This is a genomic window from Blastomonas ursincola (genome assembly GCF_013607875.1).
In the GTDB taxonomy this organism is placed as follows: domain Bacteria; phylum Pseudomonadota; class Alphaproteobacteria; order Sphingomonadales; family Sphingomonadaceae; genus Blastomonas; species Blastomonas ursincola.
Window position 1 is genome coordinate 379,239 of the sequence record NZ_VDES01000003.1, and the last position, 56,977, is coordinate 436,215.

The following is a 56,977-nucleotide window of genomic DNA, read 5'->3' on the forward strand; positions in this document are numbered from 1 at the left end:
AGCAATCCGCTCGCCACGTCGCGCACCATGCAGTGGTGGCTCGACAATAACGGGTACAGCGTTTCGGCGGACAATTGGGGCGGCAAGGGCACCTATGCCTTTATCGGGCCAGAATTCGCCAATGCCGCTGCCTCGCCGGGGGCGATGTTCAAGTTCTACAGCGCCGAGGGCGGGCTGCACGTGCCGATGATCATGGCAGGCCCCGGCATCGCGCCTGCCGCCCCGAGCGCTGCGATGACCACGGTGAGCGACATCGCGCCGACGCTACTCGCGATGGCGGGCGGAGCGCCCGATGCCAGTGCCTTTGACGGCCGCTCGCTGGTCCCGCTGCTCGCCGGACAGGCCGATGCGGTGCGCACGCCGGAAACCGCGACGGGCTTCGAGGTCTCTGGCAATGCTGCACTGTTCAAGGGCAGCTACAAGCTGGTGCGCAACCTCAAGCCCTATGGCGACGGCATCTGGCGGTTGTACGACATCGCTTCGGACCCCGGCGAGAGCCGCGACCTGAGCCAGAGCGATCCGGCGAAGTTCAGGGAGATGATGGCCGAGTATCGCGCCTATGCGAAGCGCAACGGCGTGCTCGAAATGCCCGAGGGATATGACTCCACGGTGCAGATCGGCAAGAACACGGTGCGCAAGATGGCCGCGCGCTACTGGTATGTTCTGCTGGGGGCAGGCTTGCTTGTGATCGCGATGCTCTATGGTGCCTATCGGCTGCTGCGGCGGAAAGGACGTGCGCGGCCCGCTTGACCCGTTCACATTATTGACATAGCCTGTGACAATAAAAGCGGAGGAGAGAATGGCTGTTGAACTGCTCGGGGCGCCGGGATCGCCCTATACGCGCAAGATGCTGGCGCTGCTGCGCTATCGCGGGATTGGCCATAAGATGATCTGGGGCAGCCACATGCAGCCACCCGCCGGCTATCCGGTGCCCAAGGTCAAGCTGCTGCCCACCTTCTATTTCGGCGAGGGCGATGCGCGCGAAGCAGTGGTCGATTCCACGCCAATCATCCGCAGGCTCGAGGCGGAACATCCGGGCCGCTCGGTGCTTCCGGAGGACGAGCTGCTCGGCTTTCTCGACCTGCTGATCGAGGATTTTGCCGACGAGTGGATGACCAAGATGATGTTCCACTATCGCTGGCATTTTGCGACCGACGCGGCCAATGCCGGGCCGCTGCTGATCTTCTGGCAGAGCCCGACCTATCCGGACGAGCAGGCGAAGCAGATGGCGGACGGCTTTGCGAAGCGGCAGATCGACCGGCTGTACGTGGTCGGCTCGAACGACATTACCGCGCCGATCATCGAGGCGAGCTATGCGCGGCTGATCGGCATTCTCGATCGGGCGATCGCGCGCACCGGCTTTGTCCTCGGCACGCGGCCTTCGGCGGCGGATTTCGCCATCTATGGCCAGCTCACCCAGCTCGGCATTGTCGATCCGACGCCTGCCGCGATCATGGCCGGCTCGACACCTCGGCTGCGCGCCTGGCTCGACCGGGTGGAGGACCTCTCCGGCCTGCCAGACGGGGCCTGGCTCGATCAAAATGCGCTCGGCCAGCAGTTGGGTGAGTTACTGACCGAGATCGGGCGCGTCTATGCGCCATTCCTGATCGCCAACGCCCGAGCCGCCGCTGCCGGGCAGAGCGATTTCGAGACCGAGATCGACGGCAAGCGCTGGACGCAGCCGGTCTTTCCCTATCAGGCGAAATGCCTGGTGACCCTGCGCGCGGCACGCGCGGCACTGTCCGCCGAGGCGCGCGACCGGCTCGATGCGCTGCTTTCCGGCACCGGCTGCGAAGCGATGTTCGCCGAGGAGGCGGTCGCATGATCAAGCGCATCCTGCTCGGCCTGCTCGTCGTCATCATCGCAGCCGGAACCTGGGCCTGGTTCAACAAGAGCCAGGTGCTGCTGTTCGCTGCCTCGCACATGGGCCAGCACGACGTTGCCGAAAACCAGCCCGTGGTCTGGCAGAAGGGACCGGACAGCCCCGCGCTGCCCGCTGACAAGCGCCCACCCAATATCGTGTTCATCCTGGCCGATGACCTGGGCATCAACGACATCTCGACCTTCGGCGGCGGCGTGGCCGGTGGCAAGGTACCGACGCCCAATATCGACCGGCTCGCGGCCGAAGGCGCGATCTATTCGCAGGCCTATGCCGGCACCGCAAGCTGCGCCCCGTCGCGCGCGATGATCCTGACCGGGCGTTACCCCACGCGCACCGGATTTGAATTCACCCCCACGCCCGACGGCATGGGCCGCATCGTCAAGGCGCTGTCCGACGAAATGGATTCCGGCCTGCCGCCGGTCACCTATCTCGACGCGGCGGTGGAAGGCGCGCCCGATTTCGACGGCCAGGGTCTGCCGGGCAGCGAGCAGACGATCGCCGAGATCCTGAAACCCGCGGGCTATCACAGCGTGCATATCGGCAAATGGCATCTGGGCGACGGTCCCGAATTCAGCGCCAACGCCCAGGGGTTCGACGAGAGCCTGTTGATGGCGAGCGCGATGCACCTGCCCGAGGACGACCCGAACGTGGTCAACGCCAAGGTCGATTTCGACCCGATCGACAAGTTCCTCTGGGCGCGGATGCAGTTCGCCACCAGCTACAATGGCGGCAAATGGTTCAAGCCGGGCGGCTATCTCGCCGATTACTGGACCGACGAGGCGATCAAGGTGATCGAGGCGAACCGCAACCGCCCGTTCTTCCTCTATCTCGCGCACTGGAACGTTCACACCCCGCTCCAGGCGACAAAGGCCGATTATGACGCGGTGGGCGACATCAAGCCCCACCGGCTGCGCGTCTATGCGGCGATGGTCCGCGCGCTCGATCGATCGGTCGGGCGCATCATGCAGTCGCTCAAGGACCAGGGGCTCGACGACAACACGATCATCGTCTTTTCCAGCGACAATGGCGGCGCGGGCTATATCGGCCTGCCGCAGGTCAACGCACCCTATCGGGGATGGAAGCTCACCCTGTTCGAGGGCGGCATCCGCGTGCCGATGTTCGTGCGCTGGCCGGGACGGATATCACCTGGAACAAGGGTCGATACGCCCGTCGCGCATATCGACCTGATGCCGACCTTCGCCAGGGCAGGCGGGGCCAGGCTGCCCGCCGGACTCCAGATCGACGGCGTCGACCTGCTCGGCCCCGATCCCGCAAATCCGGTCGGCAAGCGGCCCGATGACGCGATCTTCTGGCAGAGCGCCTATTATCGCGTCGTGCGTCAGGGTGACTGGAAGCTGCAGGTGACCGAACGCCCGCGCAAGACCTGGCTGTTCAACCTCAAGGACGATCCGACCGAGAAGCGTGATCTCGCCGCGGCCAACCCGGCCAAGGTCGCCGAGCTCAAGGCCCTGCTCGCCAAGCACCAACAGGGCGCGCGCAAGCCGCTCTACCCGCACACCATCGAGGCGCCGGTGGCAGTCGACAAACCGCTCGGAGTGAAGTTCAGGAAGGGCGACGAGCTCGTTTACTGGCCGAACTGATGGCGGCGCTACTGCCCCGGTCGGAGCCGGTTGCCGCGTCGGCTTCGTCGCGCTTTCTCGTTCTGTGCGGGGTGCTGGCGGTGGTCCCCGGCATGATCCATGTCTTCCTGCCCGATGGCGGGGCGGGGGTGATCGCGGGGATCGACCTGTCCCGCGATGCTGCCCGCACCGTATCGATGTTCGCCTGGGCGGGCGCGACGCAGATCGCCTGGGGTGGCATGATGCTCGCCATCGGACTGTTCCATCGCGCGCTGGTGCCGCTGGCGCTAGTGCTGTTGCTGCTCGAAAAGACGCTGCACGCCCTCAGCTTCTGGGTGCTGAAGCCCGGTGATCATCATCCACCCGAAAGCTATGCCGTGCTGGTGGCGGTGCCGGTTATCGCGCTGTTCCTGGCGCTGGCGCTGCGACGTCGCGGATGATGCGGAAGCCGATATGGTTCGAGGAGAAGTCATTCTCCTGCGGCTGGCGCGCGGCGGGGCGATAGCGCGCGCAGAAGTTGGCCGCGCACAGCCAGCTACCGCCCTTGATGATCATGTGCGCGTCGTCCGCCGGGCTGTCGGTCCATTCCCAGACATTGCCGATCAGGTCGTGCACCCCGTTGCGATCAGCGGGAAAGCAGCTGGCAGGGGCCGTGCCCGAAAAGCCGTCCTTGCCCTCATCCCTGATCGGAAAAACCCCCTGCCAGTGGTTGGCGCGGGGCACGCCCTTGTCGTCGACCGCGCCGGAAAAGCGGTTGGCGGGATCGGGTAGACCGCTGCTCGCGGCATATTCCCATTCCTCCTCGCTCGGCAGCCGACCGCCTGCCCAATTTGCATAGGCCCGCGCATCGGCGAGCGTGACATGCACGACCGGATGGCGGCCCTTGCCATCGATGGACGAACCAGTGCCCTCTGGCGCTCGCCAGGTCGCGCCCTTGCGCAGCACCCATCGACCGTTCATGCCCTTTGCATCGCGTGTGAACACGGCCGATCCCGCGCGCGGATCATCGCTGGTCGCGGCTCTCTCTGCTTCCGTGACATAGCCGGTCGCCTCAACGAAGGCGGCGAACTGGTCATTGGTGACCTCGTGCGCCTGGATCGCAAAACCCTCGACCCGGAGCCGCATGGACGGGCGTTCCTCGGGATAGAGCGGATCGGCACCCTTGACATAGGAGCCAGCGGGCAGGGGGATGAATTTGCCTGGCTCGAAGGTCTTGGCAGGGCAATCGCGCGCAGCCGGCTCCGCGCGCCCGCTTTCGGGTTCCGACTGCAGATCACAGCCTGCAACCGCCATGGTCAACGCGGCCCCGGCAAGCCAGAACGCGCGCCGCAAGCTCAGTCCACCAGCCGCGAAATCGTCAGCCGCACAACGTCGGCGGCCTGATCGGTGCTGAGGCCCTGATCCTGGCGCAGTCGTCGCCAGGTCTGGAAGCCGGCGCACATCTCGATCGCGGAGAAGCGGGTTGCATCCTTGCGGATAGTGTCGGGAAGCACCCCTTCCAGCCCGGTGCGCTCGAGATGGACGAAGCGCTCGTAATTCAGCATCAGATAGTCCGAGCTGAACCGGCGGATGCTCGCGGCAATCTTGACCGGCATGATGCGCTCATAGATCATCGCGCGTCGCTCGAGCAGCTGGTCAAGCTGTGCGCGCCAGCCTTCGCCGGTAAAGGGCTGCTGGATGATCGGCATGATCTCCGCTTCGAGCCGCTCGGTCATCTCGCTGTAAAGGCTGTCCATTTCCTCGAAATGGCGGAACACTGTACGCGCACTGACGCCCGCCTTTTCGGCGACTTCAGCGGCGCTCGGTTCCATCCTGCCGCCCATGATGATGTCGAGCATGGCATCGACGATCGCCTGGCGACTGCGTTCGCTGCGCTGTTTGCGGCCATCGGGATGGCGGGCAGGGGGCGCTGAGATGGTAACCGGAGGAGTGTTCATGTAAAAGCGCATATCCCCAACATGGGCCTATGTCACCCCTTGGGACCGACCATCGACAGGATCTGCTGCATCCACGGCATGCCCTTGCCTTCCTCGGACAGCACCGTCTCGATATTGAGCTGTCCGTCGAGCCCGGCGCTGCGGTGCACCGCGATCTCGCGCCATTCCTCGGACATCGACATCCGCACCATGTCCGCTCGCTTGGGATAGACCCCGATCGCGACCTCGTCCCAAAGCTCGCCGACCTGGCCGAGCGAGAGGAAGGTCACATCGGCGACGAACATCGCCACGCCGCCGAATTTGGGCAGCAGCTGCGAGACTGCCCGGCCATAGATCATATAGGCCTCGCGTCCGGTCAGGTCGGTCTCGCGACCATCCTCATAGACCGCCTTTTCCTTGAACTTGAGCAGATTGATCATGAAGATAGGCCCGTCAGGGCCCGGCTGCATCATGCCTGCCAGCGTTTCGGGATGGCCCGGAAACACTTCGTTCAGAACGGTAAAGGGCTCAGCCATGGTGCATCCTCTCTGCTGGTCTTGATGCAGACGCTATATATTGACACAATTAATGTCAATATATCAGCCATGCTCGCGCAGCACGCGCAGAAAGGCCTCGCCATAGGCCTCCAGCTTGCGCGTCCCGATGCCGGAAATGCGCGACAGCGCGTCCATCGTCCGCGGCATGCGTTCGGCCATTTCGCGCAGCGTGCTGTCGTGGAAGATCACATAGGGAGGTACGCCTGCCTCCTGCGCGAGATCGCGGCGGCACGCGCGCAACGCCTCGAACAGCGGATTGCTCACCGGATTGACTGCATCGCTGCCGCGCCGACCACGCCGCGCGCGCTTGGGTGGCAGCACCAGCGGCAGCTGCACCTCGTCGCGCAGGATAGCGCGCGCCTCGGGGCCCAGCATCAGCCCGCCATGCTCGTTGGTGGCGAGCGCATCACGCACCTGCAACGCCCGAGCGACCGGCTTGAGCAGGAGCGCCTCCTCGCCATCGACGATGCCAAAGACCGAGAGCCGGTCATGCCCGCGCTGCTGCACCTTGTCGGTATTCTGCCCGCGCAGCACCGCCTCGACATGGCCCAGACCAAAGCTCTGCCCAGTGCGATAGACGGCAGAAAGCAGCTTGCGCGCGGTTTGCGTCGCATCGACGCTGTCGGGCGGGCTCAGGCAATTGTCGCAGTTGCCGCAGGTGTCTGCCGGGCTCTCGCCAAAATGGCGCAGCAGCACCGCGCGCCTGCATCCTCCGGTTTCCACCAGCGCGCCCAAGGCCGATATGCGCGCGCGTTCGCCCGCCTGGCGCTCGGCCTCGATCTCGCCGATCCGCATCCTCGCGCGGATGAAATCCTCCGCTCCCCAGAACAGATGCGCCTCTGCCGGTTCGCCGTCGCGGCCAGCGCGGCCCGATTCCTGATAATAGCCCTCGATCGACTTGGGGAGGCCGGCGTGCACCACAAAGCGGACATCAGGCTTGTCGATGCCCATGCCAAAGGCGACGGTGGCGACCATCACCATGTCCTCGCTGGCGATGAACGCATCCTGGTTGGCGCGGCGCTCCTCGGGTGGCATCCCGGCATGATAGGCGCGCACCTGCCTGCGGCCATCGCGCCCCAGTTGTTCGGCCAGCTTTTCGGTCCCGGCGCGGGTCTGGGCATAGACGATGCCGGGGCCGGGATTGCTCGCGACCAGATCACCGATCTGCCGGGTCAGCCCGTCACGCGGGTGCACGGCATAACGGATATTGGGCCGGTCGAACCCGGCGATCACCATGCCATCGGGCGCGATGCCAAGCTGCTTGAGAATGTCCTCGCGCGTGTGCGCATCGGCGGTGGCGGTCAGCGCCAGGCGCGGGCAATCGGGGAAGCTGTCGAGCAGCGGGCGGAGCAGCCGGTAATCGGGGCGGAAATCATGGCCCCATTCGGACACGCAATGCGCCTCGTCGATCGCGAACAGCGCGATCGACGCGCGGCCGAGCAGGCTGCGAAACCCTTCCGAGCTGGCACGCTCAGGCGCGACATAGAGCAGGTCGAGCTCGCCCGCGCGGAACCGGTCCTGCGTTTCCTGCCAGTCGGCATCGACCGAGGTGAGGCTGGCGGCGCGAATGCCCAGCGCCTGCGCGGCGCGCAGCTGGTCATGCATCAGGGCGATGAGGGGAGAGATGACGACGCAGCAGCCATCGAGCGCCACGGCGGGCAGTTGATAGCAGAGCGACTTGCCCGCGCCGGTCGGCATGATCGCCAGCGTGTTCTGCCGCGCCAGCACCCGCGTGACCACCTGCTCCTGCACGCCGCGAAAGGCGGAAAAGCCGAAGGTTTCGTGCAGGACGTCGAGCGGATCGCGGGTCATCCGCCCGCTCTTATGAGCGCCTGGCAGCGCAGGGAAGGGGAAAAGCGCGGTTACGCGGCGTTGTCGATGCCGAGTTCGGTCAGCTTGCGGTAGAGCGTCGAGCGGCCGATGCCCAGACGGCGCGCGACCTCGGTCATGCGACCCCGGTAATGGCCGATGGCGAGACGGATCACATCGGCCTCGATCTCCTCGAGCGGGCGCAGATTGCCGTCCTCGGCATAGAGCGTGATGCCGATGCCGTCATGCGGCGACGAGGTCCGGCGCGGCTCCTCTTCGCCAAGCATGTTGGTGAGCTGCGGAAATTCCGCGGTGGTCAGCGCATCGCCATCGCAGAAGATCGCGGCGCGGAAAAGCGCGTTCTGCAGCTGGCGGACATTGCCCGGCCAATCGAAGCTGGACAGCAGCGACAGCGCCTCGTCGGTAATGCCCAGGCCGCGCAGCCCCGGCTGTTCGGCGATGCGCGCCAGAAAATGGCGGACGAGCGCAGGAATGTCGCTCGACCGGTCGCGCAGCGCGGGAATGGTGATCTGCACCGGCGCGATCGCGAAATACAGGTCCTCGCGGAACGAACCCTCTTCGACCATCGGCTTGAGCGGCGTGTTGCTGGCGCAGATGAAGCGCACATCGCAGCGGAAGCTGTGCCGGGCGCCCAGCGGACGCACCTCGCCCGATCGGATCGCGTCGGCAAGCTTGGCCTGCGATTCGAGCGGAAGCTGGTCGACTTCGTCGATGAACAGCGTGCCGCCCTCGACCCGCTGGATGATGCCGACATGCCGGTCGAACGCGCCAGGAAACGCGCCGCGCTCATGCCCGAAGAGCTGCGATTCGATCTGGCCGCTCGAAGCCCCGGCACATGTCACCAGCCGCAATGCCAGTTTCGAACGCGGGCTGGAGGCATGGATGGCGCGCGCGATCATTTCCTTGCCGGTGCCGCTTTCGCCCTCGATCAGCACGGGCGTGTGCGTCCGCGCCGATTTGGCGGCAATGGCCAGCGCCGCGCGGAAGCGCGGCGACGAGCCTATCATCTCGTCGAAATCGAGCGGGGCCGCGATCTTCTCGGTGAGCGGGCGCAGCTCGTCGGCATCGTCCTTGCGCGCGGCAGCGTTGAGCGCGGCGACGAGACGGTCGGGCGCGATCGGCTTGATCAGATAATCGGTAGCGCCCGCGCGCATCGCCTCGACCGCGAGCAGCGGCGAGGTGCTGGTGGTCAGCATCAGGATCGGCAGCGCCGGACGGCGCGATTTCAGTTCCTTGATGAGTTCGGCGGCTTCGTCGCCTGGCACCCATTGGTCGAGAATGATCGCATCGAGCATCATCCCCTCCTGCGTGCCGAGCATGGCGATCGCAGTTTCCGAATCGTGCGCGAACACCGTGCGCCAGCCCGCCTTGGCCGCAAGCGCTGCGACCAGGCGGCATTGCGCCGGTTCGTTATCGATCAGCATTACCCGGCGGATCTGCTGGTCTGCGTCTGTGCGTTCCTTGGCCATCACCGTCATCCTTAACGGCATGTGGTAAAAACCCCATTAAAGCTAAGCTTGTGCCAACCCTAGCGATTTGAAGCTTGCGGGATTGAGCGACACCCGGCATTCGGTTAAGGCGAACCGATATCAACTTCGGCACCAATAACGGGGAAGGCTCTGACCATGGCCAACGACACGTCCAACAACTTCGAATATGCCAAGCAAACCTATGAGGGCTTCATGGGCCTGCTGAAGACCGGCACGATCGTGGCGGCACTCGTGACGGCGTTCGTCGTCGTTCTCATCGCCAGCTGACCGGCGGCGGCATGAAGATCGCGGTCCTCAAGGAGCAGGCATCGGGCGAACGGCGCGTTTCGGCGAGCCCTGAAACCGTCAAGAAGTTCATCGGATTGGGAGCGACCGTGGCGGTGGAGACCGGTGCGGGCGAATATGCGTCGATTTCCGACGCGGATTTCGCTGCCGCCGGAGCCAGCGTGGGGTCGCGCGCCGATGTGCTCGGCGATGCCGACATCATCTTCGGCGTCCAGGGACCCGATCCGGCCAGCCTTGCAGGGGCCAAGCCCGGCGCGATGATCGCTGCCTCGCTCAATCCCTTCGGCGAGCGGGCGCGCATCGATGCCTATGCGGCGGCAGGCTTCCAGGCGCTGGCGCTCGAATTCATGCCGCGCATCACCCGCGCGCAGTCGATGGACATCCTGTCCTCGCAGTCGAACCTTGCGGGCTACAAGGCGGTGATCGACGGCGCTGCCGAGTATGGCAAGGCCTTCCCGATGATGATGACCGCAGCGGGCACCGTGTCCGCCGCCAAGGTGTTCATCATGGGCGTGGGCGTGGCCGGGCTGCAGGCGATCGCGACCGCACGCCGCCTGGGCGCGCAGGTTTCGGCGACCGACGTCCGCTCTGCCACCAAGGAACAGATTCAGTCGCTCGGCGCCAAGCCGATCTTCGTCGAGAATGTCGCGGGTATCGAGGGCGAAGGCGCGGGTGGCTATGCGACCGAAATGTCCGACGAATACAAGGCGGCTCAGGCCGAACTGGTCTCCTCGCATATCGCCAAACAGGACATCGTCATCACCACCGCGCTGATCCCGGGCCGGCCCGCACCGCGCCTGATCAGCGATGCGCAGATCGCCAGCATGAAACCGGGCAGCGTGATCGTCGATCTGGCGGTGGAGCAGGGGGGCAATGTGGAAGGTGCGGTAGCGGGCGAGATCATCGTCAAGCACGGCGTGAAGATCGTCGGGCATCGCAACGTACCGTCGCGGCTCGCCACCGATGCCTCGGCGCTTTTCGCGCGCAACCTGTTCAACTTCTTCTCGGCCTTTTGGGACAAGGAAGCAAAAGCGCCCGTGTTCCCCGACGATGACGAGATCGTCCAGGGCGTCCGCGTGACCATGGGCGGCAAGGTCGTCAGCGAGAGGCTGCTCGCGAGCTGATCACCGGATTTTCGAACATCTGACCGGCCTGGTCCGGACCCTTCCCGCAGCTAGGCGAGGCCGGATCGGCGGGACGAATGGAGAATATGAAGATGGACTTCATCTCAATCCTCTCGATCTTCGTGATGGCCTGTTTCGTGGGCTATTATGTCGTCTGGTCGGTGACGCCCGCACTGCATACGCCGCTGATGGCGGTGACCAACGCGATTTCGTCGGTGATCATCGTCGGCGCGCTGGTCGCCAGTGCCGAGGCGGTGTCGCCGGTGGCGAAATATCTTGGTCTGCTCGCGGTCGTGTTTGCCGCGGTCAACATCTTCGGCGGCTTTGCCGTCACCGAGCGCATGCTTGCGATGTACAAGAAGAAGGAGCGCAAGTGATGGCTCTGGGGGCAGCAATGAACATCAACCGACCGCTCACTTTCGCCGCCGCTGCCTGCAGCGCGCTGACCGCCGGCCCGGCCTTTGCCTCGGGCGGTGATGCCGCGCCGGTAAGCCCCTGGGTGTCGCTGGCCTATCTGGTCGCTGGCGTGTTCTTCATCCTGGCGCTGCGCGGTCTTTCCAGCCCGGAAACCAGCCGCAGCGGCAACCGCTTCGGCATGATCGGCATGGCCATCGCGGTCATCACCACGCTGCTGACGCACGAGATCGCCAATATCGTCGAGATCCTGATCGCCATCGCGATCGGCGGCGTCGCTGGCTTCGTGATCGCGCGCAAGATCAAGATGACTGACATGCCGCAGCTGGTCGCGGCCTTCCACTCGCTGGTCGGCCTCGCCGCGGTGCTCGTCGCACTCGCCGCCTGGCTCAATCCCGAAGCGTTCGGCATTCTCGATGCCAATGGCCAGATCCTGACCGTCAGCCGTATCGAGATGGGCCTCGGCGTCGCGATTGGTGCGATCACCTTCTCGGGATCGGTCATCGCGTTCCTCAAGCTCAACGGCAACATGTCGGGCTCGCCGATCATGCTCCCGGGTCGTCATGTCATCAACCTGGGCGTGCTCGCCGCGATCCTCGGCATGATCGCGGTCTATACCGTGTCGCCCGATGGCGGCGCGGGCGAAGGCTGGCTGTTCCTGGCGATCACCGTGCTCTCGTTCATCATCGGCTTCCTGCTGATCATCCCGATCGGTGGCGCGGACATGCCGGTCGTCGTCTCGATGCTCAACAGCTATTCGGGCTGGGCAGCCGCAGCGATGGGCTTCACCCTGTCGAACACCGCGATGATCATCACCGGCGCGCTGGTCGGCTCTTCGGGTGCCATCCTTTCGTACATCATGTGCAAGGCGATGAACCGCAGCTTCATCTCGGTGATCGCGGGCGGCTTCGGTGCCGAGGCGAGCAGCGGCGGTGACGGCGCGGCCAAGGTCGATCGCCCGTGGAAGCGCGGCAGCGCCGAGGACGCGGCGTACATGATGAAGCAGGCCGAAAGCGTGATCATCGTCCCCGGATACGGCATGGCGGTGGCACAGGCGCAGCACGCGCTGCGCGAAATGGCCGACCTGCTCAAGAAGGAAGGCGTCAGCGTCAAATACGCCATCCACCCAGTGGCAGGCCGCATGCCCGGCCACATGAACGTGCTGCTCGCCGAGGCCAATGTGCCCTATGACGAGGTGTTCGAGCTCGAGGACATCAACAGCGAATTCTCGCAGACCGATGTCGCCTTCATCATTGGCGCGAACGACGTGGTCAATCCGGCGGCGAAGACCGACAAGTCCTCGCCGATCTACGGCATGCCAGTGTTCGATGTCGACAAGGCCAAGACCGTGTTCTTCATAAAGCGCTCGATGGGCGGCGTGGGCTATGCGGGCGTCGACAATGACGTGTTCTACATGGACCAGACGATGATGCTGCTCGCCGATGCGAAGAAGATGGTCGAGGATATCGTCAAGAATCTGGGGCACTGATCCGCATGCGGAAAATCGGCCTGATCGGCGGCATGAGCTGGGTTTCGACCGAGACCTATTACCGGCTGATCAACAAGGGGGTGCAGAAGCGCGCCGGGTCGCTGTGCAGCGGCCCGATCGTGATCGAGAGCCTCAATTTCTGCGATCTCGCGCAGATCCGCACACCCGAGGGCTGGGACCATGCGACCGAGAAGCTGACGGTCGCCGCGCGCTCGCTCGAGGCGGCGGGCGCGACCGCGATCCTGATCTGCGCCAATTCGATGCACAAGGTCTATGACCGGGTGCAGGGCGCGGTCAGCGTTCCGATCATCCATATCGCCGATTGCGTCGGCGAGAAGATGCAGGCCGATGGGATCAAGCGCGCCGCAATCATCGGCACGCGCAACGTGATGCTCGAGAGCTTCTACCGCCAGCGTCTGGTCAAGCACGGCATCGGCCTGCTCGCACCCGAGATGGAGCGCGTGGAGGAGATCGACCGGATCATCTACGAGGAGCTGATGGAGGGCAGGGTCGTCCGCGAATCCGAGCGCACGATGAAGACCTTCCTCACCAATATCGCCAAGGAAGACGTGCAGGCGGTGGTGCTCGGCTGCACCGAGCTCGAAATGATCGTCGATACCAAGGCTAACGTGCTGCCCATCTATGACGGCACCGAGATTCACGCCCAGGCCGCAGTCGACTGGATCATGGGCGACGCTTGATCTTTTAACCCATGTGGGCGAAGGCGCTGGCGTTTTCCGGCGAGGCTGGAGAGCACCACGCATTCAACGGTAGAACAGCCATGCACCCCCGCGCGCCCTATGCCAGTGATCCCTCGCGTTCGCGCGGGCGGCAATTTGCCGAAGGGGGCGAGCCGACGCGGGGACCGCGCAGCGCCTTTCAGCGCGACCGCGACCGCATCATCCATTCGATCAGCTTCCGCCGCCTGCGCCACAAGACTCAGGTGTTCGTCGCCCCCGATGGCGATCATTACCGCGTCCGCCTGACCCACAGCCTCGAGGTCGCGCAGATCGGGCGGACGATCGCGCGGGCGCTTGGGCTCGACGAGGACCTGACCGAGGCGCTGTGCCTGGCGCACGACATCGGACACCCCCCGTTCGGACATGCTGGCGAGGATGCGCTGGAGGCCGCGATGGCAGGGCAGGGCGGTTTCGACCATAACGCCCATACCCTGCGCGCGCTGCACGTGCTCGAATCGCCCTATCCGCGCTGGCAGGGTCTCAACCTCAGCTGGGAGGTGCTCGAGGGGCTCGCCAAGCATAACGGCCCGGTCGAACATGCCCCTTGGGCGCTGGCAGAGATCGACGCCGGTTTCGACCTCGATTTGAAGCGCTATTCGTCGCTCGAAGCGCAAGTAGCCGCTGTGTCCGACGATATCGCCTATGACAATCACGATATCGACGATGGGCTGCGCGCCGGTTTCCTGTCGTTCGACGATCTGCTCAGCCTGCCATCGGCGCTGCGGCAATGGGATGCGATTCGCGCTAAATTCTCCGACGTTCCCGAGGCACGGCTGCAGTCCGAATTCGTACGCGACCAGATCGGTTTGATGGTCAACGACGTCATTGCCTCCACGCGCGCCAGGATAGCGGGGCTCGGCATCGGCAGCATCGAGGATGTCCGCGCCGCAGGGCAGGTGATCGCCGGTTTTTCCGATGCCATGGCGGAGCAGGAACGCGAACTGAAGCGGTTCATGTATGCGCGGGTCTATCATCATCCGCGCCAGCTCGAAGCGGCCGACCTGGCGCGGCAGGTCATCGCGGCGCTCTTTGCCGCCTATCGCGACGATCCCGCGCTGCTGCCCGACGACTGGCGTCAACGGTTGCCCGAAGCCGAGCCAGACAAGAGCCGCCATATAGCCGACTTCCTCGCCGGCATGACTGATCGCTTCGCGCTGTCGCAGCACCGCCAGATCTTCGGCCATGCGCCCGAAGGCCTCAGCCACGTTTGAACAGGATTTTGTGCGTCGCAGCGCAATTTGATTGACAGTCCGAAGGCCTTTGCGCATTCCGGGCTTGTCGATGCGGCGCAAGCCTCATGAAACGGCACGGGAGAGCGCGGTGGGTCACCACCGCCACCGAAGGAGCAACCGCCCCGGAATCTCTCAGGTCATCGGGACCGTGTCGTTGATCGGCGCTCTGGAAAGCGGGCAGCTGTGCAAGGCTGCTCCACCGAAGGGGTAAATGGGCGGCGCTGGTCGCAACCCATGAAAGCTCTCAGGTTCAAGTGACAGAGGGGGTTGGATGCTCGCAGGGCCCGAAGGCCGTGCAACGCGTTCCAATTCAATCTGCCGGAGTGCCCAGATGACCGATAATATTGCCGATATGATGGAACGCGTGGCCGACAGGCTGCTGCCACTCGATGCATGGCATCGGGCGCGCGGCGCGCGCATGGTTCCGTTCGCGGGCTATCAGATGCCCGTTCAGTATGAAGGCGTGATGGCCGAACATCTCTGGACGCGCGAGAATGCCGGACTGTTCGATGTCAGCCATATGGGCCAGGTCCTGCTCACCGGCGATGCACCCGATGTCGCATTGGAAGCGATCGTGCCCGGCGAAATCCAGAAGCTGGGCGTCAACCGCATGCGCTATTCGGTGCTGCTGAACGAGGAAGGTGGCATCCTCGACGATCTGATGGTGACGCGGCGCGAGCGCGACCTGTATCTGGTCGTCAACGGCGCATGCAAGTATGACGATCTGGCGCACATGCGCGAGACATTCCCCGACGAGGTGGTGATTACCCTGCTCGACGAGCGCGCGCTGTTCGCGCTTCAGGGGCCCAAGGCAGGCGAGGCGCTGGCCAGCCTGATCCCCAATGTCGCATCGCTCTATTCCATGCAGGCAGGCGCGTTCACGCTCGACGGCATGTCGCTGTGGATCAGCCGCTCGGGCTATACCGGCGAGGACGGCTTCGAGATCAGCGTCGATTGCGATCATGCCGCCGCGCTCGCCGACCGACTGTGCGCGCTCGATCTGGTCAAGCCGATCGGTCTTGGCGCGCGCGATTCGTTGCGGCTCGAGGCGGGACTGCCGCTTTATGGCCATGACCTCGACGAAAGCGTCAGCCCGGTCGAAGGGGACCTGTCTTTCGCGATCAGCAAGCGGCGCCGCACCGAGGGCGGCTTTGCCGGTGCCGAGCGCATTCTCGAAGAACTGGAGGAAGGCACCGACCGCAAGCGCGTCGGCCTTGCCATCGAAGGTCGCCAGCCAGTGCGCGAAGGCGCGGAGCTGTTTGCCGGCGACCGCATGGTCGGCAAGGTGACCTCGGGCGGTTTCGCACCGACCCTCGGTGCGCCGATCGCGATGGCGCTGGTCAAGTCTGCCTTTGCCCCGCTGGGCACTGCGCTGGAGGCCGAAGTCCGCGGCAAGCGTATCCCGGTAACGGTCGCAGCCATGCCGTTCGTGCCGCACCGTTATCACCGGCCCAAGACCGCCTGAACATCTAACGACCCGATGGAGTGACACCATGAGCCGCTATTTTACCGAAGAACATGAATGGGTTGAAGTCGAAGGCAAGATCGCCACGGTCGGCATCACCGAATATGCGCAGCAGCAGCTGGGCGACGTGGTGTTCGTCGACGTGCCCGCCGAAGGCAAGCAGTTCGACAAGGGCGACGAAGCCGCCGTCGTCGAGTCGGTCAAGGCCGCAAGCGATGTCTACAGCCCGATCTCCGGGACCATCGTCGAGGGCAATGAGGTTCTCGCTGACGAACCCGGCCTGGTCAATTCGGACCCCGAAGGCGATGGCTGGTTTTTCAAGCTGGAACTGAGCGACGAAGCCGAACTTGACGCATTGATGGATGAGGCAGCGTACAAGAAGTTCGTCGCAGACCTCTGATTTTTCATCGTTTCTGACCCAAGGACATTAGCCGCAATGCGCTATCTCCCGCTCAACAACCAGGATCGCAGCGCGATGCTCGCCACGATCGGCGCAGCCTCGATCGACGACCTGTTCATCGATATCCCCGAAGAGGCCCGGCTGACCGGCCCGATCCACGGCCTGCCGATGCACGCGCCCGAAATGGCGGTCGAACGGCACATGAAGGCGCTGGCCAGCCAGAATCTGGTCGCGGGCGACGTGCCCTTCTTCATGGGCGCGGGCGCCTATCGGCACCATGTCCCTGCTTCGGTCGATCATCTGATCCAGCGCGGCGAGTTCCTGACGGCGTACACGCCCTATCAGCCGGAAATTGCGCAGGGCACGCTGCAGATGCTGTTCGAATTCCAGACCCAGGTCGCCCGGCTGCTCGGCTGCGATGTCGCGAACGCATCGATGTACGATGGCTCGACCGCGTGCTGGGAAGCGATCGGCATGGCGCGGCGCATCACCAAGCGCGCCACCGCCTTGCTGTCCTCGGGCCTGCACCCGCATTATGTCGGCGTTGCCAAGACCATGGCGCGGTTCACCGGGGATGCGCTCGTCCATCAGGCCCCGAGCCTGAAGCCCGAGACCGACATTGCCGACCTGATCGGTCAGATCGACAAGAATACCAGCTGCGTCGTGGTGCAATATCCCGACATTCTCGGCCGCGTCGAGGATTTGTCGGCGCTCGCGCAAGCGACTCAGGCCGCCGGCGCGCTGCTGATCGCGGTCGTCACCGAGCCGGTGGCGCTGGGCGCGCTGCGCAGCCCCGGTGAAATGGGCGCGGATATCGTCGTGGGCGAAGGCCAATCGCTCGGCGTCGGCCTGCAGTTTGGCGGTCCCTATGTCGGCCTGTTCGGCTGCAAGCAGAAATATGTCCGCCAGATGCCGGGGCGCCTGTGCGGCGAGACCCTCGATGCCGAGGGCAAGCGCGGCTTCGTGCTGACGCTCTCGACCCGCGAACAGCATATCCGCCGCGAAAAGGCGACGAGCAACATCTGCACCAATAGCGGGCTGTGCGCGCTGGCGTTCAGCATTCACATGACGCTGCTCGGCGAAAAGGGCCTTCGCGGTCTTGCAGAGGTCAACCATGCGATGGCGGTGACCGCAGCCGAACGCCTCGAGAATGTTCCGGGCGTCAAGCTGCTCAACGCGAGCTTTTTCAACGAGTTCACGCTGGTTCTTCCCAAGGATGCCCGCACGATCGTCCGTGCGCTCGCGGATCGCAGGATCCTGGGCGGCGTCTCGCTGGGCCGCCTGTATCCGGAAGAAGCTGACCTTGCCAACGGACTGGTCGTCGCCGTCACAGAGACCGCGACGCTCGAAGACATCGAAGCCTTTGCCACGAACCTTGAGGAGCTGCTGGCATGAGCATGAACAACCAGGGACGTCCCACCCGTCCTGCCGAAGACAGCGCCGCATCCTCGGCGCTGGCGACCAGCACTGGCAACCGCGCGCTGATGCTCGAGGAAGCGCTGATCTTCGAGATCGGCGATTCGACCCGCACCGGCGTCGACCTGCCCGCAGCTCCGATGGCCGTCTCGCGGCTTGGCGGACTTGAGCGCAAGGCCGCCATCGGTCTGCCGGGTCTGTCCGAGCAGGAAACGGTGCGGCACTACACGCGCCTCAGCCGCCAGAACTATGCCATCGACCTTGGCCTGTTTCCGCTGGGATCGTGCACGATGAAGCACAACCCCCGTCTCAACGAGAAGATGGCGCGGCTTCCGGGCTTTGCCGACATCCATCCGCTGCAGCCGATCCAGACCGTTCAGGGCGCGCTGGCGGTCATCGACGAGCTGGGCGAATGGCTCGTCAAGCTGACCGGCATGGCCGGCGTCGCGATGTCACCCAAGGCGGGCGCGCATGGCGAGCTGTGCGGCATCCTCGCGATCCGTTCGGCGCTCGAAGCGCGCGGCGACAAGCGTTCGGTCATCCTGGTCCCCGAGAGCGCGCACGGCACCAACCCGGCGACCGCGGCGTTCGTCGGCTATCAGGTCGAGGACATTCCGGCCAAGCCCGATGGCCGTGTCGATGTCGATGCGCTGAAGGCCCGGCTCGGACCCGATGTCGCAGGCGTGATGATCACCAACCCCAATACCTGCGGCCTGTTCGAGCGCGAGCTCAAGAACATCTCGGACGCAGTGCATGAGGCGGGCGGCTTCGTCTATTGCGACGGCGCAAACTTCAACGCGGTGGTCGGCAAGGTGCGTCCGGGCGATCTGGGCGTCGATGCGATGCACATCAACCTGCACAAGACCTTCTCCACCCCGCATGGCGGCGGCGGCCCCGGCTCGGGCCCGGTGGTGTTCTCCGAAGCGCTCGCGCCGTTTGCGCCGCTTCCGTTCGTCGAACGCACCGAGGACGGCAAGCTGGCGCTGATCGAGGAAGAGAGCATGGAGGACCATCACGCCTCCAGCTTCGGTCGCATGGTCGCCTTCCATGGCCAGATGGGCATGTTCAGCCGCGCACTGACCTACATCCTCAGCCATGGTGCCGACGGACTGCTCCAGGTCGCCGAGGATGCGGTGCTCAACGCCAATTACGTGCTGCGTTCGCTCGAGGACGTGCTCGACGCGCCGTTCGCGAATGCCGGACCCTGCATGCACGAGGCCCTATTCTCGGACAATGGCCTCGCCGAGGGCTTCTCGACGCTCGACATCGCCAAGGGTCTGATCGACGAGGGTTTCCACCCGATGACGGTCTATTTCCCGCTGGTGGTGCACGGCGCGATGCTCGTCGAACCGACCGAGACAGAAAGCAAGGCGGCGCTCGACCAGTTCATCGGCGCGCTGCGTTCGGTGGCCCTGCGCGCCAAGCAGGGCGATCCATCGCTGCACAGCGCGCCGCACTTTGCGCCGCGTCGCCGCCTAGACGAGACCCAGGCCGCGCGCAAACCGGTACTGGTCTGGACCGAGCCGGTGGTCGAACAGGCCGAAGCTGCAGAGTGATCCCTTCGGACTGCCCGCCCGGTTCTGCACCGGGCGGGCTTTTTCGTCAGATCCAGCGGCGCACGCGCGCGCAATAATCCTCGAACGCCTTGCCAAATTTGCGGCGCAAGTAACTCTCTTCCTTGGCGATCACCGCCCGGTCGATCGCAATGAACGCGAATGGGACGAAGGCCAGCACGCCCATACTGGCCTCCCACAGCGCGTAGCCCAGCTGGATCATCAGCATGCCCAGGTACATCGGGTTGCGGCTGTGCCGATAGGGTCCGCGCGCGATGATGGCCTGGCTCGGCGTCCAGGGCTGCGGATCCTCGCCATAGGCGCTGAACATGCCCAATGAGACGATGATCAGCCCGATCCCCGCCATCATCAGGCCAAAGCCCGGCCATTCCATCGCGCGGCCCATCGGAATGGGCGGCAGGCTCATGACGTCGTCGAGCAGAAGGCCGAGCATCAGGAAACCGAGGAACACCAGCGGCGGCGGAAAACCCACCGATGGCGCGATGCTGGGGTCGATGCGCGGCAATTGGGGTGGTTCGTCGTCCATGTTGCTCAAACTGGAGCCTCACCTTGGCCGACGCAAGCCAAACGATTGCCGATAGCCTCGCTTCGCGCCATGATGCCATGATGACCGAACCCAAGCCCTGGCTGATCAACGAGGCGGGCACCGAAGCCCGCCGCCATGCTCCCGCGACGCTGCGCAACCGTCAAGTCATCGCGCAGGTGCTGCGCGACATCCTCCCCGACAGCGGCATGGTGCTCGAGATTGCCAGCGGCAGCGGAGAGCATGTCGTGCATTTCGCACAGGCATTTCCGCATCTGCAATGGCAGCCGAGCGATTGCGAGCCTGCCGCTCTGCATTCGATCGCCGCCTGGACGGCAGAGACCGGCACAGCCAATGTACTGCCTCCGGTGCTGATCGATGTCGAGCAGGAAGCCTGGCCCGTCCGGCATGCCGATGCGATCCTGTGCATCAACATGGTGCATATCAGCCCGTGGAGCGCGACGCTGGCACTCTTGCGCCACACCGCCGCGCTGCTGCCAGCCGGCGCGCCGCTCTATCTCTACGGACCGTTCGTGCGTCATGACGTCATGACGGCGGAGAGCAACATGGCCTTTGACGCATCGCTCAAGGCACGCAATCCGGCCTGGGGGCTGCGTGACGTTGCTGATGTTGACGCAGCCGCTGCCGAATGTCGCATCGTTCGTACCGGGTTGATCGAGATGCCCGCGAACAACCTGTCGCTCGTCTATCGGCGCGCCTGACGCAAATCTATTGTCAAGCCATAGTCTTTCTGCCTAGCCTGTGCGGGCGAGGGCAGGGCCGCAAAGGTCCGCCCAACTGCCGAACCTGTGGGAGAGAGAGATGCTGGCTACCGCCACCAATGCGCGTACCGACTTGGGTTCCACCGTCCGCTACTGGGCCGAAGAGCGCCCCGACGCCATCGCCATGGACGATGGGATCACCCGCATCAGCTATCGCGAGCTCGACCAGATGGCCGATCGCTATGCCCGCGCCTTTGTCGCTTCCGGCCTGGCGCCTGGCAACCGCATCGCCTGGCTGGGCAAGAACGCCAGCCTGTATTTCACGCTGCTGATCGCTGCGAGCCGCGCCGGCCTCGCGATGGTGCCGGTGGGCTGGCGGCTCGCGGTGCCCGAAGTGCGCTATATCCTGTCCGATACCGAAGCGGCGCTGCTGGTCTGCCAGCCCTTTTCCGCCGAGACCGCCAGGGCGGCGGCCGAGGGGCTGGACAGCCTGAAGACACTGCTGATCGATGCCGAGGGAGACGCCTCGGGCCTGCAATCGCTCGACATCTGGGCCGCGGAACAGGGCGATGCTGCGCTGCCGCAAGTCGATCCCGAGCGCGGCGTGCTGCAGCTCTACACCTCGGGCACCACCGGTCACCCCAAGGGCGCGGTGCTGTGCAATCGCAACATGTTTGCGCTACGACCGATCATCGAGGCTTCGGATGTCGACTGGTACAAGGTGAGTGTCGAGGATTCGATGCTGGTCATCATGCCCGTTGCGCATATTGCCGGATCGGGAGTCGGCACGATCGCCTTCTACAATGGCTGCCGCGCGGTCATCCGCGCCGAATTCTCGCCCGATGCGGTGCTCGATTGCGTCGCGGATGGCGTCACGCACATGTTCCTGGTGCCGACCGCGCTGCAGATGGTGGTCAACCACCCGCGCGCCGCGACGACCGACTGGTCGCGGCTCAAGCTCGTCATGTACGGTGCCGCGCCGATCCCGCTCGAACTGCTGCGCCAGTGCATGCACGTGATGGGCGCGGAATTCTGCCAGCAATATGGCATGACTGAAACCACCGGCACCTTTTGCGCGCTGCCGCCGGAGGACCATGACCCCAATGGCAACCAGCGGATGCGGTCTGCCGGCAAGGCGCTTCCCGGCGTGGAAATCCGGATCATCGATGCGGCGGGCAACCCCGTGCCCAACGGCACGATCGGCGAGATCGCCACTCGCTCACCGCTCAACATGACCGGTTACTGGCGCAACGAGGCCAAGACGCGCGAGACGGTCGATGGCGATGGCTGGCTGCGCACGGGCGATGCCGCCTATATGGACGACGACGGCTATGTTTATATCCAGGACCGGGTAAAGGACATGATCATCTCGGGCGGCGAGAACGTTTATCCCGCCGAGGTCGAGAACGCGATCTTCGGCCATCCCGATGTGCTCGAGGTTGCGGTGATCGGCATTCCCGACGACAAATGGGGCGAGGCGGTGAAAGCGGTGGTAGTGCCCAAGCCGGGACACGAGGTCGATCCTGCCTCGGTCATCGCCTGGGCGCGCGAGCGGATCGCGCCGTTCAAGGCCCCCAAGAGCGTGGATGTCATTCCGGAAATGCCACGCAATGCCACCGGCAAGATCCTGCGGCGCGAGTTGCGCGCGCCGTATTGGGAGGGTCAGGAGCGCGCGGTCGCCTGATCGCGCAGCTTCGCCAGCCGGTTTTCGCGTAGCGCGATGTACAGGCCGGAGCCGATGATGAGCGGTGCCCCGATCCAGGTCGCGGGCACCGGCCATTTGTCCCAGATGAGATAGCCGAACAGCGCCGCCCAGATGAGGCTCGAATAGTCCATAGGCAGCACCACCGATACCGGTGCGAGGCGCAGCGACCAGGTGATGCCAAGCTGCGCAAAGGCCCCGAACAGCCCCATCAGCGCGATGATGCCCCAAGTGTGCGCGTCGTGCATCTGGCCGACGAACAGCATCGCAATGCCCAGCGGCACCATGGAGCTCAGCGAGAACCAAAACATCGTCGTGATCGGATTCTCGGTTTCGCCGAGCTTGCGGATGATGATGCTGACAAAGGCCGTCACCGCGACGCCGGTCAGCGACACGATGGCGCCGAGCATCGGGATGTGCCCGTCGCCAGGCTGTACCACGATCAGTACGCCTGCGAGCCCTGCGGCAATTGCACTCCAGCGGTGCACCCCAACGGCTTCTTTCAGGAGCACGATCGACAGCAAGGTGGCGACGATCGGAACCATGAAGCCGATCGCGGTGGCCTCGGCGATCGGGAGGAGCGCGAAGGAGAGAAAGTTCAGCGACATCGCGACCATGCCGATGACCATGCGGCTGACATGCGCCCAGGGACGCTCCGTCCGCAGCGCGGCGAGCCCGGGCCCCGCCAGCGCGATCGGGATAAGCACGATGATTCCGGCCAGCTGGCGATAGAACACGCTTTCCAGCACATGCACCCCGCGATCGGACGCCAGCTTGACGCAGGCGAACATCGCGGTGATCGAAATGGCGGCGAACAACCGGATGACGATGGCAGAAAGCGCCTGGTTCCGGTGCTCACCAGGGGCAGGAGTCGGTTCGGGCAGGTCCATCGCTGCCCTGCTAACAGCAGCAGGCGCGCGCGTCATCCCGGCAATGCGCAGTTTCGCCGCATTATCGCGGCCAAGTGCCAAGTTTCCTGCATTTTCGCATCACCTTGGCCCAAAAGGACAGGGGGCTGCACTCTGGCCAAAGCCACCCGGTTCGATTAATCGCCAGATCAAAAGCGGCATTCCCCGCAACAGGCCACAGGATGACCATGACCGACCAGTTCGAGCTCACCGAAGACCAGCTTGCCATCCAGGAAGCGGCACGCAAATTCACCGCCGACCGTATCACGCCCTTTGCCGCAGAATGGGACGAGAAGCATATCTTCCCGCGCGACACCATCAAGGAAGCAGCGGATCTTGGCTTTGCGGCGATCTATGTCAGCGAGGAAAGCGGCGGTATCGGCCTGGGGCGGCTCGAGGCAGCGCTGATCATGGAAGCCATGGCCTATGGCTGCCCCTCGACCAGCGCGTTCATCTCGATCCACAACATGGCCGCCTGGATGATCGACAGCTTCGGTTCGGAAGAGCTCAAGGCGCGCTATCTGCCCGACCTCGTCACGATGGACAAGATCGCCAGCTATTGCCTGACCGAGCCGGGATCGGGTTCGGACGCCGCTGCGCTCAAGACCAAGGCGGTGCGCGACGGCGATCATTATGTGCTCAACGGCTCCAAGCAGTTCATCAGCGGCGCGGGCGCGAACGATGTCTATGTCACCATGGTCCGCACGGGCGAAGATGGCCCCAAGGGAATCAGCTGCCTGGTGATCGATAAGGATACGCCCGGCGTCAGCTTTGGCGCGAACGAGAAGAAGCTGGGATGGCACAGCCAGCCGACCGCGCAGGTGATCTTCGAGGATGCGCGCATTCCGGTCGCCAACCGCGTCGGGGCGGAGGGCGATGGCTTCCGCTTTGCCATGATGGGTCTGGACGGCGGCCGCCTGAACATCGGTGCGTGCTCGCTGGGCGGGGCGCAGCGGTGCCTTGACGAGGCGATAGCCTATACCAATGACCGCAAGCAGTTCGGCAAGCGGATCAGCGATTTCCAGAACACCCAATTCATGCTCGCCGACATGGCGACCGATCTGGAGGCGGCGCGCGCGCTGCTCTATCTCGCCGCTGCCAAGGTCACCGCCAATGCGCCCGACAAGACCAAGTTCGCCGCCATGGCCAAGCGCCTGAGCACCGACAGCGGTTCGAAGATTGTCAACGATGCTTTGCAACTCTTTGGTGGATATGGCTATTTGCAAGACTACCCGATCGAGCGCTTCTGGCGCGACCTGCGGGTGCATTCGATCCTCGAAGGCACCAACCAGGTGATGCGGATGATCGTCGCGCGCGAAATGCTGCGCCAGTAAGGAAAACATCATGACCAGCGATATCCTCACCCGCGTCGAAGGGCGCACCGGAATCATCAGCCTCAACCGCCCCGCAGCGATCCACGCGCTTACCACGCCGATGTGCCAAGCGATGACCGAGGCGCTGACCCGCTGGATCGACGACCCGGCGGTCGACGCGGTGATGATCGACCATGCCGAGGGCCGCGGATTCTGCGCGGGCGGCGACATCCGCATGCTCGCCACGAGCGGCGCCGCCGATGGCGCAGAGGCGCGCGAGTTCTTCTTCGTCGAATATCGCCTCAATCACCTGCTGTTCGTCTATCCCAAGCCGGTGATCGCCTTCATGGACGGCATCACCATGGGCGGGGGCGTGGGCCTTTCGATGCCCTCGCGCTATCGCATCGCGACCGAGAACACGCGCTTTGCGATGCCCGAGACCGGGATCGGCCTGTTCCCCGATGTCGGCGGCGGCTGGTTCCTCTCGCGCCTGCCGGGCCGGGTGGGACAGTTCCTTGCGCTCACCGGAGCGCGGCTCGATGGCGCGGAATGTCATGCGCTGGGCTTGGCGACGCATTATCTGCCTGCCGAAAAGCTCGCCGAAGCGAAGCAGCGCATCGCCGCCGCGCCGCAGGATGTGGACGCGATACTCTCCGATCTGTCGGTCGCCCCACCCGAGGCACGCATCCTGGGCAATCGCGAGCAGATCGACCGGCTGTTCGCCTCGGATCGCTACGAGGACATTCTCGCCGCGCTCGAAGCCGATGGATCGGACTGGAGTGCAAAGGAGTTGAAGACGCTCTCGACCAAGTCCCCGCAGACCTGCAAGGTGGCGCTGCGGCAGCTCAAGGAAGGCGGGCAAATGCCTGACTTTGCTGCTGAAATGCGCCAGGAATATGCGATCGGTGCGCGCGTGGTGCAGATGCACGACTTCATCGAGGGCGTGCGCGCGCTGATCATCGAGAAGGACAATGCGCCGCGCTGGAATCCCGACACCGCCGAAGGTGTCACCGACGCGCTGCTCGACACCATCTTTGCGCCGCTGCCTGAAGATCAGGCCTGGACCCCCCTGGAGATTGCACGATGACCTATGAAACGCTTCTCGTCGAACAGCGCGGTGCCGTCACGCTGATCACGCTCAATCGCCCGCAGGCGCTCAACGCGCTGAACAGCCAGGTGCTCGCCGATCTGATCGCGGCGCTGGGTGCGTTCGATGCCGATCCATCGCAGGGCTGCGCGGTGCTGACCGGGAGCGAGAAGGCTTTTGCCGCCGGTGCCGACATCAAGGAAATGGCGACCCAGAGCTTTGCCGACATGTACGGCAGCAATTTCTTCGCCGGCTATGACCGCGTGACGGCAACCCGCAAGCCGGTGATCGCGGCGGTCGCCGGCTATGCGCTGGGCGGCGGTTGCGAGCTTGCGATGATGTGCGATTTCATCATCGCGGCGGACAATGCCAAGTTCGGCCAGCCCGAGATCAAGCTCGCCGTGACCCCCGGCATGGGCGGATCGCAGCGCATGGCGCGCGCCATTGGCAAGGCCAAGACCATGGACATGTGCCTGACCGGACGGATGATGGACGCAACCGAGGCCGAACAATCGGGGCTCGTCGCGCGCGTCGTCCCGCTCGCCGATCTGGTCGACGAAGCGGTCAAGGCGGCAGAGACGATCGCCGGCATGGCCCCGCTTGCGACGCTGGCGGTCAAGGAAATGGTCAATGCCGCGTTCGAAACGACGCTGCAGCAGGGCGTGGTGTTCGAACGCCGACTGTTCCACGGCCTGTTCGGCAGCGAGGACCAGAAGGAAGGCATGGCAGCGTTCGTCGAAAAGCGCCCCGGCAAATGGACGGGGCACTGATCACGCTTCTGATTGCGGCCCTTGCCCGGGTCAGGGCCGCAGCGCGCCGGTGAGATCCTCACCCAGTTGCAGCGCGTCGAGATCGGCCGCCACTGCGACCAGATCGGCACGGGCCTGGGCGAGGCGGAACTCGGCATCGAGTCTGCGGATCGCGGCATTGGCCGCGGCATCCTCGCGCAGGTTGACCAGGAAGAAGTCGCTCGCGCCCGCCTGGAACAGCCGCCGCTCGCCAGCGGCGAGCTTCTCCGCCTGCACCTCCTCGTCGCGCGCGAGCACTGCGAGCCGCTCAGCGGCGGTGAGGTTGGTCGAGAGCTGCGCGATTTCGGCGAGAATCTGTTCCTCGCTCTGCCGCCGCTTCCATTCGAGCGCATTAATATAGGCTTCGGCCGCCGCGACATTGCCCTTGGCGGCACGGTTCTGCAGCGGCATCGAGAAAGTGAACCCGACCACTGCCTCGAACGGATCACGCGAGCGCCCGCCCAGGCCCTGCTCGCCGAAATCCTTGCCCGCCTCGGCAAAAAGCCGCAGCGAGGGCAGCAGCTTGTTCTGTTCGAGTTCGAGCTTCGCTTCGCCCTGCGCGAGCCGTTGCTCGATCAGCTGGATATCCGGGCGTCGCGCCAGCACCGCTGCGGGATCGGTGTCGCGCAATTGGCGTACCATCGGCAGCGAGGTCGGCAGATCGGCGGGTGTGGCGACGCGCGGGCGACCGTCATCGTCGCGCCAGAACAGCGAGAGCCGCTGGGCCGCATTGGCCAGATCGCGCTCGGCCGCGACGAGGAGCGACTGACGGCGCAGCAGGTTCTGTTCGTTCTCGGTCAGCAGGATCGCTGCGCGTGCCCCCAGTTGCACCTGGCGGCGGATGCCGTCCTGCCGGTCCTGCGCCAGGCCGACAAGCGAACGATAGACGCGGACCTGCTGGCCCGCCGCCACCCATTGGCCATAGGCCTGGATAGCCCGCTGCTGCACGCCGATGGCGATGATCAGCGCGTCGAGCCCGGCAATGTCGCGCTCGATCAGCGCGTTGCGCTGCCCGAAGCGGCGATCGTCGATATAGCGGTCGCGCAGCAGCGCGAAAACGCCGCGGACCTTGAGCTCGCCGAGCCGGTCGGTGAAGCTGTAATCCTCATAGACCGGAAAATCGCCGCGCGAGACACGGTAGCTCGCCTCCAGCTGGCCACCATTGTTGGTGAGCGGCTGGATCGCCTTTCCCTGCACATAGGTGCCATCGTAAAAGCCCGCGATGCGCGAAAAGCCTTCGCCGCTGAACAGCAGGTCGAATGCGCCTTCGCTCGCCAGCACCCGTCCGTCCGCCGCGCGCGTATTGGCCAGCGCCTCGAGGATGCTCGGCGCAAAGCGGCGTGACGACGCCAGCACCTCGGACAGCTGCAATCCGCGTGAGGAGGGCACCTGATCGGGCGCGCTGACCGGGGCAGGGAGCGGCTGCGCCCCGACCGGAACAGCGAGCAAGGCCGAAACGGCCAGCCCGGCCAGCATCCATGCCTTGCGCATCACTTCTTCCCCGACGAGCTGCTCGAGGAGCCCGACGACGAGGACGACGAGGACGACGATACCTTGCCTCCGGTCTGCGTCATGCCGCTATTGCCCTGCTCGGTCAGCGCCGGGTTCTGCAGCGGGAAGTCGTTGAGCTGGCGCCACAGTTCGAAGCCGACCGAGACCTGCTCCATCGCCACCCAGCCACGCACATTCGCGCCGAGGCGGACATAGGGTTCACCCGGCCAGCGGGCCTTGCCCGGCGCTTCGCGGACAAGCACGCGGAACAGCCCGTTCTGCGAGGCGGCAAGGTCGACCTGCTGCACCTCACCATCGAACAGGCCGCGCGCGACCGAGGGCCAGCCGGAAAACTGGATTGCGGGCCAGCCTTCGAACTCGAGCCGCACCTGCTGGCCCTTCCGGATCAGCGGCGCATCGCGGCCATCGACATAGATTTCGACCACGCGCTTGGCTTCGGTGGGCGCAAAGGTCGCCAGAACATCGCCCTGCGAGACCATGGTCGCCTTGTCCCCGCCGCTGATCCGCTGGATCACACCATTGCGCGGCGCGCGGACGAGCTGAAGCGACTGGCGCGCGAGATTGATGTCGATCTGGGTAATGGCCGCGCGCGCCTCGGCGAGCTTGGCCTCCATCTCAGCCACCTTGATGCGCGCCAGTTCGTTCTCGCGCCGCGATGCCAGGCCCTCGGAAAACAGGGTGCCGGTTCGGCCGACATCGTTGCGTGCGGTGCTGAGCGCGGAGGCAGCCGCGGCAGCCTTGGCCTCGGCCAAGCTGCGCTCGACACGCAGGCGCTCGAGCAGCATCGGATCGTTGTCGGAAATCTGGACGATCGGGTCGCCTTCGCGCACGACAGCGCCATCCTCGACATACCAGCGCTCGATGCGGCCGGAGACCAGTGCGGTCACGTTCTGCACACGGTCCTGCGGGTTAAGCGCGATCACCTGGCCCGCGCCATAGGCGGTCTGGATCCAGGGCACGTAGATCATGAACAGCGCTGCTGCCACGAGCGTGATGACCACCATCAGCGCAATGGCGCGCAGGGGACGGGGTGCACGCTGGGCCGCGAGCGTGCGGAAGCGGACAAGGGCGCGATCACGCGTTGCCATGGGCTGCCTCCTCCGCCTTGCTGTCGACGATCTGCAGGAACTCTGCGGGATCGTCTATGATCCTCTGTCCGTCATCGCCAAGCCACAGATAGCGGCATCCTTCGGTAGGCGCGGGACGATAGCTGAACTGAACGACAGTCGAGCCCTCTTCGCGCATCACCTTGCGCACATCAGCGAGGATGGCAGGATCGATCATGTCGAAAAGCCCGGTCAGAATGAGCAGGCGCGGACATTTCAGCATCGCACCTGCCAGCTTCAGCCGCAGCGCCTCGGCGTAGGAAAGCGGCCATCCGCTGGTCGACAGCTGGGTGTCGAGACCCTCGGGCAGGCGCATCACCCGATCCTCCAGCCGCACCAACGCCAGCGCCTTGAGCACATCGCCCGAGGTCGTGTCGGGACCGGCCAGGCGCAGATAATCGCGAATGCTCGCCTGGACGATGGTCGGGCGATCGAGCACGATGATCTCGCTGCGCAGCCGGAACATGTCGACCATGGCAATATCCTGTCCGCCCAGCGTGACCACGCCCGTCTCGGGCGTCAGATATCGCTTCATTGCATGGGTGAAAAGCCGCTGGATGCCGTGATTCTGCGCTTGGGCAATCAGTTGCGTTCCGGCGGGGATGGTGATGTCCAGCGTGATGCCGGGCGCGGTCGAACTGTGTGACACACGGCGCAGAATGAGATCGCTTCCGCCGATGGCGTCCTGGCCCTCGCGAGCCTCCTCTTCCTGCTCGATCTGATAGATCAGGCCGATTTCCTCGGCAGCGGCAATCAGGTCATAGGTGGTGTCGAGATAGACGCCAACCTGCCCGAGTCCGTAAAATGCCGCCGAGAGTATGAGTTCGGCAGCGACCAGTTGGCCGATCGACAGTTCACCTTGAATCACGAGCCAGCCACCCAGTGCGAGAAGGCCCGAGCTGGCCAGCGCGTACAGCAGCAGAAAGGCGACGGTCTGCGATATCGAATACCGGAAGTGCTTCGCCTTGGCCGCGATATAGGCAGCGGTCACCTCTTCCGATCCGTCGAGCGCGTAATCGACATGGCGGCCCGACTTGTAGAAGCCGTTCGATGCGCCGACATTTTCCAGCCATTTCGCAGCATCATATTTGGCGTGGCTCAGTGCGATGCCCGATCGGATCGCGCCGCGCGTCCAGACCAGCAGGATCAGCACGGCGAGCGCGATGACGATCAGGTTGAAGGCCAGGAAGAACGGGTGATAGAAAGCGGTCACGGCAAAGCCAACCGCCGATTGCAGGATGATGGTGAACCCGCCGATCAACAGGCTGGGCACCGCCTTCTGCACCGTATTGACGTCAAAATAGCGGTTGAACAGGTCCTGCCGTTTGCTGTCTTCGAAGAACGGATTGCGGGCATGGATCGAACGGATGGTGATCTCCGCAACCTGGCGCGAATAGAAACGCCGCGCAAACAGCTCCATGGTGTAGATGCGCAGCGCAGACAGCAGCACCGCGATCAGCAGCAGCCCTAGCAGCGTACCGGCCAGGGTCACCAACGGTGTCACCAGCGCGGTGTTCGCGACCGAATTGATCAGCATCTGCACCGAAATTGGCGTTGCCAGCGACAGCACGGAGATCGCGACACCATAGACCAGCGCCAGCGCAAGGAAGCTACGCTCGCCCTTCAAGAGGCTGAACATCCAGCGGATAGCCTCGCGCGCGCCCATGATATGGTGTTCGGAAGATGATGCCATTTTTGCCTGCCCGTTATTCCAAGGTCGCCAGCGCACGAAATAGGCGACCTCGCCGATAAGCCCATTCGAAAGCGGTTTACCGGAGCAATTGGTTTTTTCTATCGGGAAGCTTCCCCCCAAACGCAGTTTTCCATGATATAGATTAACCTGCCGCTGGTCGAACGGTTATCCGGGCCGATTGATCCATGTTATGGCGGAATTTGTCATGGCGGAAGGCTGGGCCATTCACAAGCGTGCGCCAGCACCAGATTGCGAACATGTGCAAACTGCCAAGAGCCGCCCGATTGCGCCCGAACCCGTGCCGCGGGCTCGGCGCGCGGAGGCTTTATCGCTTGAGCAGCGGAGCCAGATACTGGCCGGTATAGCTGCCTGCGACCTTGGCGACCTGTTCGGGGGTGCCTTCGGCAACAACCTGACCACCCTTGACCCCGCCTTCAGGGCCCATGTCGATGATCCAGTCTGCGGTCTTGATGACGTCGAGATTGTGTTCGATCACGACCACGCTGTTGCCCTGTTCAACGAGGCGATGCAGCACCTCGAGCAGCTTGCGCACGTCCTCGAAATGCAGCCCGGTGGTCGGCTCGTCGAGGATATACAGCGTCTGTCCGGTCGAGCGGCGCGACAGTTCCTTGGCGAGCTTGACGCGCTGCGCCTCGCCACCGGACAGGGTGGTCGCCTGCTGGCCGACCTTGACATAGCCGAGGCCCACTTCCCACAGCATCGCCATCTTGTCGCGGATCGGCGGGACAGCCTTGAAGAACTCAACCGCATCCTCCACCGTCATGTCGAGCACGTCGGCGATGCTATAGCCCTTGAACTTCACCTCCAAAGTTTCGCGATTATAGCGCTTTCCGCCGCATTCCTCGCAGGTGACATACACATCGGGCAGGAAGTGCATCTCGATCTTGATGACGCCATCGCCCTGGCATTTCTCGCAGCGACCGCCCTTGACGTTGAAGCTGAACCGGCCCGGCTTGTAGCCGCGCGCAAGGCTTTCGGGTAGCCCGGCAAACCAGTCGCGGATGTTGGTGAACGCACCGGTATAGGTCGCGGGGTTCGATCGCGGGGTGCGACCGATCGGCGACTGATCGATGTCGATTACCTTATCGCAATGTTCGAGCCCGGTGATCTTGTCATGCGGCCCCGCGATGATCCGTGCGCCATTCAGCGCCCGCGCAGCTCCCGCGAACAGCGTATCGATGGTGAAACTGGACTTGCCCGATCCCGATACCCCGGTGATGCAGGTGAAGGTGCCGAGCGGGATCGACGCCGTCACCCCTGTCAGGTTGTTGGCGCGGGCATTGTGCACGGTCAACTTCTTGCCATTGCCCTTGCGGCGCTTCTTCGGCACCTCGATCCGCCGCTCGCCGGTAAGGTACTGCGCGGTCAGCGAGTCCTTCGCCTTGAGCAATTCGGGCAAGGTGCCCTTGGCAACCACCTCGCCGCCATGCACGCCCGCGCCGGGGCCGAGATCGACGATATAATCGGCCGTGCGGATCGCATCCTCGTCATGCTCGACGACAATCACGGTATTGCCCAGATCGCGCAGGCGCTTCAATGTCACCAGCAGCCGGTCATTGTCCTTCTGGTGCAGCCCGATGCTCGGTTCATCGAGCACATAGAGCACGCCCGAAAGACCGCTGCCGATCTGGCTGGCGAGTCGGATTCGCTGCGACTCTCCGCCGGATAAGGTGCCCGAGGTGCGGTCGAGATTCAGATAATCGAGTCCGACATTGTTGAGGAAGCCCAGGCGCTCGATGATTTCCTTGAGGATCGCCTTGGCAATCTGCTGCTGCTGCGGTCCCAGCTTCTCGTTCAGCGTCTCGAAGAAATGCAGCGCATCGGCGACCGAGCGGCGGGTCGAGATCGAGATGTCCTCGCCCGCCACCTTGACCGAAAGCGCTTCGGGCTTGAGGCGCGCGCCGTCGCAGACTTCGCAGGGTTGCGCGGTCTGGTACTTGCTCAGCTCCTCGCGCATCCAGGCGCTGTCGGTCTGGAGCATGCGGCGATTGAGATTGCCGATCACGCCCTCGAACGGCTTCTTGACCTCATAGCTCTTGCGGCCGTCCTGGAAGCGCAGGGTCACCGGTTTGCCCGCCGTGCCGTGCAGGATGATCAGCCGCGCCTCGCCGGGCAGGTCCTGCCAGGGCGTGTCGAGCGAGAAGCCGAATTCGCGCGCCAGGCTGGCGAGCACCTGCATGTAATAGGGCGAAGGCGGGTTCGACTTGGCCCAGGGCACGATCGCGCCCTTCTTGAGGCTCAGCTCCTCGTTGGGCACGACCAGCTGTGGGTCGAAATACATCTTCTCGCCCAGGCCATCGCAGGCGGGGCAGGCGCCCTGCGGCGCGTTGAACGAGAACAGCCGCGGCTCGATCGCCTCGATGGTAAAGCCGGATACCGGGCAGGCGAAGCGTTCGGAAAAGATGATCCGGTTGTCGGGAATGCCGGCGTTCTTCATTCCCTTTTTGGGCTTCTCGTCCGTTGCTGCCGCAGCATCGGCTGCGGCGACCGCCGATGGTTCGCCAAGCGCTGCCACCGTACCATCCGCGAGATCGACATAGGCCAGGCCATCGGCGAGCTTGAGCGCGGTCTCGAAGCTGTCCGCCAGCCGCGTCTCGATGCCCTCGCGCACCGCCATGCGGTCGACCACGACCTCGATGTCATGCTTGTATTTCTTGTCGAGCGCGGGCGCGGCGTCGATCTCGTACATCTCGCCGTCAATGCGCACGCGGGTGAAGCCCGCCTTCTGCCATTCGGCCAGTTCCTTGCGATACTCGCCCTTGCGGCCGCGGACCACAGGCGCGAGCAGATAGAAACGCGTGCCCTCGGGCAGCGCCATCACCCGGTCGACCATCATGCTGACGGTTTGCGCGGTGATCGGCAGGCCGGTCGCGGGTGAATAGGGCACGCCGACGCGCGCCCAGAGCAGGCGCATGTAATCGTAGATCTCGGTGACCGTCGCGACGGTCGAGCGTGGATTGCGACTGGTCGTCTTCTGCTCGATGCTGATCGCGGGGCTCAGGCCGTCGATATGCTCGACATCGGGCTTCTGCATCATCTCCAGGAACTGGCGCGCATAGGCCGAGAGTGACTCGACATAGCGCCGCTGGCCCTCGGCATAGATCGTATCGAACGCTAGGCTCGATTTGCCGCTGCCCGAAAGCCCGGTGATCACGATCAGCTGATCGCGCGGCAGATCGATGTCCACGCCCTTGAGATTGTGTTCGCGCGCGCCGCGCACAGAAATGTGAGTGAGCATGGACGGCCTTATGTTCTATTGATGTTCCGCTGGCAAGCGGGAGAAAGCACGCTGCGGCGCAGGAGCCGGGTCGCGGGCGGAACATGGGGCTGCGGGACGCACGCTGCAAGGGAGCGACATGCGACGAATGGAACCGCTTTGAGCGATGATCGTAGCCGTGTTAATCGAGATCAACTTTGTCTTGAGGGAATATGATGATGACTTTTCGCCCGTTCAGCCGCGCCTCGCTGGCCATCGCTTTGACTGCTTCGGCGCTCGCCATGCCCGTTTCCGCACAGCAGGCCAGTGCCCCCGCCGCCGCTGAGCCCGATAACGGATCCATGGAACCGTCGGCCGTCACCCGCAATCCGAGCACGCCCGAGGAACAGGCGGAGCGCGAAGCGGCCAATGCAGCACAGGTGCAAGCGTCGAATGCACAGCTCGCGCAGAATGCCGCCAATCTCGCCAACTATGAGGCGCGTCGCTCCAGCTATGAAAACCAGATGAAGCTTTACGAGAACACGGTCGATTCGCGTGCGCGCGCCGAGTCCGAATATGCCGAGGTGAAGAAGCTTTACGACGCCATCTACGCGCAGTGGGAAGCCGATGTTGCCGCCTGCAACGCTGGCGACCGCAAGCGCTGTGCACAGGCGCCCGTTATGCCCAAATGAACCGGGGTGCGGCTCGTGTCGCGCGCCCTAGATCTTCGGTAACACCAGGGTAAAGCGCGCCCCCTGGCCGGGCGCGCTTTCCACTGTCAGATCGCCCTGCATCGCGAGCGCTAGCCGCCGCGAGATGTACAGGCCGAGGCCACTGCCGCCGTCGCCGCTGCGGCCGAGCCGCTCCCATTTGTTGAACAGCCGCTGCTGATCCTCTTCCGAAAGCCCGGGTCCCTGATCGGCAACGGTCACGCTGGCCCAATCCGGGCCCTCGTCGAGCCGCAGCCAGATCATCGATCCATCGGGCGCGTAATTGATGGCATTGCCTAGCAGATTGAGCAGGACCTGAAGCACACGCCGGAACTCGCCGGTCGCAGCCAGGCTCTCGTCCTCGGCAGGCTTGTCGATTCGGATCGAGCGGTCGGCGGCCTTGAGCGCGAGAAGCCCCGCTGCGCGCCGGGCGAGATCGGCAAGATCGACCGGTTCGCTCGCAGCGCTGAAGCCGCTGGCTTCGATCGCTTCCAGTTCCGCCAGATCGTCGATCAGCGCCAGCAGGTGTCGTCCGGCTGATGCAATATCGCCAGCATAGCCGGCATAATCCGAACGCAACGGTCCCTCGAGCCGACCGCCGATGGTCTCCGCATTGGCAATGATCCGTCCGATCGGCTGGCGCAGCGCCGGGCCGATCTGGCTGCCGAACATATGCGCAAGGCGTTCGCCATCGAAAAGCGGCGGTGGGGAAGGGGCGGCTTGCGGCTCGGGTGCGGCGGGCGCTTCGGTCAGCAGCAGGTTCCATCCGGCGCCGGCATCGCTGCGCGTGCGATACAGGGTCCAGCACCGGGGGTCGCCGATCAGGCGGACGCGCACGCCGTTGTGGCAGTCCGCCAGCACGAGCGGCGCGCCATCCTCGGTCGCGATCAGCGCGCCCACGGGCTTCAACGTGACGCGCTCGGCATCCCAGTCAGCCGGCAGCATCACCATATCCTGCACATGCAGGATGCGGCCGAGCGGATCGACGCGGATATCCACGCTCGTCTCGGAAGAAGGCACGAAGATGGGCAGTGGGGCGGCAGTTTCGGCTTCGGGGAGCGGTCTTTCTCGCCACTGGCTGATCCGGAGATCGATCCCTTGCGCGCCCGGCTCGCAGTCGCACCACAGGTCGACTGACTCCTTCGGGCCTACAATCGTCAACGGTCGCGACAGGCGCATGCCGAGGCGCATCGCGTGGCGTGCCAGATCGAGCAGCGCGGGAATGGCCAGAACCTCGCCCTCTGCACCACCGAGCGCATGGTGCAGCTCCGCCACCCGGGCATCGGCATGCAACAGCCGCCCGTCGCGATCGATCTTCACGACGTGCGGATGATCGGCCATGGCGCTTGCCGAGGCTGCCTCAGAAGGATTGGCGCGAGCGATCACCACAGGGCTCCCGGATGCGCCAGCGGATCGAGATTGCGCCAGCCTGCGACAAGCCGGGCAGCATCCTCCGGAACAAGCGCGCGCAGGTCTGCGGCGGGCGGCAAGGCGTCAGGTCGCAAGGAGGCAAGGGCAGCCAGCCCCTGCAGCAGCCCGGCGGCGACATCGGTCTCCAGGCCACAGGCGCGCAAGACCACGGCCAGCCGCGCGAGATCGGCATCGCGCAGCATGTCGAACAGAAGATCGGCAGGCAGCCCGCTCGTCCGCTCGAGCATCGCGACGGTCAGGCTCGCGCCATTTTCGGCGAGCGACCAGGCCTCTGCGCTGCGGGGCAGTTCGAACAGATGGCAGAACCGCATCAGCCGGTGCGGGCGTCCGCGACGTTCGTCAAAGCCTTGCAGAAATGCTGCAGCCGCCCGGTTCAGCTCCAGTGGGTCGCTGTCCGGGCGTTCCTGCAGATAGGCGAGGCAGCTTCGCACCAGGCCGTGCAGCGTCTCGGGGGGCAGCTCGTCGGTGTCGATCGCGAACGCCTGCGCGCGGCTCAGAAACCGGCTCTGCGCGATGATCAGCGCCATCGCGGCTTCGGCAAGCTCGTCCTGGGCATCGCCCACTTGGGCTTCGACACGTGGAGGCAATTCGGGTGTTCGATGGCCGACCAGCGAGGACTGGCGGCACAGCCGCGCCTCGATGGCGCGGGCAAACAGCAGCCGCGTGGTCGGGGCATGCGCCAGCACCGCATGGCGCGCGATGTCCGGACCCAGCTCGGCCGAGCCGGTGAGTGCCTCGGCGAGCTGCACGGCCAGCGATTCGACAAAGCCGCCGGTCAGGCTGAGGTCGTCCTCGCGCAGCGCCTGGGACTGTTCGGGGAGCAATTGATGGCGCACCAACGCGGGGACCGCCATGGCCTGCCGGGCCTGAACGTCGGCCTGGCGCAGCAGCGCGCCTACGTCCCGTAAGGTCGGGCGTGCGGGGGCCATGTCGGTACTCATCGCCTTGCCCTACCAATGGCTGGTTAAAATGCTGTTAGTTGAAAGGATAAGCGCCCTGCCATCGATATGGGTTCAGGCCTTGTCCGCTGCAAGCGGCGCGCGGTGCGTCTGCCACAGCAAAAGCCCCGTCAGCGCGAGATTCCACAGCATCAGCATCGGCATCAGCAGGCCGAGCGGCAACGCAACCATGGCCGCCAGGGCGACCAGGCTGGGTGATCCCGCAAGCCTGCGCCAGAGCTGCGGCAGCGGTCCCGGCACCCGGCTCAGCACGGTGGCAAGGCCCGGCAGCAGCAACGCTGCGAACAGGCCGGACAGCCGGTCCGACGCAGCCACGCTGAGCACCGTGACGATGATGAAGGCGATCGCGAACGCAACGTCGCGCGCGATCTGTTCGACAGGCCTTGTCAGACTGCCGACAAAGCGCCCGAACAGCCGGTTGGCGACATGGCCCGCCGCGCGCCCCGTCACGAGCATGGCGAGCGCCGCCATGCCCCATCCCGCGCCTGCCATACCGATGCCGATCACGGGCAGGCCGATGCCTGCGAGCCTGAGCGCCGGGCGGCTCCATCCGGTCGACCAGACGCGCCTTGCCAGCGAGGCCATCGCGCCGGTCTGGACGACCTTGCCGCCCAGCCCTCCCGATGCTCCGGCCAGCTCCTGCAGGGCGAGAATTTCGGCTTCTCCCGCTTCGCGCACGATCGCGATCCGCCCGGCTTCGGCCAGAGAGAACGGCAGCACCTCACGCCGATAGCCGCGCTGCACCGCCAGGCGCAGCAGCGCCGACTGGATGCTCCAATCTTCGGGAAGTTCGCGCGCCTCGACCAGGTCACGCGCGCGGACGCAGGCGAGCCCCGCCCAGACATGGTTGATATCGATCCGCTCAAACCGTTCGATCAGTACGCGTGCGCCGTCACCGGGGGCGAAACTGGCGACGAACGTGCCGGTCTCGCGGGCGAGCCTGTCCATGTCGGCAGGAGCGACATACAGGCCATCCGCGATCACCAGCAGCTCGTCCTCGCTGGCGAGCCGCACGCTGATATCGGCAACCGATCGCACCAGGTGAAACGCGAGTCCGCGCTGAGCGGCATAGCCCTCGATTTCGCGGATGCGATCGTCGACCGTGCCGACGAGGCACAGGATTTCGCCAGCGCCCGCCTGGACCGCCAGATCGATATGCAGCATCGCCAGCCGCCCGTGCGCCAGCGGCAGCGCACCGCGCAGTGCGGTGCTGCCGGGCACGGTTTCGGTCAGCGATATCAGTGCGGTACGCACGTCATGGAGCTCCATATGAACGGGAGCGGCCCTCTTATCGGTTGGGCACGGGGATGCCAACCGGCTGCGGCGCAGCCGAGGATGCAATGCGCAAGTTTACAGGTCGGCGGCAGGTATCTCGCCGAAGTCGCGCATCGCGGCGGCGAGTTCGCGCAGGACCACGGGATCGCCCGGGGCGCCCTCGAGCGCCTGGTCGGCAAGATCGACAATGCCCTGTACACCGAAACTGGCGGCCAGGCTCTTGAGGCGAAGCGCCGCGAAATGCCAGTTGGCGTCACACCGCGCGCGGCCCAGAAGGTCGATCTGCCGCGCGGCGCTCTCGATAAAGGCCCCGCGCAGCTCGGCGACCAGATCGGGATCGCTGCCGACAGCGGCGGCCAGCGCCGCGTTCAAAGCTCCGGATTCATATGCCATGGGGCATCGGAATAGACCAACCGCCTTAACTTTCAGTTTCTGGCCGGGCAAAATCTGTTAAGCATGTCGGCATGGGTGAGGGGAAGAAGATCATCGACCTGCGGCATGGCCGCAGCGAGGAAAATCCTGCGGCGCAGGAGCCGGTTCCGGACATGGCGGCACCGGCCAATTTGGTGCGTGCGGGAGCCGAAGAGCCGAGCGATTCGCACGCGCCCTGGGCCAGCGACGAGGAGGTGCCTGCGGCCGCGCCGGTGATCGGACGCTGGGGCTGGGCCGCGCTGGCGCTGGGCGTTGCCTGGACGGCGGCGTTCGTCTGGGCGTCGCTGCCGATGTGGCTGGCGATGATGACCCCCGAACTGGCGATGCAGGCGATCGCACAATGGGCAATGCCGGTGGCACTGATCGCCGCGCTCTATCTGGTCATGCAGCGCAACAGCCACAGCGAAGCGCGCCGTTTCGCGCAGCTTGCCGGGTCGTTGCGGGCGGAGAGCAGCCTGCTCGAAACCCGGCTGGCACACGTCAATGCCGAGCTGTCGCTGGCGCGCGAGTTCCTTGCCAATCAGAGCCTCGAGCTTGAGTCGCTCGGGCGGGTTTCGAGCGACCGGCTGCGCAGCTTTGCCGAGGAACTGCGCGCGACCATCCAGGCCAGCGACACCGGAATGCGCGCGATCGGCGAGGTCAGCGCAGCCGCACAGGGCAATATGGAAAAGCTGCGCAACCACCTGCCGGTCATCGCCAATTCAGCCAAGGATGTGACCAATCAGATCGGCAATGCCGGGCGCACGGCGCAAGGCCAGGTCGAAAGCATGATCGCCGCGTTCCAGAAACTGAACGAATTCGGCCAGGCCGCCAGCGCCCAGATCGGCACTCTGGTGCAGGAAACGCATGCCGCGACGGCCAGGCTTGCCCAGTCGGTCGAGACCAGCGGTGCCGCGCTCACCGGCCATGTTGCCGAGGCAAGCGAGCAGATGGACCGCGCGATCGAGACCGTCGCCAGCCGCCTGGCGAACACGCGCAGCAATCTCGATCGGACGGCAGAGATCCAGACGGAACAGCTGCAGGCTCATGTCACGGAGCTCGAACGTTCGCTCGCTACCCTGGCCGAAGCGATGGCCGAGCGCGCCGCGCGCAGTCGCCAGGACATGCGTGCCGCTGCTGGGGATCTGGAGCTGACGCTAGGCACGCTGGCAACTTCAGCCGGCGAGAGCGAAGCCACGATCCGCCAGATCATTGCCGCCGCCGATGCGCAGATCGGCAATGCCGAGCGCCGCCTGCAGGCGATGGACGAGCAGAGCAGCGAGGCGCTCGCGCGTCTGGCCTTTGCCCTGTCGGCGCTTGATGCCAATGTTGCGAGCCTGTCCGAGAAACTGGCTGCAGGCAGCGGACATGCCGAGATTTTCGATAGCAAGTCGCAGCGCGTGCGCACGCTGCTCGAGTCGATCGAGCGGCAGGCCGAAGTGACGATCCCCGCTGCCCTGGAGGAACTCGATCGCAAGACCGGCACGAGCGAACAGGGCGTCGCCAGCCTGCGCGCGCATGTTTCGCAGGTCGATGACGAGATGATCCGGCTGGGCTCGATCCTCGGCAATTTCGAGCAGCGCATCGCAGAACAATCGGCGGAGATCGCCAGGCTGGCGGGCAGCAGCGAGTCAGGATGGCGCGAGCGGGCCGAGGATATCGGCGCCCTTGTCGCGGCGATGCGCGCGGCGCGCGACGATATCGACCAGCTTAACGAGACATCGGCGATCAAGTTGGTCGAGACGATGCGCGATGTCCATCGCGAGGCGCAGGCGGCTGCCGACGAGGCGCGCAGGGCCATGGATCGCGCAATTGCAGGCGCGACCGACAAGCTGGGTCAGGACAGTGCCGCAGCGCTCGAAAAGGTGCTGCGCGGCAAGGCGGAAGAGCTGGTCGGCAAGCTTGAGAGCGCGATCAACCGTGCGGTCGGCGCTACCAGCGATGCCAGCCTGCACCTCAGGGATCAGCTGGCACGGGTCGACGATCTTGCCACCCATCTCGAGCGCCGGGTTGCTGATGCGCGCGAACTGGCCGAAGAGCGCACCGACAATGATTTCGCGCGGCGGCTGGCGCTGCTGACCGAATCGCTCAATTCGACCGCGATCGATGTCGACAAGATCCTCTCTGCCGAGGTCAGCGATACGGCCTGGTCGGCCTATCTGCGCGGCGATCGCGGCGTGTTCACGCGGCGTGCAGTGCGACTGATCGACAATGGCGAGGCGAAAGACATCGCGTCCGCCTATGAGAACGACCCCGAATTTTTCGAGCTGGTGAACCGCTATATCCACGATTTCGAAAGCATGCTGCGCACCGTGCTGTCGACCCGCGACGGCGGCGTGATGGGGGTCACGCTGCTGTCGTCGGAAACCGGCAAGCTCTATGTCGCGCTGGCCCAGGCGATCGAGCGGCTGCGGAACTGATCGCCGGCATCAATCCCGTTTCGTAGCGCTGACTTCCTGCACCGCCGGCGCATTTTCCCAGCCGCCACCCAGGGCTCGGAACAGCGAGACCTCCGCTTCTGCCCGGGCCGCCGCGGCCGATCCGCTGGAAGCGCGCGCCGCAAGCAGATTGCGTTCTACCTCCAGCAGTTGCAGCGCATTGTCGCGACCCGCCCTGAAGCGAATTCGCGTGATCCGTGCGACCTCCTCGGCAGCCTTGGCCGCATCGCGCAGGCTGGCTTCCTGCTCGATGGCGGCCTTGAGCCGCGCGAGCGCCTGTTCGGTCTCCTGCAGCGCGGTGAGCACCGCACCATCAAAGGCCGCCAATCGGGCATCGGCCTGAGCCGAGGCCGCATTGACCCGTGCGCGTGCCGCGCCGTCGATCGGCAGCGACCATGAGATCAACGGGCCCAGGCTGAAGCCGATATTGTTCGATTCTCCGAGCGCGCTCGGGCTGGTTCCGCCAATGGTCAGCGAGCCGGCCAGCCGGATCGAGGGATAGAGCGCGGCGGTCGCCACGCCGACCCTCGCCGTATCTGCCGCCAGCCTGGCTTCGGCCGCGCGGACGTCGGGACGCCGTGCGAGCAGCGCTGCGCCGTCGCCGATCGGGATTGCGTTGTCGAGCCGTGGCGGCGTGGTACAGGCCGCTGCGGCTGCGTCTATACTGGCCGGCGTATCGCCAGTCAGCGTGGCAAGCGCATAAAGCGCCGCTCGCTGTTCCGCCTCGAACTGCGGCACCTGGGCCTGGGCCTGGGCGACGAGCAGTTCGGCATTGGCAACATCGCGCCGCTGTCCGCGGCCTGCGGCGAAAAGCCGCTGGTTGAGGTCGAGCGTCCGCTGCTGCGTGGCGAGCGATTCTCGGGCGATGTCGGCCTGCAAGCGACTCGAGCAGGCCAGGGCATAGTTGCGCGCGACCTCGGCTGCCACGCTGACCCGCGCGGCATCGAGATCGGCTGCTGCGGCCAGCGCATCGCCGCGCGTCGCCTCGACCGAGCGCCGGACTCCGCCGAACAGGTCGATCTCATAGGAGGCATCGCTGCCGAGCTGATAGAAATCGAAGGTCAGCGGCTCGGGCGGGGCAAAGCCCACTCCGGCATTCTGCCCGGTGCCGACCTGGTTGGTATTGGCCGACGCGCTCGTGCTCAGGCTGGGGAACAGCCGTCCGCGGGCCTCGCGGATCAGCGCGCGGGCACGGCGCAGATTGGCGCTGGCCTCGCGCACATCGGTATTGCGCTCGAGCGCCTTCCTGACCAGCGCATCGAGTGCCGGGTCCTGATAGAGCCTCCACCAGCCATCGGGCAGCGGCGTGGCGGCAAAGCGCGGATCGGTGCCTTCGGCAAAGCCCTGCGCAGCGCTGGCCGGCGTGGTCGGTCGCTCGAAATCGGGGCCGACGGTGCACGCAGCGAGCGTGGCGCTGAGGGCTGCGGCGGCGAGCAGACGGAATTTCAGGGTCATGGCTGGTTGCCCTCCAGAACGGGCTGGCTTGGGGCGGGCGGGGGCGGATCATCCTTGCGGCGGCGGCGCGACCACGCCTTGATCCGCTCCTCGAGCGTCCGCACCATCACATAGAAGGCGGGGGTGAACAGCAGGCCGAAAATGGTCACGCCGATCATGCCGAAGAACACCGCGATCCCCAGCGCCTGGCGCATTTCCGCGCCCGGACCCGACGAGATCACCAGCGGCAGCACGCCCAGGATGAAGGCGAGCGACGTCATCAGGATCGGGCGGAGGCGCTGGGCAGCGGCATGGCGCGCCGCCTCGAGCACCGACTGGCCGTGATCCTCGTTATGCTTGGCGAACTCGACGATCAGGATCGCATTCTTGGCCGCGAGACCGATCAGCACGACCAGTCCGATCTGCGTCAGGATGTTGTTGTCGCGCCCCATCAGGTTCACGCCCAGAATGGCGGCCAGCAGGCACATCGGCACGATCAGGATCACCGCCAGCGGCAGCACCAGGCTCTCATATTGCGCGGCGAGCAGCAGGAAGACGAAGATCACGCCCAGCGCGAACACCAGGGTACCGGTGCTTCCGGCTGCGCGCTGCTGATACGCGATTTCGGTCCATTCATAATCGAAGCCCTGGGGTAGCACGCGCTGCGCCAGCTTCTCCATCGCATCGAGCGATTGGCCGCTCGAATAGCCGGGCAGGGTGTCGCCCTGCAGCTCTGCCGCACGGTACAGATTGTAGCGCACCACGCGATAGGCCCCCGAATCGTTGCGCAGGCTCATCACCGCATCGAGCGGGACCATCTGCCCCGTGGACGAGCGCGTACGCAGCCGTCCGATATCCGAGACATCGTCGCGATACGGGGCATCGGCCTGGGCGGTCACCCGGAAGGTGCGGCCGAGGAAATTGAAGTCGTTGATATAGCTCGAGCCCAGATAGGTGCCGAGCGTCGAGAAGATATTCTCCACCGGAACGCCCAGCTGCTCGGCGCGCGCGCGGTCGATGTCCGCGAACAGCCGCGGCGTGCGGGTGTTGAAGGTGGTGAACGCGCCGGCAATGCCCTCGGTCTGGTTGGCCCCGCCCATCATGGCGAAGGCCGCCCCTTCCAGGGCCTGCAAGCCGGCATTGCCGCGATCCTCAATGATCATCTTGAAGCCGCCGCCGGTACCCAGGCCGGAGACCGGGGGCGGGGCGATCACCAGGATGTTGCCTGCGGTGATCTGTGCCATCGCACCGAACAGCTCGCCTGCGACCTCGGTCGCGCCGATGCGCGTGCCCGCCGGCTTCAGCGTGATGAAGATCGCGCCGGCATTGGGAGCATTGGTGAAGGTCGCGCCGTCAAAGCCAGCAAAGGCGATGGTGCTGACGACATTGGGGTTCTTGAGCGCGAGCGCCTGCGCTTCCTCGAGCGTCGCGGTGGTGCGCTGGAGCGAGGCGCCAGGCGGCATCTGCACCACGCCGATCAGATAGCCCTGATCCTGCGCCGGAATGAAGCCCGCAGGGGTGGCGGCAAAGCGCCATCCCGCCACCGCGATCAGCGCAAGATAGGCAATTCCCATGAACATCAGGCTGCGGATCGTGCGCGCGGTGAGGCGGCCATAGCGCTCCGAAAGCTTGGCGAAACCACGGTTGAAGCCGCGTGCAAAGCGCGCGCCCCATCCACGCCAGCCCGCCGGAATGTCCTTGTCCTCATGGCTGCGCGGACGCAGCAGCAGCGCGGCGAGCGCCGGCGACAGCGTCAGCGACACGAATGCCGAGAAAGCCGTCGCACCCGCAATGGTGACAGCGAACTGCTGGTAGAAGGCGCCCGAAATGCCGGGGATGAACGCGGTCGGGATGAACACGCCACACAGCACCAGCGCGATCGCGATCAGCGCGCCCGATACCTCGTCCATCGTCTTGTGCGCCGCTTCGAGCGGGCTCAGCCCCTCTTCCTCCATCAGGCGCTCGACATTTTCGACCACCACGATTGCGTCGTCGACGACGATGCCGATAGCCAGCACCATGCCGAACAGCGAGAGACTGTTGAGCGAGAAGCCCAAAGCCGCCAGCACCGCAATCGCGCCCGCGAGCGCAATCGGGATGGCGATGATCGGGATGATCGCCGCGCGCCAGCTCTGCAGGAACAACAGCACGACGATGGCAACGAGGATGATCGCCTCGACCAACGTGTCCTGCACTGCCGCAATCGACGCTTCGACATAGCTGGTCGGGTTATACGGGATGCTGTACGCCATGCCCGGCGGGAAATTGCCTTCGGCGCGCTTGAGCTCGTCCTCGACCGCCTTGGCGACCGTCAGCGCGTTCGACCCGGGCAACTGCGAGATGGCGAGCGCCACCGTTGGCTTGCCGCTGGCAAAGGCGTTGACGCTGTAATCCTGCGCGCCCAGTTCAATGCGGGCCACATCGGCAAGCCGCGTGAGCGCCAGGCCGTCGCGCTTGATGACGATCTGGCCGAACTCCTCGGGCGTGCTCAGCCGTCCCTGGGTCTGCACGCCCAGCTGGAACGCGGTGCCACCGCTGTTGAACGGTGGCTGGCCGATCGAGCCTGCCGATACCTGCGCGTTCTGCGCGCGGATCTTGCCGACGATCTCGTCCACGGTGAGGTTGCGGCTGGCCGCCAGTTCGGGGTCGATCCACACGCGCATGTTGTAATCGCGCCCGCCGAACAGCCTGGCCGAGCCGACCCCCTCGATGCGCGAGATGCGGTCGATGATCTGCAGCGTCGCATAGTTGCTGATATAGGGCTGGGTCAGCGAGCCATCGGGCGAGAAGAAATTCGCGACCATCAGCAGATCGGGCGAGTTCTTGCGCACCGTCACGCCGATCTGGCGCACCTCCTGCGGCAGGCGCGGTTCGGCGCTGCTGACGCGGTTCTGCACCAGCACCTGCGCCTGGTCGACATCGGTACCCTGGGCGAAGGTGACGGTGATCGCCAGGTTGCCATCACCGGTCGATGACGAGGACATGTACAGCATGTCCTCGACGCCGTTGATCGACTCCTCCAGCGGCGCGGCGACGACGTCGGCAATGGTTTCGGCGCTGGCGCCGGGGAAGCTCGCGCTCACCACCACCGTGGGCGGCGCGATCTCGGGATATTGCGATACCGGCAGCGTCGGATAGGCGACCACGCCGAAGATGACGATCAGGATCGACAGGACCGCCGCGAAGATCGGGCGGTCGATGCAGAAATGGGCGATGCGCATGGCTTAGCTCGCCGTTGCCTGGGCGGGGGCGGGGGTGGAAATGGGCTGCGCGATCGGTGCGTCATCCTTGGCGCGGGCCTTGATCTGGCCCTTGCGCGGGGTCACCACCATGCCTGGCTGCATTCGGGTGAGGCCGTCGATGACGATCCGCTCGGTCGGCGCGATCCCTTCGCGGATCACGCGCAGCCCTTCCACCATCGGTCCGGTCTGGACCGGACGAGGCGCAACCTTGTTGTCCTTGCCCAGAACGAAGACCAGCTTGCGTGTCTGATCGGTGATGATCGCCTCGTCGGGCACGAGCATCGCCTTGTACGTGCCCGACCCCAGCAGCCGCGCGCGCCCGAACATGCCGGGGACGAGGAAACCGTTGGGATTGTCGACCATCGCATAGGCGGTGATCGTGCCGGTATCGGGGCTGATGCCGTTGTTGAGGAAAGCCATGCGGCCGCGCCAGCGGAACGTCGGCTCGTCGGCGAGCTGGATCTCGACCGGATTGGGCGCATAGCGCGAACTGCGCCGCTCCCCGCCCGCATCCTGGCGGATATATTTGAGATAGAAGGCCTCGGCGCCATCGAAGCTGAAACGGATCGGGTTGATGCGGACGATGCGGGTCAGCTCGGTCTGCCCGGCGGTGACGAAATCGCCGACATCGACCATCCGGTTCGAGGTGCGGCCCGAGATGGGAGCGCGCACTTCGGTAAAGGAAAGATCGAGCTGGGCCTGCTGCCGCCGCGCCTGTGCAGCGGCCAATGATGCCTGCGCGCTGCGCAGATTGGCGGCGAGCGTATCGGCTTCTTCCCTGCTGATGGCATCGAAGCCGACAAGCTCGCGACCCCGCGTGGCCTGCGCCCGGGCATTGGCGAGAGCGGCACGCGCGCTGGCGACGCTCGCCTCGGCTTCGGCCAGCGCAGCGCGGAATGGCCGCTGATCGATCACGAACAGCAACTGTCCCTTGCCGACATCGCCACCATCGCGAAATGCGACGCGCGAGATCGGCCCGGAAACGCGGGCGACCAGCTGAACGTCCTCGTCTGCGGTGAAGCGACCGATATATTCGTCCCAATCGACCACCTCGCGCTGCAGGGGCACGGCGACGGTCGCTGCGGGCGGGGGAGGCGGCGGGGGCGGCTCGGACGAACAAGCGCTGACGAGCAGCGCGAGGGCTGCAACGAAGAGCGCGCATCTGGGGGGGACGCGCATCAGTGACTCCGGATTTTGATATTGCACCGCAACATCGTGGCGGAAACGTAGCGGAAGGTCCAGAGAAAAAAGTTGCAATTAACAACTAATATATGTTTGTTTTTTGCAACTCATCTGGCGCAACCCGCAAATGCGGAGAATGTTCCGCGATCACGTTCAGGATGCTGCGCGCAAGCCTCCGCATTTGGCCATGCAAGGTTGTAGTGCGATGGCGCGCTCCCTATCTGACCCGGAAGTTCAAGATGAAGGGGGATTTCCTGATGCTGTACCATGATGCCGACGATGACGTCGATCTGTCGGAAAAGGGCAAGATCCCCGTTCCCCAGGACGTGCAGCAGGCGATCGTAACTTTGCTGCGCTGGACCGGCGACGATCCCGAGCGCGAGGGCTTGCGTGATACACCGCTGCGCGTCGCGCGCGCCTGGAAGGAATATTGCTCGGGCTATGGCGACGATCCCAGCGTGCATCTCAGCCGCACGTTCGAGGAAGTCGGCGGTTATGACGAGCTGGTGCTGCTCAAGGACATTCCGTTCCAGTCGCATTGCGAACACCATATGGCGCCGATCATCGGCAAGGCGTCGATCGCCTATATGCCCAGGGATCGCGTGGTCGGCATTTCCAAGCTGGCGCGCGTGCTGCACGGCTATGCACGGCGTCTGCAGGTACAGGAGCGTCTGACAGCTGAGGTCGCCGCCTGCATCTGGGAGCATTTGCAGCCGCATGGCGTGGCGGTGGTAATCGAGGCGAGCCACAGCTGCATGACCGCGCGCGGCGTGCGCACGCCCGGCGTCGGCATGATCACCAGTCGCCTTCTTGGCTGCTTCCTGGATGACCATCGCTCGCGCAAGGAAGTGATGGGTCTGATGGGCTATTGAGGCCCGAACAGCTCTCTCCCCGCGAGGGGAGAGGGCGTTGAGCGAAGTTCAAAGCTGCTCGAGCATGTAGTCCGCGCTGCTGACCTTGAAGTCGCCCGGCTCTTCGACGAACAGCTTGTCCACCACACCGTCCTTGACGACCATGGCGAACCGCTGGCCGCGCTTGCCCATGCCGAAACCGGTGCCGTCCATGGTGAGGCCCAGAGCCTCGACGAAATCGCCATTGCCGTCCGCAAGCATCGCGATCGAGTCGGCATTGGCGGACTTGCCCCAGGCACCCATCACGAACGCATCGTTGACGGCGGTGCAGGCGATCTCGTCGACGCCCTTGGCCTTGAGCGCATCGGCCTTTTCGACAAAGCCGGGAAGGTGACGGGCCGAACAGGTCGGCGTGAACGCACCGGGGACCGAGAACAGCGCGACGGTCTTGCCCGCAAAGAAATCCTTCGCCTCGACCTGCTGCGGCCCATCGGCGGTCGCGCGGACGAGCTTGGTGTTGGGGATGGTGTCGCCGACGTTGATCATGGCATTCGTCTCCTGCTGGATATTGGAACCGGGCTGCATGTTGTCCCGTCGCCAGCGCATTGCAAGAGCCCATCGCCGAGCCTGCCCCAATTCCCGATTGTTGGTCTTGTTCCAGGCATATAAAGGAATCTTTATATTTGCCTGTCAGGCCGAGTCTGGCTATGGGAGCCGGAGTTTCCGATCGCCCCCTTGGCCATTCGGACAGACATTCAGGAGATATAGCGTGGCCAGTGCCCCGACCCTCGACCGCAACGATTATGTCGTTGCCGACCTTTCGCTCGCCGATTTCGGCCGCAAGGAAATCGCGATCGCCGAAACCGAAATGCCCGGCCTGATGGCGATCCGCGAAGAATATCGCGCCGCTCAGCCGCTCAAGGGCGCCAAGATCACCGGCTCGCTGCACATGACCATCCAGACCGCCGTGCTGATCGAGACGCTGGTCGCGCTGGGTGCCGAAGTGCGCTGGGCCACCTGCAACATCTATTCGACCCAGGACCATGCCGCCGCCGCGATCGCCGCGCAGGGCATTCCCGTGTTCGCCATCAAGGGCGAGACGCTGGAAGAATATTGGGAATATGTTGACCGCATCTTCGACTGGGGCGCCGAGGAAGGCACCACCTGCAACATGATCCTCGACGATGGCGGCGACGCCACGATGTATGCGCTGTGGGGCGCGCGCGTCGAAGCGGGTGAAGAGCTGTTCACCCCGACCAACGAGGAAGAAGAGTGCTTCGTCAAGGTCCTGAAGCGCCGCCTGGCCCAGACCCCGGGCTACCTCACCAAGACCGTCCAGAACATCAAGGGCGTGTCGGAAGAGACCACCACCGGCGTGCACCGCCTGTATGACCTCGCCAAGAAGGGCAAGCTGCCGTTCCCAGCGATCAACGTCAACGACAGCGTCACCAAGTCGAAGTTCGACAACAAGTACGGCTGCAAGGAATCGCTGGTTGACGGCATCCGTCGCGGCACCGACGTGATGATGGCCGGCAAGGTCGCCGTGGTGTGCGGCTATGGCGACGTCGGCAAGGGTTCGGCAGCCTCGCTGCAGGGCGCCGGCGCGCGCGTGATCGTCACCGAAATCGACCCGATCTGCGCCCTGCAGGCGGCGATGGACGGCTTTGCCGTGCAGACGCTGGAAGACGTCGTGTCGACCGCCGACATCTTCGTCACCACCACCGGCAACAAGGACGTCATCACGCTCGATCACATGCGCGCGATGAAGGATATGGCGATTGTCGGCAACATTGGCCATTTCGATAACGAGATCCAGGTCAATGCGCTCGAGAACATGAAGTGGACCGAGATCAAGCCGCAGGTCGACATGGTCGAATTCCCCGATGGCAAGCGCATCATCATGCTGTCCAAGGGCCGCCTGCTGAACCTCGGCAACGCCACCGGCCATCCCAGCTTCGTGATGTCGGCCAGCTTCACCAACCAGGTGCTCGCCCAGATCGAACTGTTCAGCGGTGCAAACAAGTACCAGAACGACGTGTACGTTCTGCCCAAGCATCTGGACGAGAAGGTCGCCCGTCTGCACCTCGCCAAGCTGGGCGTGAAGCTGACCGAACTGACCAAGGAACAGGCCGCCTATATCGACGTGCCGGTCACCGGTCCGTTCAAGAAGGACGAATATCGCTACTGATCCGCTGCGTTCCGGTTCTGCCGGAACCAGGACAGATAAGGGCCCGCTCCGCACCATGCGGGGCGGGCCTTTTGCATGGGCGACGATCGCCCTCGGGCCGATTTCCGTTAACGCACACGCCCCCGCGCGCTATAGGCCAGCGAGAATCGCCCCCTTGCTGAGGAGCCAGCCCATGAAATTCTTCGTCGACACCGCAGACACCGCCGAAATCGCCGATCTGGCCGCGACCGGCCTGCTCGATGGCGTCACCACCAACCCGTCGCTGATCGCCAAGTCTGGCCGCGACTTTCTGGAAGTGACGAAGGAAATCTGCGCGCTGGTGGAAGGTCCGGTCTCGGCCGAGGTCGTCGCGCTCGACCATGAGACGATGATGAAAGAGGCCGAGATCCTGCGCAAGATCGCCGACAATGTCGCGATCAAGGTGCCGCTGACGCTCGACGGCCTCAAGACCTGCAAGAAGCTGACCGACGACGGCACGATGGTCAACGTGACCCTGTGCTTCTCCGCCAACCAGGCGCTGCTTGCGGCCAAGGCGGGTGCGACCTTCATCTCGCCCTTCGTCGGCCGTCATGACGATAACGGCTTCGACGGCATGTCGCTGATCGAAGACATCCGCCTGATCTACGACAACTATGCCTTCGACACCGAAATCCTCGTCGCCTCGATCCGCCACCCGATCCACGTGCTCGAATCCGCTCGCATCGGCGCGGACGTCGCCACTATGCCACCCAGCGTGATCCGCGGCCTGTTCAAGCACGTGCTGACCGACAAGGGCATCGAAGGCTTCATGGCCGACTGGGCTAAGACGGGTCAGTCGATCGGGTAATCGCCCCCGCTTCGGCCCGGTATCATTGTTGCGCTCGCGCGTTTGGTGTATGCAAAGCCGCATGCCCAAGCGCACTAACACCTTGCCTGCCGAACACGCACGCTGGACCCTGTCGGTCTCACGCGAGACCGATAGCGCCCTTCGTTCCTGGCTGGCCGGAAAGGGCGCGAAACGCGGCGACCTTTCGCGCTTTGTCGAAGATGCCGTCAATCGCCAGGTTCCGCGCGAGATGATCACCGACATCCACGCCCGCAACGCTGATCGGGGCCCGGACCAAACCGAACAGTTGGTCGAGGACCAATTGCACGATGTCCGCGCGCGTTTTTGGTCAAAGAAGAGCGGTCGTCGATTGCATGTCGCGTTGTCCAAGCAGCTAAATCTGCTGCTGCGCTAAATCGCTATGCAATCCGATGATCCAATTGTGCATTGGCTGTCTGAGCTGGCAGCAAAAATTGATGCTCCATTGCAGTCAAAAATTTTCAGAAAAAAGACCAGTGAATTTCAGATTGGTGTGCAGCTTTATAGATCGCGCTCTTCCTGTCATTTTTACGTCGAGTTCAAAATATACCATTCCGGCATTTCTTCGTTTGGAAAGCCTACGAAAGACAACTTTCCCATATTAGATCGACGTCTGTATTCAACCCACCCAGTTCCAGGGGATAAGGCGCCCGCGGATTTTGTGATTGGGCGCGAAAATGGCGACCGCTTAGCGAGCCTCCGCGAAAACCTGATCAGCCAGGGTACGGAATTGTTCAGCTCCATTCGCAGTCTTGAGGACTTGTGCGCATATTACAAAGGTGAGCTTCCTGGGGTATTCATAGAGGAATCTGAAAGGTCAGCCGGACAGGCATTTTGGATTCCGAAGATTGAAGGTTATCTGTCCGAGCGGTCAAATGGCGTTTTGAGGGCCTAGCATAACCCAAAAACCGCGCGGGTTGGTTAAAATACCCAGGAGCCAGTGTGCACCGAGAGATTGAAAGCCTCAATCCGCAAACGTCTTCGGCGCAGGGGACGCGATCGTCAGCACGCCGGCGCCGACCTGCTGTACTTCCAGCAGCCGCTCCGCCACGCCGTTGCGCCCGAAGCGGAACGCGCCGTCCAGGCCGATAAAGCCGCCGGGATCGCGCAGGCGGTCCATCGGGAAGGGAGTGCCGGGCTTCCAGTCGCGGGCGATGCGGGTGGTGAGCAGCACGCTGTCATAGCCGAGCGTCGAGAGGCGGAAGGGATCGGTGCCGAATTGCGCGCGGTATTTTGCGGCATATTGGCGGTACAGGCCGTCCGAGACGCTAGCGAACCACGCGCCGCGCATCGCGGCCGACGAGGGCAGGGCGCGTTCGGTGTTCCACAATTCGGTGCCCAGGATGCGCGCATCGGTCCCGCCATTGGCGCGGATCAGCGGCACGATGCGGATCGCGGCCGCGCCGCTATCGGCGATCAGGATCGCCTCATAGGCGGTGTCGCCCTGCATCTTCTTGAGCGCAGCGGTAATCGCGGCATTGCCTGCGCCATAGCTCTGCATCGACACGACGGTGCCGCCCGCAGCCTTGACCGAGGCGAGCATCGCCGAGGAGGCGCGCTGGCCATAGGTGCCGGCGGGGACGAGCGCGGCAAAGCGGGTGATGCCCTGCGAGCGGGCATGGCGCACGACGCGGTCGATCGACTGGGCGGGCACATATCCCATGACGAAGACGTTGTTGCCGGCGATGCCGACATCGTTCGAATAGCTGATGATCGGCACGCGCGCGGCATTGGCGGCCGCGGCGATGGCGACCACGTCGTCGCCCAGCAGCGGGCCGAGGATCAGGCGGTTGCCATCGGCGATCGCGCGCTGCGCGGCAGCCTGCGCGCCGAGCGCGGTATCATAGCTGGTGATGCGGATATTGCTGGCCTTGGTGTCCATCAGCGCGAGCGTGGTGGCATTGGCGATCGACTTGCCGACCGCGGCGTCCTTGCCCGAAAGCGGCAGGAGAAGGGCGATGCGATGGCGCGTTTCGTCGGTGGGCAGCACGCCGGTTATCTTGCCGTCATCGGGCTTGGTCACCGGCTTGTCCGGCTGCTGGCTGGGCGTCGGCGGCGGGGCGGTCTTGGGCACCATGGTCTGGCACGCAGCCAAGGCCATCGACCCCAGCACCAGCATGAGGATGGCCTGCCATTTGCGATAAAACTGTTTCACTGCTTGTCGCTCCCGCCCTGCCGGTCCATGAACATCCGCGTGATTCATGATCCCGAACCCGGCCTGTATATCGTTGCGACCCCAATCGGCAACCTTGGTGATCTTTCGGAACGCGCCCGGAGGGTGCTGGAACAGGCCGATCTGATCGCGTGCGAGGACAGCCGGGTCACGGGCGGCCTGCTCCATCATCTCGGCTTCAAGCGCCCTCTCATACGTTATGACGACCATGCCCGTGCGTCTGATCGCGAGCGGCTGATTTCCGCGGCATTACAAGGGCCTGTCGCGCTGGTCAGCGATGCGGGCACGCCATTGATCTCCGATCCCGGCTACAAGCTGGTGCGCGAGGCGCGTGCGGCGGGGGTGGCGATCCATTCGGTGCCGGGACCGTCTGCGGTGATCGTCGCGCTGACCCTGGCGGGACTGCCCACCGACAGATTTTACTTTCATGGCTTCCTACCCAACAAGGCCGGGGCGCGCGACCGCGAGATTGCCGCGCTGGCGGCGATCCCGGCGACCCTGGTCTTCTACGAAAGCGCCAAGCGGCTTGCGGCATGCCTGGCGGCCCTGCACGCCGGGCTCGGCAACCGTGAGGCGGCGGTGGTGCGCGAGATCAGCAAGAAATTCGAGGAGACCCGCACCGGTACGCTTGCCGAGCTGGCCGAGAGCTATGCCGAGGCGGCACCCAGGGGCGAGATCGTGATTGTCGTCGGCCCGCCGCTTGAGGATGGAGTCGAGGCGGACGAGGATGAGGTCGAAGCCGCGTTGAAACTGGCGCTTGCCGCCATGCCGCCGGGCAAGGCCGCGGGCGAGGTCGCAAAACGCTTCGGTCTCGATCGCAAGGCACTGTATGCGCGCATAATGGCCGAGCGCGATGGCTGAAGCGCGGCGCAAGCAGGCCGAGGCGGCAGGACGGCGCGCCGAGACGCTCGCGGCCTGGTGGCTGCGGCTCAAGGGCTGGCGCATCCTTGCCCATCGCGTGCGCACCCCCTTTGGCGAGGTCGATCTGGTGGCGCAGCGCGGGCGCATCGTCGCCTTTGTCGAGGTCAAGCACCGTCACAGCCTGCGCGAGCTCGACGAGGCGATCGATCATCACCGCCTGCGCCGCGTCGCTGCCGCCGCCGAGGCGCTGATGCCGCGCTTCGTGCGCGACGGCCAGGATGCACGCATCGACGTGATCCTGCTTGCGCCGGGGCGCTGGCCGCGCCATCTGACGCACGTCTGGCAGGGCGACTGACCGCCGCTGCCGCTGTTATCGATCAACACAAAGGCTTTTCCCCATGAAAATCGCGGTGCAGATGGACCCGATGCCGGGCATCAACATCAAGGGCGACAGCAGCTTCGCGCTGATGCTGGCGGCACAGGCGCGCGGCTATACGCTCTATCATTATGACGTCGCGACGCTGAGCTACGAGGCGGGCCAGGTCACGTGCCACGCCCACCCGGTCACGGTGCGCAACGTGCCGGGCGATCACTACAGCTTTGGCGATCCGGTGCGGCTCGATCTCGGCGAGGATGTCGATGTCGTGCTCATGCGGCAGGACCCGCCCTTTGATGTCGGCTATATCACTGCGACCCACATTCTCGAGCGGCTCAAGGGCCGCACGCTTGTGGTGAACGATCCCGCATCGGTGCGCAATGCGCCCGAAAAGGTCTATGTGCTTGATTTCGAGCGCTTCATGCCGCCGACGCTGATCACCCGATCGCTCGACGAGGTGAAGCGCTTCCAGGCGAGGCACGGCGCGATCGTGGTCAAGCCGCTGCACGGCAATGGCGGCAAGGCGGTGTTCCTGATCGGCGAGGATGGAGCGAACCTTTCCGCTCTGGTCGAGCTGTTTGGGCAGATCTGGCGCGAGCCGTTCATGGTCCAGCCTTTCCTTCCCGAGGTCGCGCAAGGCGACAAGCGCATCGTGCTGGTCGATGGCAAGGTCGCGGGCGCGATCAACCGCAAGCCGGGCGAGGGCGAATTCCGCTCCAACCTGGCCGTTGGCGGCTATGCCGAGGCGGCGGAGCTGACCGAGCGCGAGCAGGAAATCTGCGACGCCATGGGGCCAGAGCTCAAGGAACGCGGGCTGCTGTTCGTGGGTATCGATGTGATCGGCGGTCACTGGCTGACCGAGATCAACGTCACCTCGCCGACCGGCATCGTCGCGATCAGCGCGTTCAACAACAGCGATGTTGCGGGCATGATCTGGGACGCGATCGAGGCGCTGCTGGAGAACAAGGCATGAGCGATTTCGTCATCGATCTTGTCGCGCGCGGCGGATATTGGGGTGTCGCGTTCCTGATGGCGCTGGAAAACGTGTTCCCGCCGATCCCTTCCGAGGTGATCATGGGCCTGGCCGGGATCGAGGCAGGCAAGGGCAACATGAACCTTTGGGCAGTGATCCTTGCCGGCACCATCGGATCGGTCGCGGGCAATTATTTCTGGTACGCTATCGGGCGCGCGTTCGGGCTCAAGCGGCTGGATCATTTCGTTGCGCGCTGGGGCCGCTGGTTCACGCTCGACCGGTACGAGATCGATCGCTTCACCCTGCTGTTCCACCGCTATGGCGGCGCCACCATGTTCTTCGCGCGCATGATCCCGACGGTGCGCACGCTGATCTCGCTGCCCGCCGGGATATTCGAGATGAGCCGCACCAAGTTTCTGGTCTGGACCTTTGCCGGGGCCGGTGTGTGGAACGTGGTGTTCGCCGGAATCGGCTATCAGCTGGGCGCGCGGTTCGAGGAGATCGACAAATATACCGGCCCCGCCTCGACCGCGGTCATCGGCATCATCATTCTGGTCTATGTGATCCGCGTGATCTTCTGGCGGCCGCATCCCGATCCCGTCCAGCAGGACTGAGCGCGATCAGGCGCGCGGATGCGCGTTCTCGTACACGTCGAGCAGGTGCGCGGCATCGACCTGGGTGTAGATCTGGGTCGATGACAGGCTCGCATGGCCGAGCAGTTCCTGCAGCGAGCGCAGGTCAACGCCGCCCGCGAGCAGATGCGTCGCAAAACTGTGGCGCAGCGCGTGCGGTGTCGCATCCTCGGGCAGGCCGAGCAGGCGGCGCGCGTTCATCATCGCCCGGCGGACGAGCGCTGGCGAGAGCGGCCCGCCGCGCGTGCCCCGGAACAGCGGCTGGTCACGTTCGAGCGCAAAGGGGGCGAGGGCAGCATAATGCGCGATCGCCTCGCGCAGTTGCGGCAGCACCGGTACGACGCGTGGCTTGTTGCCCTTGCCGATGATGCGCAGCGTCTCGCCGACCGGCAGGATCTCGGCCTTCAGTCCCGTCGCTTCGCTGATTCGCAGTCCTGCGCCATAAAGCAGCAGCAGCACTGCCCAGTCGCGCGCCTGCACCCAGGCAGGAGCATCGCGCGCGGCCATGGTATCGCCCAGGGCCATGATGTCATCGGGCGCGATCGGGCGGGGGAGCGAGCGCTTGAGCCTCGGCCCCTTGAGGCGCGGTGGCGCGCTCTCGCTGCCCGCTTCGTACGCCGCAAAAGCCAGGAAGGCGCGGATCGCCGACAGTTCGCGCGCGGTACTGCGGTTGGTGAGACCATCGCCGCGTCTTGACGCCAGGAACGCGCGCAGGTCTGCCGGGGTCGCGCTGGCCAGGCGCCGGTCGGTCGCAGCCTCGCCCCAATGGTCGCCCAGAAAATCGACCAGCCGCTCGGCAGTGGCGACATAGGCGCGCACGGTGTGCAGCGAGCGGCGGCGGTTATCGGCAAGGTGCGACCGCCAGCGTTCGAGCAGATGCGGGGGCGGGTTCGCGGTCATGCGGTCAGGCTATCAGAGCGCTTGCGGCGGCTCAATCGCGACCAGTTCGGCGAGCAGGGCATCGAGCAGCGGCATGCCTCGCTCGGTCACGGTCAGATGCGAAGCGGTCATGTGCGCGAGGCCCAGTGCCGA

The 56,977-nt window shown here is 64.8% G+C and carries 52 protein-coding genes and 1 riboswitch (2 of these 53 only partly in view); of the genes, 30 read left to right on the forward strand and 22 right to left on the reverse strand.

Features of this window, described 5'->3' with window-relative positions; translation table 11 throughout:
• The 4 genes in view from FG486_RS15660 to FG486_RS15675 are tightly spaced (at most 49 nt apart) and all read left to right on the forward strand, a layout consistent with a single transcriptional unit that may run on beyond the window.
• Nucleotides 1-750, forward strand: the final stretch of a protein-coding gene (locus FG486_RS15660) for an arylsulfatase (protein WP_181268221.1). 1,050 nt of this gene lie to the left of the window's left edge; 750 of the gene's 1,800 nt are visible here — the last part of the coding sequence; its start codon lies off the left edge, out of view; its stop codon occupies nt 748-750.
• Nucleotides 751-799: 49 nt separating this feature from the next.
• A complete protein-coding gene (locus FG486_RS15665; RefSeq protein ID WP_181268222.1) occupies nt 800-1,825 on the forward strand; it encodes a glutathione S-transferase N-terminal domain-containing protein in 1,026 nt (341 codons plus the stop codon).
• Entirely contained in the window at nt 1,822-3,483 is a 1,662-nt protein-coding gene (locus tag FG486_RS15670) for a sulfatase (RefSeq protein ID WP_181268223.1), read from the forward strand. Before FG486_RS15665 ends, FG486_RS15670 begins: the two co-directional genes overlap by 4 nt.
• Nucleotides 3,483-3,902 (forward strand): hypothetical protein, encoded by a 420-nt coding sequence (locus tag FG486_RS15675; protein WP_137775387.1) that lies wholly within the window; start codon nt 3,483-3,485, stop codon nt 3,900-3,902. The genes FG486_RS15670 and FG486_RS15675 overlap by 1 nt, the downstream gene beginning before the upstream one ends.
• Here FG486_RS15675 and FG486_RS15680 read toward each other — a convergent pair.
• From FG486_RS15680 to FG486_RS15700, 5 genes are all read right to left on the reverse strand, one after another.
• Nucleotides 3,859-4,755, reverse strand: coding sequence for an SUMF1/EgtB/PvdO family nonheme iron enzyme (locus FG486_RS15680; protein ID WP_181268414.1), 897 nt, complete (start codon nt 4,753-4,755; stop codon nt 3,859-3,861). The genes FG486_RS15675 and FG486_RS15680 overlap by 44 nt on opposite strands.
• Nucleotides 4,756-4,796: 41 nt before the next feature.
• Nucleotides 4,797-5,399: a TetR/AcrR family transcriptional regulator gene (locus FG486_RS15685; protein ID WP_066276690.1), complete on the reverse strand. Its 603-nt coding sequence runs from the start codon at nt 5,397-5,399 to the stop codon at nt 4,797-4,799.
• Between the two features lie 32 nt (nt 5,400-5,431).
• Nucleotides 5,432-5,914 (reverse strand): DUF1330 domain-containing protein, encoded by a 483-nt coding sequence (locus FG486_RS15690; RefSeq protein WP_066276695.1) that lies wholly within the window; start codon nt 5,912-5,914, stop codon nt 5,432-5,434.
• Nucleotides 5,915-5,977: 63 nt separating this feature from the next.
• Entirely contained in the window at nt 5,978-7,747 is a 1,770-nt protein-coding gene (recQ, locus tag FG486_RS15695; RefSeq protein WP_181268224.1) for a DNA helicase RecQ, read from the reverse strand.
• 50 nt (nt 7,748-7,797) lie between these two features.
• A complete protein-coding gene (locus tag FG486_RS15700; RefSeq protein ID WP_181268415.1) occupies nt 7,798-9,243 on the reverse strand; it encodes a sigma-54-dependent transcriptional regulator in 1,446 nt (481 codons plus the stop codon).
• A gap of 147 nt (nt 9,244-9,390) precedes the next feature.
• Here FG486_RS15700 and FG486_RS15705 point away from each other — a divergent pair, with 147 nt between their 5' ends.
• From FG486_RS15705 to gcvPB, 10 genes are all read left to right on the forward strand, one after another.
• A complete protein-coding gene (locus tag FG486_RS15705; RefSeq protein WP_060979644.1) occupies nt 9,391-9,522 on the forward strand; it encodes an aa3-type cytochrome c oxidase subunit IV in 132 nt (43 codons plus the stop codon).
• 11 nt (nt 9,523-9,533) lie between these two features.
• Entirely contained in the window at nt 9,534-10,664 is a 1,131-nt protein-coding gene (locus FG486_RS15710; protein ID WP_181268225.1) for an NAD(P) transhydrogenase subunit alpha, read from the forward strand.
• Between the two features lie 92 nt (nt 10,665-10,756).
• Nucleotides 10,757-11,041: an NAD(P) transhydrogenase subunit alpha part 2 gene (locus tag FG486_RS15715; RefSeq protein WP_023836382.1), complete on the forward strand. Its 285-nt coding sequence runs from the start codon at nt 10,757-10,759 to the stop codon at nt 11,039-11,041.
• Nucleotides 11,041-12,567 (forward strand): NAD(P)(+) transhydrogenase (Re/Si-specific) subunit beta, encoded by a 1,527-nt coding sequence (locus tag FG486_RS15720; RefSeq protein ID WP_241695844.1) that lies wholly within the window; start codon nt 11,041-11,043, stop codon nt 12,565-12,567. Before FG486_RS15715 ends, FG486_RS15720 begins: the two co-directional genes overlap by 1 nt.
• A 5-nt stretch (nt 12,568-12,572) precedes the next feature.
• Nucleotides 12,573-13,268 (forward strand): aspartate/glutamate racemase family protein, encoded by a 696-nt coding sequence (locus FG486_RS15725; RefSeq protein WP_066275877.1) that lies wholly within the window; start codon nt 12,573-12,575, stop codon nt 13,266-13,268.
• 80 nt (nt 13,269-13,348) lie between these two features.
• Nucleotides 13,349-14,518, forward strand: a complete 1,170-nt coding sequence (locus FG486_RS15730) for a deoxyguanosinetriphosphate triphosphohydrolase (protein WP_066275874.1) — start codon at nt 13,349-13,351, stop codon at nt 14,516-14,518.
• A gap of 87 nt (nt 14,519-14,605) precedes the next feature.
• Nucleotides 14,606-14,698, forward strand: a riboswitch (glycine riboswitch).
• Nucleotides 14,699-14,870: 172 nt separating this feature from the next.
• Nucleotides 14,871-16,004: a glycine cleavage system aminomethyltransferase GcvT gene (gene gcvT, locus FG486_RS15735; protein WP_181268226.1), complete on the forward strand. Its 1,134-nt coding sequence runs from the start codon at nt 14,871-14,873 to the stop codon at nt 16,002-16,004.
• A gap of 28 nt (nt 16,005-16,032) precedes the next feature.
• On the forward strand, nt 16,033-16,404 hold the full coding sequence (gene gcvH, locus FG486_RS15740) for a glycine cleavage system protein GcvH (RefSeq protein ID WP_066275871.1): 372 nt from the start codon (nt 16,033-16,035) through the stop codon (nt 16,402-16,404).
• A gap of 36 nt (nt 16,405-16,440) precedes the next feature.
• Nucleotides 16,441-17,799, forward strand: a complete 1,359-nt coding sequence (gene gcvPA, locus FG486_RS15745) for an aminomethyl-transferring glycine dehydrogenase subunit GcvPA (RefSeq protein WP_181268227.1) — start codon at nt 16,441-16,443, stop codon at nt 17,797-17,799.
• Entirely contained in the window at nt 17,796-19,376 is a 1,581-nt protein-coding gene (gene gcvPB, locus FG486_RS15750) for an aminomethyl-transferring glycine dehydrogenase subunit GcvPB (protein ID WP_181268228.1), read from the forward strand. Before gcvPA ends, gcvPB begins: the two co-directional genes overlap by 4 nt.
• Before the next feature lie 46 nt (nt 19,377-19,422).
• Here gcvPB and FG486_RS15755 read toward each other — a convergent pair whose 3' ends face one another.
• A complete protein-coding gene (locus FG486_RS15755; RefSeq protein ID WP_066275856.1) occupies nt 19,423-19,920 on the reverse strand; it encodes a methyltransferase family protein in 498 nt (165 codons plus the stop codon).
• A gap of 77 nt (nt 19,921-19,997) precedes the next feature.
• On the opposite strand from FG486_RS15755, the gene FG486_RS15760 reads away from it, so the two are divergent.
• Both FG486_RS15760 and FG486_RS15765 read left to right on the forward strand, forming a co-directional pair.
• Entirely contained in the window at nt 19,998-20,639 is a 642-nt protein-coding gene (locus tag FG486_RS15760; protein ID WP_422125062.1) for a DUF938 domain-containing protein, read from the forward strand.
• A 100-nt stretch (nt 20,640-20,739) separates the two neighbouring features.
• The gene (locus FG486_RS15765; protein WP_181268229.1) at nt 20,740-22,323 is read left to right on the forward strand and encodes a long-chain-fatty-acid--CoA ligase; all 1,584 of its coding nucleotides are present in this window, start codon (nt 20,740-20,742) and stop codon (nt 22,321-22,323) included.
• Here FG486_RS15765 and FG486_RS15770 read toward each other — a convergent pair.
• Complete coding sequence (locus FG486_RS15770) at nt 22,302-23,312, reverse strand: DMT family transporter (protein WP_337957788.1); 1,011 nt, start codon at nt 23,310-23,312, stop codon at nt 22,302-22,304. The two genes, FG486_RS15765 and FG486_RS15770, sit on opposite strands and share 22 nt — an antisense overlap.
• Nucleotides 23,313-23,437: 125 nt before the next feature.
• On the opposite strand from FG486_RS15770, the gene FG486_RS15775 reads away from it, so the two are divergent.
• The 3 genes from FG486_RS15775 to FG486_RS15785 are packed head-to-tail and all read left to right on the forward strand — an operon-like array spanning nt 23,438 to nt 26,419.
• On the forward strand, nt 23,438-24,583 hold the full coding sequence (locus tag FG486_RS15775; protein WP_181268418.1) for an acyl-CoA dehydrogenase family protein: 1,146 nt from the start codon (nt 23,438-23,440) through the stop codon (nt 24,581-24,583).
• Between the two features lie 10 nt (nt 24,584-24,593).
• Entirely contained in the window at nt 24,594-25,649 is a 1,056-nt protein-coding gene (locus tag FG486_RS15780; protein ID WP_181268230.1) for an enoyl-CoA hydratase/isomerase family protein, read from the forward strand.
• Nucleotides 25,646-26,419, forward strand: a complete 774-nt coding sequence (locus FG486_RS15785; RefSeq protein ID WP_181268231.1) for an enoyl-CoA hydratase — start codon at nt 25,646-25,648, stop codon at nt 26,417-26,419. The genes FG486_RS15780 and FG486_RS15785 overlap by 4 nt, the downstream gene beginning before the upstream one ends.
• A 30-nt stretch (nt 26,420-26,449) precedes the next feature.
• On the opposite strand, the gene FG486_RS15790 is transcribed toward FG486_RS15785, so the two are convergent.
• The 4 genes from FG486_RS15790 to uvrA form a co-directional block, all read right to left on the reverse strand.
• Nucleotides 26,450-27,928 (reverse strand): TolC family protein, encoded by a 1,479-nt coding sequence (locus FG486_RS15790; protein WP_137775391.1) that lies wholly within the window; start codon nt 27,926-27,928, stop codon nt 26,450-26,452.
• Complete coding sequence (locus FG486_RS15795) at nt 27,928-29,037, reverse strand: efflux RND transporter periplasmic adaptor subunit (protein WP_066278826.1); 1,110 nt, start codon at nt 29,035-29,037, stop codon at nt 27,928-27,930. Before FG486_RS15795 ends, FG486_RS15790 begins: the two co-directional genes overlap by 1 nt.
• Nucleotides 29,024-30,748 carry an ABC transporter transmembrane domain-containing protein gene (locus tag FG486_RS15800; protein ID WP_231750073.1) on the reverse strand — a complete coding sequence of 575 codons (1,725 nt, stop codon included), beginning with the start codon at nt 30,746-30,748 and terminating at the stop codon, nt 29,024-29,026. Before FG486_RS15800 ends, FG486_RS15795 begins: the two co-directional genes overlap by 14 nt.
• Nucleotides 30,749-31,073: 325 nt before the next feature.
• Entirely contained in the window at nt 31,074-34,007 is a 2,934-nt protein-coding gene (gene uvrA / locus FG486_RS15805) for an excinuclease ABC subunit UvrA (RefSeq protein WP_181268232.1), read from the reverse strand.
• Nucleotides 34,008-34,198: 191 nt separating this feature from the next.
• On the opposite strand from uvrA, the gene FG486_RS15810 reads away from it, so the two are divergent.
• Nucleotides 34,199-34,657 carry a hypothetical protein gene (locus FG486_RS15810; protein WP_181268233.1) on the forward strand — a complete coding sequence of 153 codons (459 nt, stop codon included), beginning with the start codon at nt 34,199-34,201 and terminating at the stop codon, nt 34,655-34,657.
• Between the two features lie 27 nt (nt 34,658-34,684).
• On the opposite strand, the gene FG486_RS15815 is transcribed toward FG486_RS15810, so the two are convergent.
• The 4 genes from FG486_RS15815 to FG486_RS15830 form a co-directional block, all read right to left on the reverse strand.
• Nucleotides 34,685-36,061 (reverse strand): sensor histidine kinase, encoded by a 1,377-nt coding sequence (locus tag FG486_RS15815; protein WP_338401630.1) that lies wholly within the window; start codon nt 36,059-36,061, stop codon nt 34,685-34,687.
• The gene (locus FG486_RS15820) at nt 36,058-37,047 is read right to left on the reverse strand and encodes a hypothetical protein (RefSeq protein WP_181268234.1); all 990 of its coding nucleotides are present in this window, start codon (nt 37,045-37,047) and stop codon (nt 36,058-36,060) included. Before FG486_RS15820 ends, FG486_RS15815 begins: the two co-directional genes overlap by 4 nt.
• Before the next feature lie 72 nt (nt 37,048-37,119).
• Nucleotides 37,120-38,319 (reverse strand): hypothetical protein, encoded by a 1,200-nt coding sequence (locus tag FG486_RS15825; RefSeq protein ID WP_181268235.1) that lies wholly within the window; start codon nt 38,317-38,319, stop codon nt 37,120-37,122.
• A gap of 96 nt (nt 38,320-38,415) precedes the next feature.
• Nucleotides 38,416-38,733, reverse strand: coding sequence for an Hpt domain-containing protein (locus FG486_RS15830; RefSeq protein WP_066283144.1), 318 nt, complete (start codon nt 38,731-38,733; stop codon nt 38,416-38,418).
• 71 nt (nt 38,734-38,804) lie between these two features.
• On the opposite strand from FG486_RS15830, the gene FG486_RS15835 reads away from it, so the two are divergent.
• Nucleotides 38,805-41,171: a coiled-coil domain-containing protein gene (locus FG486_RS15835; protein ID WP_181268236.1), complete on the forward strand. Its 2,367-nt coding sequence runs from the start codon at nt 38,805-38,807 to the stop codon at nt 41,169-41,171.
• A gap of 9 nt (nt 41,172-41,180) precedes the next feature.
• Here the strand turns inward: FG486_RS15835 and FG486_RS15840 are convergent, their stop codons facing one another.
• The 3 genes from FG486_RS15840 to FG486_RS15850 are packed head-to-tail and all read right to left on the reverse strand — an operon-like array spanning nt 41,181 to nt 46,933.
• Nucleotides 41,181-42,644, reverse strand: coding sequence for an efflux transporter outer membrane subunit (locus FG486_RS15840; RefSeq protein ID WP_181268237.1), 1,464 nt, complete (start codon nt 42,642-42,644; stop codon nt 41,181-41,183).
• Entirely contained in the window at nt 42,641-45,844 is a 3,204-nt protein-coding gene (locus FG486_RS15845) for an efflux RND transporter permease subunit (RefSeq protein ID WP_181268238.1), read from the reverse strand. Before FG486_RS15845 ends, FG486_RS15840 begins: the two co-directional genes overlap by 4 nt.
• 3 nt (nt 45,845-45,847) lie before the next feature.
• Entirely contained in the window at nt 45,848-46,933 is a 1,086-nt protein-coding gene (locus tag FG486_RS15850) for an efflux RND transporter periplasmic adaptor subunit (RefSeq protein ID WP_338401631.1), read from the reverse strand.
• A gap of 371 nt (nt 46,934-47,304) precedes the next feature.
• Here FG486_RS15850 and folE point away from each other — a divergent pair, with 371 nt between their 5' ends.
• The gene (gene folE / locus FG486_RS15855) at nt 47,305-47,919 is read left to right on the forward strand and encodes a GTP cyclohydrolase I FolE (RefSeq protein ID WP_066283181.1); all 615 of its coding nucleotides are present in this window, start codon (nt 47,305-47,307) and stop codon (nt 47,917-47,919) included.
• Nucleotides 47,920-47,967: 48 nt separating this feature from the next.
• On the opposite strand, the gene FG486_RS15860 is transcribed toward folE, so the two are convergent.
• On the reverse strand, nt 47,968-48,444 hold the full coding sequence (locus tag FG486_RS15860; protein WP_181268239.1) for a peroxiredoxin: 477 nt from the start codon (nt 48,442-48,444) through the stop codon (nt 47,968-47,970).
• Nucleotides 48,445-48,667: 223 nt separating this feature from the next.
• Here FG486_RS15860 and ahcY point away from each other — a divergent pair, with 223 nt between their 5' ends.
• The 4 genes from ahcY to FG486_RS15880 all read left to right on the forward strand — a co-directional run bounded on the left by ahcY (nt 48,668) and on the right by FG486_RS15880 (nt 51,825).
• The gene (gene ahcY, locus FG486_RS15865; RefSeq protein WP_181268240.1) at nt 48,668-50,086 is read left to right on the forward strand and encodes an adenosylhomocysteinase; all 1,419 of its coding nucleotides are present in this window, start codon (nt 48,668-48,670) and stop codon (nt 50,084-50,086) included.
• A 172-nt stretch (nt 50,087-50,258) separates the two neighbouring features.
• Entirely contained in the window at nt 50,259-50,912 is a 654-nt protein-coding gene (gene fsa / locus FG486_RS15870; RefSeq protein ID WP_181268241.1) for a fructose-6-phosphate aldolase, read from the forward strand.
• 82 nt (nt 50,913-50,994) lie between these two features.
• Entirely contained in the window at nt 50,995-51,306 is a 312-nt protein-coding gene (locus FG486_RS15875; protein WP_206678406.1) for a ribbon-helix-helix domain-containing protein, read from the forward strand.
• A gap of 6 nt (nt 51,307-51,312) precedes the next feature.
• On the forward strand, nt 51,313-51,825 hold the full coding sequence (locus FG486_RS15880) for a hypothetical protein (protein ID WP_181268242.1): 513 nt from the start codon (nt 51,313-51,315) through the stop codon (nt 51,823-51,825).
• A gap of 69 nt (nt 51,826-51,894) precedes the next feature.
• Here the strand turns inward: FG486_RS15880 and FG486_RS15885 are convergent, their stop codons facing one another.
• Complete coding sequence (locus FG486_RS15885) at nt 51,895-53,085, reverse strand: penicillin-binding protein activator (protein WP_338401632.1); 1,191 nt, start codon at nt 53,083-53,085, stop codon at nt 51,895-51,897.
• A gap of 27 nt (nt 53,086-53,112) precedes the next feature.
• On the opposite strand from FG486_RS15885, the gene rsmI reads away from it, so the two are divergent.
• From rsmI to FG486_RS15905, 4 genes are read left to right on the forward strand one after another with little or no spacing between them, the layout of a single operon-like run.
• Entirely contained in the window at nt 53,113-53,964 is an 852-nt protein-coding gene (rsmI, locus tag FG486_RS15890; RefSeq protein WP_181268243.1) for a 16S rRNA (cytidine(1402)-2'-O)-methyltransferase, read from the forward strand.
• Nucleotides 53,957-54,319, forward strand: a complete 363-nt coding sequence (locus tag FG486_RS15895; protein ID WP_181268244.1) for a YraN family protein — start codon at nt 53,957-53,959, stop codon at nt 54,317-54,319. The genes rsmI and FG486_RS15895 overlap by 8 nt, the downstream gene beginning before the upstream one ends.
• Before the next feature lie 43 nt (nt 54,320-54,362).
• Entirely contained in the window at nt 54,363-55,313 is a 951-nt protein-coding gene (gene gshB / locus FG486_RS15900; protein WP_181268245.1) for a glutathione synthase, read from the forward strand.
• A complete protein-coding gene (locus FG486_RS15905) occupies nt 55,310-55,927 on the forward strand; it encodes a DedA family protein (protein ID WP_181268246.1) in 618 nt (205 codons plus the stop codon). The genes gshB and FG486_RS15905 overlap by 4 nt, the downstream gene beginning before the upstream one ends.
• Before the next feature lie 6 nt (nt 55,928-55,933).
• Here the strand turns inward: FG486_RS15905 and FG486_RS15910 are convergent, their stop codons facing one another.
• Together FG486_RS15910 and hemW are read right to left on the reverse strand one after the other, a co-directional pair.
• Complete coding sequence (locus tag FG486_RS15910; protein ID WP_181268247.1) at nt 55,934-56,845, reverse strand: tyrosine recombinase XerC; 912 nt, start codon at nt 56,843-56,845, stop codon at nt 55,934-55,936.
• Between the two features lie 12 nt (nt 56,846-56,857).
• On the reverse strand, nt 56,858-56,977 hold the final stretch of the coding sequence (gene hemW / locus FG486_RS15915) for a radical SAM family heme chaperone HemW (RefSeq protein WP_422125063.1). Its footprint extends 1,080 nt past the window's final position; the window shows 120 of its 1,200 coding nt (coding positions 1,081-1,200); its start codon lies off the right edge, out of view; it ends in the stop codon at nt 56,858-56,860.

Excerpts from the sequence above, each read along its gene's own strand:
- FG486_RS15675 (WP_137775387.1), top strand. The coding sequence starts at position 3,483 with ATGGCGGCGCTACTGCCCCGGTCGGAGCCGGTTGCCGCGTCGGCTTCG.
- FG486_RS15910 (WP_181268247.1), bottom strand. The coding sequence starts at position 56,845 with ATGACCGCGAACCCGCCCCCGCATCTGCTCGAACGCTGGCGGTCGCAC.
- FG486_RS15775 (WP_181268418.1), top strand. The coding sequence starts at position 23,438 with ATGACCGACCAGTTCGAGCTCACCGAAGACCAGCTTGCCATCCAGGAA.
- FG486_RS15840 (WP_181268237.1), bottom strand. The coding sequence starts at position 42,644 with ATGACCCTGAAATTCCGTCTGCTCGCCGCCGCAGCCCTCAGCGCCACG.
- FG486_RS15845 (WP_181268238.1), bottom strand. The coding sequence starts at position 45,844 with ATGCGCATCGCCCATTTCTGCATCGACCGCCCGATCTTCGCGGCGGTC.
- FG486_RS15680 (WP_181268414.1), bottom strand. The coding sequence starts at position 4,755 with ATGGCGGTTGCAGGCTGTGATCTGCAGTCGGAACCCGAAAGCGGGCGC.
- gshB (WP_181268245.1), top strand. The coding sequence starts at position 54,363 with ATGAAAATCGCGGTGCAGATGGACCCGATGCCGGGCATCAACATCAAG.
- gcvPB (WP_181268228.1), top strand. The coding sequence starts at position 17,796 with ATGAGCATGAACAACCAGGGACGTCCCACCCGTCCTGCCGAAGACAGC.
- FG486_RS15715 (WP_023836382.1), top strand. The coding sequence starts at position 10,757 with ATGGACTTCATCTCAATCCTCTCGATCTTCGTGATGGCCTGTTTCGTG.
- FG486_RS15755 (WP_066275856.1), bottom strand. The coding sequence starts at position 19,920 with ATGGACGACGAACCACCCCAATTGCCGCGCATCGACCCCAGCATCGCG.
- FG486_RS15895 (WP_181268244.1), top strand. The coding sequence starts at position 53,957 with ATGGCTGAAGCGCGGCGCAAGCAGGCCGAGGCGGCAGGACGGCGCGCC.
- gcvT (WP_181268226.1), top strand. The coding sequence starts at position 14,871 with ATGACCGATAATATTGCCGATATGATGGAACGCGTGGCCGACAGGCTG.
- FG486_RS15780 (WP_181268230.1), top strand. The coding sequence starts at position 24,594 with ATGACCAGCGATATCCTCACCCGCGTCGAAGGGCGCACCGGAATCATC.
- FG486_RS15795 (WP_066278826.1), bottom strand. The coding sequence starts at position 29,037 with ATGGCAACGCGTGATCGCGCCCTTGTCCGCTTCCGCACGCTCGCGGCC.
- FG486_RS15860 (WP_181268239.1), bottom strand. The coding sequence starts at position 48,444 with ATGATCAACGTCGGCGACACCATCCCCAACACCAAGCTCGTCCGCGCG.
- FG486_RS15790 (WP_137775391.1), bottom strand. The coding sequence starts at position 27,928 with ATGCGCAAGGCATGGATGCTGGCCGGGCTGGCCGTTTCGGCCTTGCTC.
- FG486_RS15810 (WP_181268233.1), top strand. The coding sequence starts at position 34,199 with ATGATGATGACTTTTCGCCCGTTCAGCCGCGCCTCGCTGGCCATCGCT.
- FG486_RS15705 (WP_060979644.1), top strand. The coding sequence starts at position 9,391 with ATGGCCAACGACACGTCCAACAACTTCGAATATGCCAAGCAAACCTAT.
- FG486_RS15830 (WP_066283144.1), bottom strand. The coding sequence starts at position 38,733 with ATGGCATATGAATCCGGAGCTTTGAACGCGGCGCTGGCCGCCGCTGTC.
- FG486_RS15665 (WP_181268222.1), top strand. The coding sequence starts at position 800 with ATGGCTGTTGAACTGCTCGGGGCGCCGGGATCGCCCTATACGCGCAAG.
- rsmI (WP_181268243.1), top strand. The coding sequence starts at position 53,113 with ATGAACATCCGCGTGATTCATGATCCCGAACCCGGCCTGTATATCGTT.
- gcvPA (WP_181268227.1), top strand. The coding sequence starts at position 16,441 with ATGCGCTATCTCCCGCTCAACAACCAGGATCGCAGCGCGATGCTCGCC.
- FG486_RS15685 (WP_066276690.1), bottom strand. The coding sequence starts at position 5,399 with ATGAACACTCCTCCGGTTACCATCTCAGCGCCCCCTGCCCGCCATCCC.
- gcvH (WP_066275871.1), top strand. The coding sequence starts at position 16,033 with ATGAGCCGCTATTTTACCGAAGAACATGAATGGGTTGAAGTCGAAGGC.
- FG486_RS15730 (WP_066275874.1), top strand. The coding sequence starts at position 13,349 with ATGCACCCCCGCGCGCCCTATGCCAGTGATCCCTCGCGTTCGCGCGGG.
- FG486_RS15820 (WP_181268234.1), bottom strand. The coding sequence starts at position 37,047 with ATGAGTACCGACATGGCCCCCGCACGCCCGACCTTACGGGACGTAGGC.
- FG486_RS15760 (WP_422125062.1), top strand. The coding sequence starts at position 19,998 with ATGATGACCGAACCCAAGCCCTGGCTGATCAACGAGGCGGGCACCGAA.
- FG486_RS15700 (WP_181268415.1), bottom strand. The coding sequence starts at position 9,243 with ATGACGGTGATGGCCAAGGAACGCACAGACGCAGACCAGCAGATCCGC.
- FG486_RS15835 (WP_181268236.1), top strand. The coding sequence starts at position 38,805 with ATGGGTGAGGGGAAGAAGATCATCGACCTGCGGCATGGCCGCAGCGAG.
- FG486_RS15785 (WP_181268231.1), top strand. The coding sequence starts at position 25,646 with ATGACCTATGAAACGCTTCTCGTCGAACAGCGCGGTGCCGTCACGCTG.
- fsa (WP_181268241.1), top strand. The coding sequence starts at position 50,259 with ATGAAATTCTTCGTCGACACCGCAGACACCGCCGAAATCGCCGATCTG.
- FG486_RS15905 (WP_181268246.1), top strand. The coding sequence starts at position 55,310 with ATGAGCGATTTCGTCATCGATCTTGTCGCGCGCGGCGGATATTGGGGT.
- recQ (WP_181268224.1), bottom strand. The coding sequence starts at position 7,747 with ATGACCCGCGATCCGCTCGACGTCCTGCACGAAACCTTCGGCTTTTCC.
- FG486_RS15765 (WP_181268229.1), top strand. The coding sequence starts at position 20,740 with ATGCTGGCTACCGCCACCAATGCGCGTACCGACTTGGGTTCCACCGTC.
- FG486_RS15710 (WP_181268225.1), top strand. The coding sequence starts at position 9,534 with ATGAAGATCGCGGTCCTCAAGGAGCAGGCATCGGGCGAACGGCGCGTT.
- FG486_RS15725 (WP_066275877.1), top strand. The coding sequence starts at position 12,573 with ATGCGGAAAATCGGCCTGATCGGCGGCATGAGCTGGGTTTCGACCGAG.
- folE (WP_066283181.1), top strand. The coding sequence starts at position 47,305 with ATGCTGTACCATGATGCCGACGATGACGTCGATCTGTCGGAAAAGGGC.
- uvrA (WP_181268232.1), bottom strand. The coding sequence starts at position 34,007 with ATGCTCACTCACATTTCTGTGCGCGGCGCGCGCGAACACAATCTCAAG.
- FG486_RS15880 (WP_181268242.1), top strand. The coding sequence starts at position 51,313 with ATGCAATCCGATGATCCAATTGTGCATTGGCTGTCTGAGCTGGCAGCA.
- FG486_RS15800 (WP_231750073.1), bottom strand. The coding sequence starts at position 30,748 with ATGGCATCATCTTCCGAACACCATATCATGGGCGCGCGCGAGGCTATC.
- FG486_RS15670 (WP_181268223.1), top strand. The coding sequence starts at position 1,822 with ATGATCAAGCGCATCCTGCTCGGCCTGCTCGTCGTCATCATCGCAGCC.
- FG486_RS15720 (WP_241695844.1), top strand. The coding sequence starts at position 11,041 with ATGGCTCTGGGGGCAGCAATGAACATCAACCGACCGCTCACTTTCGCC.
- FG486_RS15690 (WP_066276695.1), bottom strand. The coding sequence starts at position 5,914 with ATGGCTGAGCCCTTTACCGTTCTGAACGAAGTGTTTCCGGGCCATCCC.